Source organism: Pseudomonas sp. ES1, from assembly GCF_050586605.1.
GTDB classification, from domain to species: Bacteria; Pseudomonadota; Gammaproteobacteria; order Pseudomonadales; family Pseudomonadaceae; genus Aquipseudomonas; species Aquipseudomonas sichuanensis.
This window is the reverse complement of the sequence record NZ_JBOBDM010000029.1, coordinates 1-56,145: the sequence shown is the minus strand read 5'-3', so window position 1 is coordinate 56,145 and position 56,145 is coordinate 1. Positions and strand designations below refer to the sequence as shown.

At 65.5% G+C, this 56,145-nt stretch carries 51 protein-coding genes, 1 pseudogene and 1 riboswitch (1 of these 53 only partly in view); of the genes and pseudogenes, 18 read left to right on the top strand and 34 right to left on the bottom strand.

Going from position 1 to position 56,145, the window contains the following annotated elements:
* From mdoH to ACQ4N9_RS14015, 4 genes are all read left to right on the top strand, one after another.
* Positions 1-2,011, top strand: partial view of a glucans biosynthesis glucosyltransferase MdoH gene (gene mdoH / locus ACQ4N9_RS14030; RefSeq protein ID WP_390965762.1) — the 3' portion only. 557 nt of this gene lie to the left of the window's left edge; 2,011 of the gene's 2,568 nt are visible here — the last part of the coding sequence; its start codon lies off the left edge, out of view; its stop codon occupies positions 2,009-2,011.
* A gap of 259 nt (positions 2,012-2,270) precedes the next feature.
* Positions 2,271-3,068, top strand: a complete 798-nt coding sequence (locus ACQ4N9_RS14025) for a transporter substrate-binding domain-containing protein (RefSeq protein WP_167409836.1) — start codon at positions 2,271-2,273, stop codon at positions 3,066-3,068.
* A 233-nt stretch (positions 3,069-3,301) separates the two neighbouring features.
* The gene (locus ACQ4N9_RS14020) at positions 3,302-4,264 is read left to right on the top strand and encodes an amino acid ABC transporter permease (protein ID WP_390965764.1); all 963 of its coding nucleotides are present in this window, start codon (positions 3,302-3,304) and stop codon (positions 4,262-4,264) included.
* Entirely contained in the window at positions 4,257-4,991 is a 735-nt protein-coding gene (locus tag ACQ4N9_RS14015) for an amino acid ABC transporter ATP-binding protein (RefSeq protein WP_390966085.1), read from the top strand. The genes ACQ4N9_RS14020 and ACQ4N9_RS14015 overlap by 8 nt, the downstream gene beginning before the upstream one ends.
* A gap of 124 nt (positions 4,992-5,115) precedes the next feature.
* Here ACQ4N9_RS14015 and ACQ4N9_RS14010 read toward each other — a convergent pair whose 3' ends face one another.
* The 12 genes and pseudogenes from ACQ4N9_RS14010 to ubiE all read right to left on the bottom strand — a co-directional run bounded on the left by ACQ4N9_RS14010 (position 5,116) and on the right by ubiE (position 15,386).
* Positions 5,116-7,068, bottom strand: a complete 1,953-nt coding sequence (locus tag ACQ4N9_RS14010; RefSeq protein ID WP_390965766.1) for a methyl-accepting chemotaxis protein — start codon at positions 7,066-7,068, stop codon at positions 5,116-5,118.
* A 168-nt stretch (positions 7,069-7,236) separates the two neighbouring features.
* Positions 7,237-7,950: a methyl-accepting chemotaxis protein gene (locus ACQ4N9_RS14005; RefSeq protein WP_422403657.1), complete on the bottom strand. Its 714-nt coding sequence runs from the start codon at positions 7,948-7,950 to the stop codon at positions 7,237-7,239.
* A gap of 141 nt (positions 7,951-8,091) precedes the next feature.
* A pseudogene (locus ACQ4N9_RS14000) lies at positions 8,092-9,042 on the bottom strand (methyl-accepting chemotaxis protein); the annotation flags it as partial.
* A 210-nt stretch (positions 9,043-9,252) separates the two neighbouring features.
* Positions 9,253-9,960, bottom strand: coding sequence for a 16S rRNA (uracil(1498)-N(3))-methyltransferase (locus tag ACQ4N9_RS13995; protein WP_390965770.1), 708 nt, complete (start codon positions 9,958-9,960; stop codon positions 9,253-9,255).
* Complete coding sequence (tatC, locus tag ACQ4N9_RS13990; protein ID WP_390965772.1) at positions 9,957-10,748, bottom strand: twin-arginine translocase subunit TatC; 792 nt, start codon at positions 10,746-10,748, stop codon at positions 9,957-9,959. Before tatC ends, ACQ4N9_RS13995 begins: the two co-directional genes overlap by 4 nt.
* Positions 10,745-11,122 carry a Sec-independent protein translocase protein TatB gene (tatB, locus tag ACQ4N9_RS13985; protein ID WP_390965774.1) on the bottom strand — a complete coding sequence of 126 codons (378 nt, stop codon included), beginning with the start codon at positions 11,120-11,122 and terminating at the stop codon, positions 10,745-10,747. Before tatB ends, tatC begins: the two co-directional genes overlap by 4 nt.
* Positions 11,123-11,125: 3 nt before the next feature.
* On the bottom strand, positions 11,126-11,398 hold the full coding sequence (locus tag ACQ4N9_RS13980; protein ID WP_028688374.1) for a twin-arginine translocase TatA/TatE family subunit: 273 nt from the start codon (positions 11,396-11,398) through the stop codon (positions 11,126-11,128).
* Between the two features lie 180 nt (positions 11,399-11,578).
* On the bottom strand, positions 11,579-11,914 hold the full coding sequence (locus ACQ4N9_RS13975; protein ID WP_050707262.1) for a phosphoribosyl-ATP diphosphatase: 336 nt from the start codon (positions 11,912-11,914) through the stop codon (positions 11,579-11,581).
* A 2-nt stretch (positions 11,915-11,916) separates the two neighbouring features.
* Positions 11,917-12,309, bottom strand: coding sequence for a phosphoribosyl-AMP cyclohydrolase (gene hisI / locus ACQ4N9_RS13970; protein WP_110994129.1), 393 nt, complete (start codon positions 12,307-12,309; stop codon positions 11,917-11,919).
* 73 nt (positions 12,310-12,382) lie between these two features.
* Positions 12,383-13,996, bottom strand: a complete 1,614-nt coding sequence (gene ubiB, locus ACQ4N9_RS13965; RefSeq protein WP_390965777.1) for a ubiquinone biosynthesis regulatory protein kinase UbiB — start codon at positions 13,994-13,996, stop codon at positions 12,383-12,385.
* On the bottom strand, positions 13,993-14,616 hold the full coding sequence (locus ACQ4N9_RS13960) for a ubiquinone biosynthesis accessory factor UbiJ (RefSeq protein ID WP_125465848.1): 624 nt from the start codon (positions 14,614-14,616) through the stop codon (positions 13,993-13,995). Before ACQ4N9_RS13960 ends, ubiB begins: the two co-directional genes overlap by 4 nt.
* Positions 14,616-15,386, bottom strand: a complete 771-nt coding sequence (ubiE, locus tag ACQ4N9_RS13955) for a bifunctional demethylmenaquinone methyltransferase/2-methoxy-6-polyprenyl-1,4-benzoquinol methylase UbiE (protein WP_390965779.1) — start codon at positions 15,384-15,386, stop codon at positions 14,616-14,618. Before ubiE ends, ACQ4N9_RS13960 begins: the two co-directional genes overlap by 1 nt.
* A 125-nt stretch (positions 15,387-15,511) precedes the next feature.
* Between ubiE and ACQ4N9_RS13950 the strand changes: the two genes are divergently transcribed.
* The 3 genes from ACQ4N9_RS13950 to ACQ4N9_RS13940 all read left to right on the top strand — a co-directional run bounded on the left by ACQ4N9_RS13950 (position 15,512) and on the right by ACQ4N9_RS13940 (position 17,185).
* Complete coding sequence (locus tag ACQ4N9_RS13950; protein WP_110994133.1) at positions 15,512-15,787, top strand: polyhydroxyalkanoic acid system family protein; 276 nt, start codon at positions 15,512-15,514, stop codon at positions 15,785-15,787.
* 239 nt (positions 15,788-16,026) lie between these two features.
* A complete protein-coding gene (locus ACQ4N9_RS13945) occupies positions 16,027-16,443 on the top strand; it encodes a phasin family protein (protein ID WP_125465847.1) in 417 nt (138 codons plus the stop codon).
* Between the two features lie 10 nt (positions 16,444-16,453).
* Entirely contained in the window at positions 16,454-17,185 is a 732-nt protein-coding gene (locus ACQ4N9_RS13940; protein ID WP_390965783.1) for a phasin family protein, read from the top strand.
* 86 nt (positions 17,186-17,271) lie between these two features.
* Here ACQ4N9_RS13940 and ACQ4N9_RS13935 read toward each other — a convergent pair whose 3' ends face one another.
* The 14 genes from ACQ4N9_RS13935 to gshB all read right to left on the bottom strand — a co-directional run bounded on the left by ACQ4N9_RS13935 (position 17,272) and on the right by gshB (position 31,412).
* Entirely contained in the window at positions 17,272-17,886 is a 615-nt protein-coding gene (locus tag ACQ4N9_RS13935; protein ID WP_125465845.1) for a TetR/AcrR family transcriptional regulator, read from the bottom strand.
* Positions 17,887-17,890: 4 nt separating this feature from the next.
* Positions 17,891-19,573 carry a class II poly(R)-hydroxyalkanoic acid synthase gene (gene phaC, locus ACQ4N9_RS13930; protein ID WP_390965785.1) on the bottom strand — a complete coding sequence of 561 codons (1,683 nt, stop codon included), beginning with the start codon at positions 19,571-19,573 and terminating at the stop codon, positions 17,891-17,893.
* Between the two features lie 177 nt (positions 19,574-19,750).
* A complete protein-coding gene (phaZ, locus tag ACQ4N9_RS13925; protein ID WP_125465843.1) occupies positions 19,751-20,602 on the bottom strand; it encodes a poly(3-hydroxyalkanoate) depolymerase in 852 nt (283 codons plus the stop codon).
* Between the two features lie 64 nt (positions 20,603-20,666).
* On the bottom strand, positions 20,667-22,346 hold the full coding sequence (gene phaC / locus ACQ4N9_RS13920) for a class II poly(R)-hydroxyalkanoic acid synthase (RefSeq protein WP_390965787.1): 1,680 nt from the start codon (positions 22,344-22,346) through the stop codon (positions 20,667-20,669).
* Between the two features lie 336 nt (positions 22,347-22,682).
* Positions 22,683-23,060 carry a gamma-butyrobetaine hydroxylase-like domain-containing protein gene (locus tag ACQ4N9_RS13915; protein ID WP_125465841.1) on the bottom strand — a complete coding sequence of 126 codons (378 nt, stop codon included), beginning with the start codon at positions 23,058-23,060 and terminating at the stop codon, positions 22,683-22,685.
* A gap of 179 nt (positions 23,061-23,239) precedes the next feature.
* Positions 23,240-24,583 carry an ATP-dependent protease ATPase subunit HslU gene (hslU, locus tag ACQ4N9_RS13910; RefSeq protein ID WP_125465840.1) on the bottom strand — a complete coding sequence of 448 codons (1,344 nt, stop codon included), beginning with the start codon at positions 24,581-24,583 and terminating at the stop codon, positions 23,240-23,242.
* A gap of 73 nt (positions 24,584-24,656) precedes the next feature.
* Positions 24,657-25,187, bottom strand: a complete 531-nt coding sequence (hslV, locus tag ACQ4N9_RS13905; protein ID WP_011536056.1) for an ATP-dependent protease subunit HslV — start codon at positions 25,185-25,187, stop codon at positions 24,657-24,659.
* A 201-nt stretch (positions 25,188-25,388) separates the two neighbouring features.
* Entirely contained in the window at positions 25,389-26,660 is a 1,272-nt protein-coding gene (locus ACQ4N9_RS13900) for a dihydroorotase (protein WP_390965790.1), read from the bottom strand.
* A complete protein-coding gene (locus ACQ4N9_RS13895; protein WP_110994142.1) occupies positions 26,657-27,661 on the bottom strand; it encodes an aspartate carbamoyltransferase catalytic subunit in 1,005 nt (334 codons plus the stop codon). Before ACQ4N9_RS13895 ends, ACQ4N9_RS13900 begins: the two co-directional genes overlap by 4 nt.
* A gap of 12 nt (positions 27,662-27,673) precedes the next feature.
* Entirely contained in the window at positions 27,674-28,192 is a 519-nt protein-coding gene (pyrR, locus tag ACQ4N9_RS13890; protein WP_347150714.1) for a bifunctional pyr operon transcriptional regulator/uracil phosphoribosyltransferase PyrR, read from the bottom strand.
* A gap of 51 nt (positions 28,193-28,243) precedes the next feature.
* Positions 28,244-28,669, bottom strand: coding sequence for a Holliday junction resolvase RuvX (ruvX, locus tag ACQ4N9_RS13885; RefSeq protein WP_390965792.1), 426 nt, complete (start codon positions 28,667-28,669; stop codon positions 28,244-28,246).
* A complete protein-coding gene (locus tag ACQ4N9_RS13880) occupies positions 28,669-29,238 on the bottom strand; it encodes a YqgE/AlgH family protein (protein WP_390965794.1) in 570 nt (189 codons plus the stop codon). The genes ruvX and ACQ4N9_RS13880 overlap by 1 nt, the downstream gene beginning before the upstream one ends.
* 173 nt (positions 29,239-29,411) lie before the next feature.
* On the bottom strand, positions 29,412-30,311 hold the full coding sequence (locus ACQ4N9_RS13875) for a TonB family protein (RefSeq protein ID WP_390965796.1): 900 nt from the start codon (positions 30,309-30,311) through the stop codon (positions 29,412-29,414).
* 147 nt (positions 30,312-30,458) lie between these two features.
* Positions 30,459-31,412 (bottom strand): glutathione synthase, encoded by a 954-nt coding sequence (gene gshB, locus ACQ4N9_RS13870; protein WP_125860771.1) that lies wholly within the window; start codon positions 31,410-31,412, stop codon positions 30,459-30,461.
* A 243-nt stretch (positions 31,413-31,655) separates the two neighbouring features.
* Here gshB and pilG point away from each other — a divergent pair, with 243 nt between their 5' ends.
* From pilG to trhA, 7 genes are all read left to right on the top strand, one after another.
* Complete coding sequence (gene pilG, locus ACQ4N9_RS13865; protein WP_390965798.1) at positions 31,656-32,057, top strand: twitching motility response regulator PilG; 402 nt, start codon at positions 31,656-31,658, stop codon at positions 32,055-32,057.
* Between the two features lie 49 nt (positions 32,058-32,106).
* Entirely contained in the window at positions 32,107-32,472 is a 366-nt protein-coding gene (gene pilH / locus ACQ4N9_RS13860; protein WP_110994150.1) for a twitching motility response regulator PilH, read from the top strand.
* Positions 32,469-33,023 carry a chemotaxis protein CheW gene (locus ACQ4N9_RS13855; protein ID WP_125465834.1) on the top strand — a complete coding sequence of 185 codons (555 nt, stop codon included), beginning with the start codon at positions 32,469-32,471 and terminating at the stop codon, positions 33,021-33,023. The genes pilH and ACQ4N9_RS13855 overlap by 4 nt, the downstream gene beginning before the upstream one ends.
* A gap of 48 nt (positions 33,024-33,071) precedes the next feature.
* Positions 33,072-35,096, top strand: a complete 2,025-nt coding sequence (locus ACQ4N9_RS13850) for a methyl-accepting chemotaxis protein (RefSeq protein ID WP_390966087.1) — start codon at positions 33,072-33,074, stop codon at positions 35,094-35,096.
* Positions 35,096-40,390: an Hpt domain-containing protein gene (locus tag ACQ4N9_RS13845; protein ID WP_390965801.1), complete on the top strand. Its 5,295-nt coding sequence runs from the start codon at positions 35,096-35,098 to the stop codon at positions 40,388-40,390. The genes ACQ4N9_RS13850 and ACQ4N9_RS13845 overlap by 1 nt, the downstream gene beginning before the upstream one ends.
* A complete protein-coding gene (locus ACQ4N9_RS13840) occupies positions 40,383-40,856 on the top strand; it encodes a chemotaxis protein CheW (protein ID WP_390965803.1) in 474 nt (157 codons plus the stop codon). The genes ACQ4N9_RS13845 and ACQ4N9_RS13840 overlap by 8 nt, the downstream gene beginning before the upstream one ends.
* Before the next feature lie 128 nt (positions 40,857-40,984).
* A complete protein-coding gene (trhA, locus tag ACQ4N9_RS13835; protein WP_390965805.1) occupies positions 40,985-41,602 on the top strand; it encodes a PAQR family membrane homeostasis protein TrhA in 618 nt (205 codons plus the stop codon).
* Here the strand turns inward: trhA and ACQ4N9_RS13830 are convergent.
* Both ACQ4N9_RS13830 and ACQ4N9_RS13825 read right to left on the bottom strand, forming a co-directional pair.
* Positions 41,599-42,318, bottom strand: a complete 720-nt coding sequence (locus tag ACQ4N9_RS13830) for a 16S rRNA (uracil(1498)-N(3))-methyltransferase (protein WP_110994156.1) — start codon at positions 42,316-42,318, stop codon at positions 41,599-41,601. The two genes, trhA and ACQ4N9_RS13830, sit on opposite strands and share 4 nt — an antisense overlap.
* Before the next feature lie 63 nt (positions 42,319-42,381).
* Positions 42,382-43,788: an adenosylmethionine--8-amino-7-oxononanoate transaminase gene (locus tag ACQ4N9_RS13825; protein ID WP_390965808.1), complete on the bottom strand. Its 1,407-nt coding sequence runs from the start codon at positions 43,786-43,788 to the stop codon at positions 42,382-42,384.
* 238 nt (positions 43,789-44,026) lie between these two features.
* Between ACQ4N9_RS13825 and ACQ4N9_RS13820 the strand changes: the two genes are divergently transcribed.
* The 3 genes from ACQ4N9_RS13820 (at position 44,027) to ACQ4N9_RS13810 (ending at position 47,327) form a co-directional block, all read left to right on the top strand.
* Positions 44,027-45,880, top strand: a complete 1,854-nt coding sequence (locus ACQ4N9_RS13820; RefSeq protein WP_390965810.1) for an FAD-dependent oxidoreductase — start codon at positions 44,027-44,029, stop codon at positions 45,878-45,880.
* Between the two features lie 282 nt (positions 45,881-46,162).
* Positions 46,163-46,714 (top strand): cytochrome b, encoded by a 552-nt coding sequence (locus ACQ4N9_RS13815; RefSeq protein WP_125860762.1) that lies wholly within the window; start codon positions 46,163-46,165, stop codon positions 46,712-46,714.
* A 34-nt stretch (positions 46,715-46,748) separates the two neighbouring features.
* Entirely contained in the window at positions 46,749-47,327 is a 579-nt protein-coding gene (locus ACQ4N9_RS13810) for a YceI family protein (RefSeq protein ID WP_258705246.1), read from the top strand.
* 73 nt (positions 47,328-47,400) lie between these two features.
* On the opposite strand, the gene ACQ4N9_RS13805 is transcribed toward ACQ4N9_RS13810, so the two are convergent.
* The 5 genes from ACQ4N9_RS13805 to ahcY all read right to left on the bottom strand — a co-directional run bounded on the left by ACQ4N9_RS13805 (position 47,401) and on the right by ahcY (position 53,951).
* Positions 47,401-49,314, bottom strand: a complete 1,914-nt coding sequence (locus tag ACQ4N9_RS13805; RefSeq protein ID WP_390965812.1) for a DEAD/DEAH box helicase — start codon at positions 49,312-49,314, stop codon at positions 47,401-47,403.
* A gap of 222 nt (positions 49,315-49,536) precedes the next feature.
* Positions 49,537-50,337 (bottom strand): substrate-binding periplasmic protein, encoded by an 801-nt coding sequence (locus tag ACQ4N9_RS13800; RefSeq protein ID WP_390965814.1) that lies wholly within the window; start codon positions 50,335-50,337, stop codon positions 49,537-49,539.
* A gap of 37 nt (positions 50,338-50,374) precedes the next feature.
* Positions 50,375-51,451 carry a hypothetical protein gene (locus ACQ4N9_RS13795; RefSeq protein WP_390965816.1) on the bottom strand — a complete coding sequence of 359 codons (1,077 nt, stop codon included), beginning with the start codon at positions 51,449-51,451 and terminating at the stop codon, positions 50,375-50,377.
* Positions 51,452-51,529: 78 nt separating this feature from the next.
* The gene (metF, locus tag ACQ4N9_RS13790; RefSeq protein WP_390965818.1) at positions 51,530-52,375 is read right to left on the bottom strand and encodes a methylenetetrahydrofolate reductase [NAD(P)H]; all 846 of its coding nucleotides are present in this window, start codon (positions 52,373-52,375) and stop codon (positions 51,530-51,532) included.
* Between the two features lie 166 nt (positions 52,376-52,541).
* Positions 52,542-53,951, bottom strand: a complete 1,410-nt coding sequence (ahcY, locus tag ACQ4N9_RS13785) for an adenosylhomocysteinase (protein WP_125860754.1) — start codon at positions 53,949-53,951, stop codon at positions 52,542-52,544.
* Positions 53,952-53,972: 21 nt separating this feature from the next.
* Positions 53,973-54,068, bottom strand: a riboswitch (S-adenosyl-L-homocysteine riboswitch).
* 178 nt (positions 54,069-54,246) lie between these two features.
* On the opposite strand from ahcY, the gene ACQ4N9_RS13780 reads away from it, so the two are divergent.
* Positions 54,247-54,648 (top strand): acyl-CoA thioesterase, encoded by a 402-nt coding sequence (locus tag ACQ4N9_RS13780; RefSeq protein WP_110994163.1) that lies wholly within the window; start codon positions 54,247-54,249, stop codon positions 54,646-54,648.
* Positions 54,649-54,744: 96 nt separating this feature from the next.
* Here ACQ4N9_RS13780 and ACQ4N9_RS13775 read toward each other — a convergent pair whose 3' ends face one another.
* Complete coding sequence (locus ACQ4N9_RS13775) at positions 54,745-55,980, bottom strand: cation:proton antiporter (protein WP_390965821.1); 1,236 nt, start codon at positions 55,978-55,980, stop codon at positions 54,745-54,747.
* Positions 55,981-56,145 lie beyond the last annotated feature (165 nt).

Below are 56,145 nucleotides of genomic sequence, written 5' to 3'. Positions count from 1 at the left end.
GGTGTGGCCCTACGCGCTGCAGACCTCCATCCTGATTCTCTTCGGCATTCTGTTCTGCTGGGTTTCGGCGGGCTTCTGGACCGCGTTGATGGGCTTCCTCGAGCTGCTCACCGGGCGTGACAAGTACCGCATCTCTGGCAGCAGTGCCGGCAACGAGCCGATCCCTGCCGAGGCGCGCACCGCGCTGGTGATGCCGATCTGCAACGAAGACGTGCCACGGGTGTTCGCCGGCCTGCGCGCCACCTTCGAGTCGGTGGCTGCCAGCGGCAACCTCGACCGCTTCGACTTCTTCGTGCTCAGCGACACCAACGACACCGACATCGCCGTGGCCGAACAGCAGGCCTGGCTGGACGTGTGCCGTGAGGCCAAGGGCTTCGGCCGCATCTTCTACCGTCGCCGCCGTCGCCGCGTGAAGCGCAAGAGCGGCAACCTCGACGACTTCTGCCGTCGCTGGGGTGGCGAGTACAAGTACATGGTCGTGCTCGACGCCGACAGCGTCATGAGCGGCGAGTGCCTGAGCAGCCTGGTGCGCCTGATGGAGGCCAACCCGGACGCCGGCATCATCCAGACCGGGCCGAAAGCTTCGGGCATGGACACCCTGTATGCGCGCATGCAGCAGTTCGCCACCCGCGTGTATGGCCCGCTGTTCACCGCCGGCCTGCACTTCTGGCAGCTGGGCGAGTCGCACTACTGGGGCCACAACGCGATCATCCGCATGAAGCCGTTCATCGAGCACTGCGCCTTGGCGCCGTTGCCCGGCAAGGGCGCCTTCGCCGGTGCCATCCTCTCCCACGACTTCGTCGAAGCCGCGCTGATGCGCCGTGCCGGCTGGGGCGTGTGGATTGCCTACGACCTGCCGGGCAGTTACGAAGAATTGCCGCCGAACCTGCTCGACGAGCTCAAGCGTGACCGCCGCTGGTGCCACGGCAACCTGATGAACTTCCGCCTGTTCCTGGTCAAGGGCATGCACCCGGTGCACCGTGCGGTGTTCCTCACCGGGGTGATGTCGTACCTGTCGGCGCCGCTGTGGTTCCTGTTCCTGGTGCTGTCGACCGCGCTGCTGGCGACCAACACCCTGATGGAGCCGCAGTACTTCATCGAGCCGTTCCAGCTCTACCCGTTGTGGCCGCAGTGGCACCCGGAGAAAGCCATCGCGCTGTTCTCCACCACCATCGTGCTGCTGTTCCTGCCCAAGCTGCTCAGCGTCATCCTGATCTGGGCCAAGGGCGCCACCGAGTTTGGCGGGCGCATCAAGGTCACCCTGTCGATGCTGATGGAGATGCTGTTCTCCATGCTGCTGGCGCCGGTGCGGATGATCTTCCACACCCGTTTCGTACTGGCCGCGTTCCTCGGCTGGGCCGCGACCTGGAACTCGCCGCAGCGTGACGACGACTCCACGCCGTGGAGCGAAGCGGTGCGTCGCCACGGCCCGCAGACCCTGCTGGGCTTTGCCTGGGCCGCCCTGGTGGCCTGGCTGAACCCGAGCTTCCTGTGGTGGCTGGCGCCTATCGTTGGCTCGCTGCTGCTGTCGATCCCGGTGTCGGTGATCTCCAGCCGCACGCGCCTGGGCCTGGCGGCCAAGGACGAGAAGCTGTTCCTCATCCCCGAGGAGTACGCCACGCCGCAGGAGCTGCTGGCCACCGACCAGTACACCCACGAGAACCGCTGGCACGCCCTGCACGACGGCTTCGTCCGCGCAGTGGTCGACCCGCGCCAGAACGCCCTGGCCTGCGCCATGGCCACTGCGCGCCACGGTCAGTCCGCTGCGATCGAAACCTTGCGTGACGAGCGCGTGGCCAAGGCGCTGGAAGTGGGCCCCAAAGGCCTGGACGGCAACACCCGCCTGGCCTTGCTGAGCGACCCGGTGGCGCTGTCGCGCCTGCACGGGCAGGTCTGGGCCGAGCACAACGCGGCGTGGATCGATGTGTGGCGTGCGTCGATCGACAACGACCCGCACTCGCCGTTGCTGCCGTTGCATCCGGAGAGCCAGGCACAGCCAGCCCTGGCTTAAGCCTCTTTGGGCCGCTTTGCGGCCCTTCGCGGGTAAACCCGCTCCCACAGGTGACGCAAACCCTGTGGGAGCGGGTTTACCCGCGAATGCCTTCATGCGGTTTCGCTGACCGCTCTCGATTTTGGCCAACAAAGTCCCCCCGAGCGCTAGGTCCCAGCCCGCGCATGCGTTAGCATCCTACGCGACATTACGCATCGGTCTGTCAGACCGTGCATACAAAAAGAATTTTGCGTACTTCTTGCTAGGGGACTTGGTGATGATGAAGAAATACCTGTCGCGATTGCTGGTCGGTGCCACCGCCCTCATCGCGGTAACCGCCGCCCAGGCCGGCGCCATCGACGACGCGGTCAAGCGCGGCACCCTGCGGGTCGGCATGGACCCGACCTACATGCCGTTCGAGATGACCAACAAGCGCGGCGAGATCATCGGCTTCGAAGTCGACATCCTCAAGGCCATGGCCAAGTCCATGGGCGTCAAGCTGGAGACCGTCTCCACCGCCTATGACGGCATCATCCCGGCCCTGCTCACCGACAAGTTCGACTTCATCGGCAGCGGCATGACCCTCACTCAAGAGCGCAACCTGCGTCTGAACTTCAGCGAACCCTTCATCGTGGTCGGCCAGACCCTGCTGATCCGCAAGGAACTGGCGGGCGAGATCAAGTCGTACAAAGACCTGAACAACGAGAAGTACCGCATCACCTCCAAGCTCGGCACCACCGGCGAGATGGTTTCCAAGAAGCTGATCGGCAAAGCCAAGTACCACGGCTACGACAACGAGCAGGAAGCGGTGATGGACGTGGTCAACGGCAAGGCTGACGCCTTCGTCTACGACGCGCCGTACAACGTGGTGGCGGTGGAGAAGGCCGGCGCCGGCAAGCTGCTGTTCCTCGAAGAACCCTTCACCTACGAGCCGCTGGCCTTCGGCCTGAAGAAAGGCGACTACGACAGCATCAACTTCATCAACAACTTCCTGCACCAGATCAAGCATGACGGGACCTACGATCGTATCCACGACAAGTGGTTCAAGAACAAGGACTGGCTGAAGGAAATGGAATAAGGCCCAGGCCACAAGCCCAGGTTTTGACCCCGACGCGCAGGTGGTGCTGAGGGTGGTTGGTTGAGTTGCTCGCTGTCCCGGCCGGCCCTATCGCTGGCAAGCCAGCTCCCACAGTCATCGCTGTACTTGTGGGAGCTGGCTTGCCAGCGATGGGGCCGGTCCAGGCGCAGAGGATCTGACCGGCTGCCCCCGAAGCCCACCTTGCGCGTTTCGCATTTACGGAAGTACCCCACGTGATCAAACACAAGAAAGCACAGTGGCCCTGGCATGGGCTGACCGCGCTGGTCCTGCTGGGCCTGGCGTTCAGCCTGTACATGGCCACCTCGATGATTTCCTATGAGTGGCGCTGGAACCGCGTTCCGCAATACTTCGCCTACAAGGCCGAGGAAACCCAGCGTGCCGCCAACCCAGGCACGGTCGAGGAAATCGTGGTGTCCGGCGACAACGCCCGGGTCACCCTGAAGGATGAAAGCGGCGACACCCAGGTGATCGAAGTGGCCAAGGACAGCATGCTGCTGGCCCGTGGCGACGACGTCGCCGAAGGCGATGCCATCGGCGTCACCCGCCATTGGGCTGCGGGGCCCCTGGCCTGGGGCCTGTGGACCACGCTCTGGCTGTCGGTGATTTCCGGCGCCCTGGGCCTGCTGATCGGCCTGTTTGCCGGGCTGTGCCGGCTGTCGAACAACCCGACCCTGCGTGACCTGTCCACGGTCTACGTCGAACTGGTGCGCGGCACGCCGTTGCTGGTGCAGATCTTCATCTTCTACTTCTTCATCGGCACCGTGCTCAACCTGAGCCGCGAGTTCGCTGGGGTGGCGGCGCTGGCATTGTTCACTGGCGCCTACGTGGCCGAGATCGTCCGTGCCGGCGTGCAGTCGATCGCCAAGGGCCAGAACGAGGCGGCACGCTCGCTGGGCCTCAACGGCGCCCAGTCGATGCGCCACGTGATCCTGCCGCAGGCGTTCAAGCGCGTGCTGCCGCCGCTGGCCGGGCAGTTCATCAGCCTGGTCAAGGACACCTCGCTGGTGTCGGTGATCGCCATCACCGAGCTGACCAAGAGCGGCCGCGAAGCCATCACCACTTCGTTCTCGACCTTCGAGATCTGGTTCTGCGTGGCTGGCCTGTACCTGCTGATCAACCTGCCGCTGTCGCACATCGCCAGCCGGCTCGAGCGGAGGCTTGCGCAAAGTGATTGAAGTCCGTGACCTGCTGAAAGTCTTCGACACCCGTGGCCAGGTGGTGCGCGCGGTGGACAACGTCACCACCCAGGTCGCCAAGGGCGAAGTGGTGGTGGTGCTCGGCCCGTCCGGTTCGGGCAAGTCGACCTTCCTGCGCTGCCTCAACGGCCTGGAACACTTCGACCAGGGCTATGTCGCCATCGACGGCCTGCAACTGGCCGACCCGAAGACCGACATCAACGCCTACCGCCGCGAAGTCGGCATGGTGTTCCAGCACTTCAACCTGTTCCCGCACATGACCGTGCTGGAAAACCTGTGCCTGGCACAGAAGGTGGTGCGCAAGCGCGGCAAGGCCGAGCGTGAAGCCAAGGCCCGGGCGCTGCTGGAAAAGGTCGGCATATCGCAGAAGGCCAACGAGTTCCCGTCGCGCCTGTCCGGTGGCCAGCAGCAGCGGGTGGCGATTGCCCGCGCCCTGGCGATGGAGCCCAAGGTGATGCTGTTCGACGAGCCGACCTCGGCGCTCGACCCGGAAATGGTCGGCGAGGTGCTGGACGTGATGAAGACCCTCGCCCAAGAGGGCATGACCATGGTCTGCGTAACCCACGAAATGGGCTTCGCCCGTGAAGTGGCCGACCGGGTGCTGTTCTTCGATCACGGCAAGCTGCTGGAGGATTCGCCGCCCGGGCAGTTCTTCGACGCGCCGAAGGATCCGCGGGCGCAAGCCTTCCTGCGCCAGGTGCTCTGAAGCAGTTGCGAGCCGCAAGCCGCAAGCGACAAGAAGAAGCCGAACCGCGAATGCCCAGGCAACGCGTAGTGCTTTTTCTTGCAGCTTGTAGCTTGTAGCTTGTAGCTTGTAGCTTGCAGCTGCTTCAAAGGCTGAACCTCCCCACCATCCCCCGCAATTCCCGCCCCAACTGCCCCAACTCAACGCTGGACGCCGCCGTCTGCTCACTGGCCGTGCTGGTCTGGTCCGACACATCGCGCACATTCATCACACTACGGTTGATCTGCTCCGCCACCACGCTCTGCTCTTCGCTGGCCGTGGCGATCTGCTGGTTCATGCCCTGGATGGTCGAAACGGTGGAGGTGATCTGCCCGAGCGCTTCACCGGCCCTGCGGCTGAGCTCGACGCTCTGCCCGGTGAGGCGCTTGCTGTCGTCGAGCAGCCCCATGACCTGCTCGGTGCCGCTGTGCAGGTTGCCGATCAGTTGTTCGATCTCTTCGGTCGACTGCTGGGTGCGCTGGGCCAGGCCACGCACCTCGTCGGCGACCACGGCAAAGCCACGCCCGGCCTCGCCGGCCCGCGCGGCCTCGATGGCCGCGTTGAGCGCCAGCAGGTTGGTCTGCTCGGACACCGACTTGATCACATCGAGGATCGAGCCGATGCGCTGGCTCTCCTCAGCCAGGTGGGCCATGGCCTGCTGGCAGTGCTCCATCTGCCCGGCCAACTGCTCGATGCGTTCGATGGCCTGGCCCACCACCTGGTCGCCCAGCTGCGCCTGGTGATCGGCGGTGGTTGCGGCCTGCGACGCCTGTTCGGCGTTCTGTGCCACTTCCTGCACGGTGGCGCTCATCTGGTTCATCGCCGTGGCCACCTGGTCGGTCTCTTCCTTCTGCTGGCCGACCCTGTGCTGGGTTTGCTCGCTGACCGTCGCTAACTCGTCCACCGCTTGCGACAAACGGGTGACGCCATGGTCGATACCGCCCATCAGCTCACGCAGGCTCAGGGTCATGGTGCGCATGCTGCCCTGCAGTTGCCCAAGGTCGTCGCTGCGGGTGACCTCGTCTATCTGGCTCAAGTCGCCTTTGGCGATACGTTCGGCCTGACGCAAGGTCTGTTTCAGCGGCACGGTGATCTGTTGGCTGATCAGCCACGCCGCCAAGCCGCCGATCAACAGGGCCAGCAAGGCGACGCTGGTCATCAGGCTGCGTGAGGCCAGCGCCTGTTCGTCGCGCAGTTCGACCTGGTTGTCGCTGAGTTCGCGGCTGCTGGTGGTGATCTGGTTGCCCAGCTGCTCCATGTCGTTCTGCAGCAACTCCACGGCAATCGCTGAGCGCGCGTACTGGCGCAACTGCTCACGGTAGCGGGCCAGGCCGGCGGCAACGGGGGCGGTAAGGCGTTCATCCAGGCCCAGGCGCCGTACCAACTGGTCGAGTTGCCCGAGCGTGGCTTGCGCTGCATCCATGGCGGGTTGGCCGACACCCTCGAACGCTTGCAGCGGGTCGCTGTGGTAGGCCGGGATGGCGGCGCGCTGGTTGGCCATTTCCACATGGCGGTTGAGCGTATCGATCAGGGTGAGTGCCTGGCCCTGGGCGGCCGGTTGGTCGAGCTGGCTCAAGCGCTTGACCAGTTCACCTTGCAGGGCGCTGATGTGCTGGTCCTGTTCGGACTCCTGCTGCTGCAGGGCTGCGTGGTGCTGCTGGCGTGTCGCCACGGCCTGCTGCAGTTTTTCGAAGTCGCCCCGGTAGCGCTCAACCAAGTCGCGCTTCTCGGCGATCAGGCGCACGTTCTCCGGGGACAGGTAGCGAGGGCGCATGGTTTCGATCAAGGCTTCGAGTTGCTTGATGGTCTGGGCAAGCTGGGTGCGGCTCTGATCGTCGTTGAGCACGCGGAAGGTGATGCGCTCGGCGCGCAGGTCCTTGGCCAAATCGTTGAGCTGGGCGATCTGGGTGAGCTTTTCCGAGCGGTCGATGGCATCACCCAGTGCCTGCCAGCCGGTCAGGGTGGTCAGCAGGGTGAGCAGCAGGACCAGGGCAAAGCCCATGGCCAGCTTGAGGCGCACGCTGAGGTGGCCGAGCATGCGGTTGAGCGGTCCGAGCATGGTGAGTCTCCGGCGATGAGGGCGCCCTGCGTGACGCGGGGCGTGTACATCCTGCTCATCGGCCGGGGGGTCGTAAGACTGTACCTGTGAATAGCGTAGGAGGATTCCCTTCGACGCATAGGAGAAGTCTTGACCGGGTAGCCCTGAGGGGCCCGGCCACGCCGGGCTTTACAGCCTGAACTTGGCGACCAGACCCTGCAGGTGGGTGCCCAGGCGCGCCAATTCGACACTGGAGCTGGCGGTCTCTTCACTGGCGGCGGAGGTCTGGTCGGAGATATCGCGTACGTTCATCACGCTGCGGTTGATCTCCTCGGCCACCGCACTCTGCTGCTCGGCAGCCGTGGCGATCTGCTGGTTCATCGCCTGGATCGACGAGACGGTGCGGGTGATGGTTTCCAGCGAGCCGCCGGCGCGGCGGGTCAGCTCGACGCTGCTGTCGGTGAGGCTGCGGCTGTTGTCCATCACGCTGGCCACGCGCTGGGTGCCATTTTGCAGGCCGGCGATCAGCTCTTCGATCTCTTCGGTCGACTGCTGGGTACGTTGGGCCAGGCTGCGCACCTCGTCGGCGACCACGGCGAAACCGCGCCCGGCTTCGCCGGCACGGGCGGCTTCGATGGCCGCGTTGAGCGCCAGCAGGTTGGTCTGTTGCGCCACCGACTTGATCACGTCGAGCACGCTGCCGATCTTGTCGCTTTCCGCCTTGAGCTGGTTCATCGCTTCGCTGGAGTTCACCACTTCGTGGGCCAGGCGTTCGATCTGGGTAATCGCCTCGGTCACCACCTTGTCGCCTTCGCGGGCCTGCTGGTCGGCCATCAGTGCCGCCTCCGAGGCCTGTTCGGCATTGCGCGCCACTTCCTGCACGGTGGCGGCCATCTCATTCATGGCGGTGGCCACTTGGTCGGTCTCGACCTTCTGGTTGTTCACCCCGGCGCTGGTCTGTTCGGTCACCGCCGAGAGCTCCTCGGCGGCGCTGGCGATCTGCGTGACGCCGTCGCCGATGCCGCTGATCAACTGGCGCAGGCCCTGGGTCATGCGCTGCATGCTGGCCTGCAGCTGGCCCAGCTCGTCGCGGCGGTCGGCCTGCAGGTCCTGGCTGAGGTCGCCGTTGGCCACGCGCTCGGCGGCGGTCAGGGTCTGGCGCAGGGGCACGATGATCTGCCGGGTGATGGCCAGGGCGGCCAGCACACCCAGCAGCAGCGCCAGGGCGGTGGCGCCGGCGAGCAGGGTCTTGGCCTGCTGGGTGCCCTGGTCGCGGACCTTGGTCTGCGACAGGGTCATTTCCTGGCTGGTGCTGATCAGCAGCTGGCCTTGGGCGGCCATGCGCTGCAGGGTTTGTTCGCTGGCGGACTGGGCGCTGCCGAACTGGTTCACCGCGTCACGGTAGGCGGCCAGGGCCTCGGCGGCATCGTCGAGGCTGGCGGCGTATTCGGCAGGGAGCTTGGCCGGCAGGGCCTTGAGCACGGCCGTGGCCTGGTCGATGGCGGTGAGGGCGGTCTGCTGGAACTCGGCCTTGCCGCTGTAGGTGTAGCCGCGCACATGGAAGCGCGCCTGCTGCAGCAAGGCGCTGGTTTCCACGGTTTGCTGGTATTGCTGGATATCGCCGGCCTGCAGCAGGCGCTGCTCGACCTTGTCGATCAACGCGGCGGCCTTGTCGGCGCTGTCGCCCAGCAGGCCACGGCTGGCTTCGCGGCGCTGGCCGGCCTGCTTGAGCTCGGCGAAGGCCTGTTGGTATTCGCGTACGGCGCCTTGTTGCTGATCCAGGCGCTGGCGGTCGGCGGGGAGCTCGATCTGGCCCAGCATCAGCTGTACCTGGCGTTCGAGGTTGGCCAGGGCTTTTTCCAGTTCGGCCACCGAGGCTTCGTCGCGGTTGCGCTCATAGTGCTGGCGAGCGATGCGCAGGTCCTGGGTGTACTGGTGGATGACCGAGATATTACCGAGCTTGTCGCCCCGGCTGGTCACGCTGTCGATCCCCATCCATCCGGTGAAGGTGATGCCCAGGGTGAACAGCAGTACCAGGCCGAAGCCGATCCCCAACTTGCGATTGACGCTTACATTCCCCAGTGACTGGGCAAACCAACGGTACATAGACGACTCCCCGGCGCGTGGCAGTGCGGATTATTGTTCTGTTGCAAAGGCCATCGGCGTGCGTCGGGGAAACTTGATGGGCGAAAGCTGACCCGTTTGTCAGAAAATTCGCGAAAGCAGGGCAGTGACAGCCGTCTCGACCCGCAGGATCCGATCACCCAGCTGCACCGGCGCCAGGCCGGCCTTGTGCAGCAGGTCGACTTCATACGGGATCCAGCCGCCTTCGGGGCCGATCGCCAGGGTTACCGGGCCTTCCACGGCGCGCGGGCAGGCCGGGTAGGGGCCGGGGTGGCCGACCAGGCCGAGGGTGCCTGCGGCGATGGCGGGCAGGCGGTCCTCGACGAATGGTTTGAAGCGTTTTTCGATGATGACTTCCGGCAAGACCGTGTCGCGGGCCTGTTCCAGGCCCAGGATGAGGTTTTCGCGGATCGTTTCGGGGTTGAGGAACGGCGTCTGCCAGAAACTCTTCTCGACCTTGTAGCTGTTGACCAGGATCAGCCGCTCAACGCCCAGGGTGGCGATGGTCTGGAACAGCCGGCGGAGCATTTTCGGCCGGGGCACGGCCAGCACCAGGGTGAGCGGCAGCTTGGCGGGTGGCGGCTGGTGGAAGGCCACTTGAAGTTCGGCTTCATGGCTTTCGAGGCGGACCACCTCGGCCTTGCCCATCAAACCGTTGATGCGCCCGACGCGCAGGCTGTCGCCCACCGCCACGCCGTGGATCTCCTGCATGTGGGTGAAACGGCGATCGGCGAGGATGACGCGGTCGGCCGACACGAAGTCGGCCTCTTCGAGAAGCAACAGGTTCACGGTTGGGTCGCTGGCGGTTGGTCGTTGTGGTCTTCGTTTTGTTCGTCGTGTTCGTGGCTGCGCTTGCGGATCAGGCTGCCGCACAGCACGCCGATCTCGAACAGCAGCCACATGGGCACGGCCAGCAGGGTCTGGGAGAAGATGTCCGGCGGCGTCAGTACCATGCCGACCACGAAGCAGCCGATGATCACGTACGGGCGGATCTTCTTCAGGTACTGCACGTCGACCACGCCGATCCACACCAGCAGCACCACGGCCACCGGGATCTCGAAGGCCACGCCGAAGGCGAAGAACAAGGTCATGACGAAGTCGAGGTAACTGGCGATGTCGGTCATCATCGACACGCCCTCGGGGGTGGCGCTGGCGAAGAAGCCGAAGATCAGCGGGAACACCAGGAAGTAGGCGAAGGCCATGCCGGCGTAGAACAGGAAGATGCTCGACACCAGCAACGGGATGGCGATGCGCTTTTCGTGGCGGTACAGCCCTGGCGCGATGAAGCCCCAGATCTGCTGGAGGATGAACGGGATCGCCAGGAACAGCGAAACGATCATGGTCAGCTTGAACGGCGTGAGGAACGGCGAGGCCACGTCGGTGGCGATCATCGTCGCGTTGGCCGGCAGGTGCGCGCGCAGCGGCGCCGACACCAGGGTGTAGATCTGCTGGGCGAAGGAGAACAGCCCGGCGAAGATCAGGAAGATGGCGGCGACGCATCGCAGCAGGCGGGTGCGCAGCTCGGTCAGGTGCGAAACCAGCGGCATCGGCTGGTCGTTTTCCGGGTTTTCGCTCATGGGGCTCGCGGCGGTGGTGGCGGCTCGGAGGGTTGCGGCGTAGCGGCAGGTGGCGTCGGCGCTGCGTCGGCGGCGGGTGCTGCGGGGGCTGCGGATGCATCAGTGCCGGGTTGGGCGGCAGGCGGTGCCAGTGGATTGAGGATGCGCTTGGCTTCCTGTTCCATCTGCAGGATGTGCTCGTTGTGCAGCTGGCGGCGGATGTCGTCGGCGCCGATTTCGCGCTCGACCTCCATCTTGATCGCGTTGAAGCTGCGCTTGAGCCGGCCTATCCACAGGCCTGCGGTGCGCGCGGCGCCCGGCAGGCGCTCGGGGCCGAGCACCAGCAGGGCGACCAGGCCGACGAGCAGCAGCTCACTGAAACTGATGCCGAACATGGGTCAGTCTTTCCGCTGCGGCTCTTGGACCGGCTGCGCCTGGCCCTCGATGGTGTGGCCCTGGGCCTGCTGCGCGGTGTTCTGCACCGGCGGCACGGGCTGGGCGGGCGGCGGGGTCTGCTCGGCCGGCTTGGTTTCTTCTTCGTTCATGGCCTTGCGAAAGCCCTTGATCGATTCGCCCAGGTCGCTGCCGAAGTTCTTCAACTTCTTGGTGCCGAATACCAGCACGACGACGACCAGCAGGACGATCCAGTGTTTCCAGTCGAAAATGCCCATCTCAAACTCCTGAAAATGTGTGTCGGCCAGCGAGACCGATCAAGCGCCTACAGGCCATGCAGGACCTGTGGGAGCGGGTTCATCGGGGCGCCGAACCGCCGCGAACACGGGCGAAACCATCGCCCGGCATTGCGGCGCCTGCTTCGCGGGTGAACCCGCTCCCACAGGGGCTGTGATAAGTCAGGCAGACGGCTGTCGCGCCGCCTTCTCGTCGTGGCCGGACAGGCCGAACCGGCGCTCCAGCTCATCGAGCACCGCCTGCGGGTGCTGGCCCAGCGCGCTGAGCATGACCAGGCTATGAAACCACAGGTCGGCGGTCTCATAGATTACATCGCTGTAATCCTTGCTGGCGGCGGCATCCTTGGCGGCGATGATGGTCTCGATCGATTCTTCGCCGAGCTTCTCGAGGATCTTGTTCAGGCCCTTGTGATAGAGGCTGGCCACATAGCTGCTGTCGGGGGCGGCGTGCTTGCGTTCTTCCAGTACCTCGGCGAGGCGGTTCAGGGTGTCGCTCATGTTCAGTGTCCTGCGCTGTAGATGGCGTCCGGGTCCTTCAGGACCGGATCGACGATTTTCCACTGGCCGTCTTCGAAGACGCGGTAGAAGCAACTTTCGCGGCCGGTATGGCAGGCGATATGGCCCAACTGCTCGACCATCAGGATGATCACGTCGGCGTCGCAGTCCAGGCGCATTTCGTGCAGTTTCTGCACATGGCCCGACTCTTCGCCCTTGCGCCACAGCTTGCCCCGCGAGCGCGACCAGTAGATGGCGCGGTTTTCGGCGGCGGTCAGCACGAGGGATTCACGGTTCATCCAGGCCATCATCAGCACGCGCCCGGTCTTGTGGTCCTGGGCGATGGCCGGTACCAGGCCATCGCTGTTCCACTTGATCTCGTCCAGCCAGTCTTTCATCGTCGACTCCAAACCGGGCCCGCTCCCGTACCGGGCCCCTGTGCGCTAGTGTGCCAGCCAGCCGCGCGGCTGGCTATCGGCGCACGATCAGGTACAAGCCTGCGGCCAGCATCAACCAGGCCGGCCACGCCGCCGGGGCGCTCAGGCTCACGGCGCCGGCGGCCAGCGTGGCGCCGCCGGCCAGCAGGCCGGCACCGAGCAGGCGCAGCGCCCAGTTGTCGCCCTGGCGACGGCGCTCGGGCAGTTGCGGGTCGTGCAGGTGCGGCTGCGACAGGCGTTCGAGCAGGTCGCGGGTCATGTCGGCCAGGTGCGGCAGTTGCTCGGCCTGGCTGTAGAGGTTGCCGAACACCGCCTTGGGGCTCATGCGCTCGCGCATCCAGCGCTCGAGGAACGGCTTGGCGGTGCTCCACAGGTCCAGGTCGGGGTACAGCTGGCGGCCCAAACCTTCGATGTTGAGCAGGGTCTTCTGCAGCAGCACCAGTTGCGGCTGGACTTCCATGTTGAAGCGCCGGGCGGTCTGGAACAGGCGCATCAGCACCTGGCCGAAGGAGATGTCCTTGAGCGGTTTTTCGAAGATCGGCTCGCACACGGTGCGGATCGCCGCTTCGAACTCGTTGACCTTGGTCTGCGCCGGTACCCAGCCCGAGTCGATGTGCAGTTGCGCCACGCGGCGATAGTCGCGCTTGAAGAAGGCGATCAGGTTGCGCGCCAGGTAGTCCTGGTCCTCGGCGGTGAGGCTGCCGACGATGCCGCAGTCGATGGCGATGTACTGCGGGCTCCACGGCTTGACCGTGCTGACGAAGATGTTGCCCGGGTGCATGTCGGCGTGGAAGAAGCTGTCGCGGAACACCTGGGTGAAGAACACCTCGACACCGCGCTCGGCCAGCAGCTTCATGTCGGTGCGCTGGTCGGCCAGGGTGGCCATGTCGGTGACCGGCACACCGTAGATCCGCTCCATGACCAGCACCTTGGGCCGGCAGAAGTCCCAGTACACCTGGGGCACGTACATCAGCTCCGAACCTTCGAAATTGCGCCGCAGCTGGCTGGCGTTGGCCGCCTCGCGCAGCAGGTCGAGCTCGTCGTAGATGGTCTTTTCGTAGTCGCCGACGATCTCTACCGGGTGCAGGCGGCGGGCATCGGCCGAGGCGCGCTCGGCGGCCTTGGCGATCAGGAACAGCCAGGCCAGGTCCTGGGCGATCACCGGCTTCAGGCCCGGGCGCACCACCTTGACCACCACTTCCTCGCCGCTTTTCAGGCGTGCGGCATGCACCTGGGCTACCGAAGCGGAGGCCAGCGGCTCGACGTCGAAGCGGCTGAACACCTCGCCAACCTTGGCCCCCAGCTGCTCTTCGATCAGCGCCACGGCGTGCTGCGGGTCGAACGGCGGCACCCGGTCCTGCAGCAGCATCAGCTCGTCGGCGATGTCGGTGGGCAGCAGGTCACGGCGAGTGGACAGCAGCTGGCCGAACTTGATGAAGATCGGCCCCAGGTCCTGCAGCGCCATGCGCATGCGCGCACCACGGCTTAGCTCGAGGGGCTTGCGCGGCAGCCAGCGCCAGGGCATCAGCAGGCGCAGGCTGGCCAGCCACCAGGGCAGCAGGGGCTGTTCGAACAGCAGGTCATCGAGGCGGTAGCGGATCACGACGCGCTGGATGCGCAACAGACGGCGGACGGCGAGCAGCTTCATGCGTTATCGCTGGTATCAAGAGTGTGGGCGAGGCGGCGCAGGCGCGCCTCGAGACGTTCGATGTCGACTTTGAGCGCATCGAGTTCGCTGAACGCCGCTTCGGCTTCGCGTTTGCCGACCAGGGTGCGGGACTCTTCGGCCAGGTATTCGGAGAGGTTCTGGCTGAAACGGGCCAGGCCCTGCCTGGTCCAGCGTGCGCGCAGGCGCACGTGGCCGGCGAGCAGCGCGGTGGGTACCGGGCCGAGCCAGCGTTGCAGCTCGTGTTCCCAGTCCAGTTCCAGGTCCTGCAGCACCGCGACCAGGTCGAGCAGCACCGCGCTGTCACCGTGCAGTTCGACCTGCGGGCTGTGCAGCACGGCGCTCTTGTCCTTGCTCAGGGCCAACTGGGCCAGGCGCCCGGCCGGGGCGCGCAGGGTGCAATCGACCTCGCCCTCCCAGTGGGCGGCCAGCATCAGGCCTTCTTCATCGGGCAGCACGAACAGCTTGAGGGCCGGCTGCACGCAGTCGATCTCGATGACCTGGCCCTCCAGCGCGGCCAGCCGCGGCAGTGCCGTGCTGTCCATGCGCAAGACCCGGTTGAGGCCGTGCTCGACGCTGGCGAGAAGGCCGGCCAGGAGCATCAGGGTTTGATCCCCCGGTGCACGGCGACGATGCCGCTGGTCATGTTGTGGTAGGTGACGCGGTCGAAGCCGGCTTCGACCATCATGCTCTTGAGCGTTTCCTGGTCGGGGTGCATGCGGATCGACTCGGCGAGGTAACGGTAGCTCTCGGAGTCGTTGGTGATCAGCTTGCCGGCCAATGGCATGAAGGCGAACGAGTAGGCGTCGTAGGCCTTGGACATCAGCTTGTTGGTGGGCTTGGAGAATTCCAGGATCAACAGCCGGCCACCGGGCTTGAGCACGCGCAGCATCGAGCGAATGGCCTCGTCCTTGTGCGTCACGTTGCGCAGGCCGAAGGCGATGGTCACGCAGTCGAAGTGGTTGTCCGGGAACGGCAGCTTCTCGGCGTCGGCCTGGACGAACTCGATGTTGCCGGCCACGCCACGGTCGAGCAGGCGGTCACGGCCGACCTTGAGCATCGATTCGTTGATGTCGGCCAGTACCACCTGGCCGGTCGGGCCGACCAGGCGCGAGAACTTGGCCGCCAGGTCGCCGGTACCACCGGCGATGTCCAGCACCCGGTTGCCGCTGCGCACACCGGACAGCTCGATGGTGAAGCGCTTCCACAGGCGGTGCATGCCGCCGGACAGCACGTCGTTCATCAGGTCGTACTTGGCGGCGACGGAGTGGAAGACCTCGGCGACTTTCTTCGCCTTCTGGCTCTCGGGCACGTCCTGGTAGCCGAAGTGGGTGGTGGGTTCGGCGTGGTCGCCTTTGCGCTGGTCGGTCATTTCGCTTCACCAGAAAAAAATTACCGCCATTCTAGGGGCATCGGGCGGATTTGTCTTCGCGGGGTGTGCCGTGGCGGGGTGGCGGGCATAATGGCGATTATGTCTACATCAGCAGGAACACCCGCATGACCCAGATCAGCGTCGAACGCAAACACTCCCTCGGCCGCGAAGCCGCCCGCGCCAAGGCCGAAGCGCTGGTGGACAAGCTCAGCCGCGAATACGACCTCAAGGCCAGTTGGAACGGCGACCGGGTAGACGTGACCCGCAGCGGCGCCAATGGCAGCGTGCACATCTTTGACGACAGCATCCGCGTCGAGCTCAAGCTGGGCATGATGCTGTCGATGATGGGCGGCACCATCAAGGGCGAGATCGAGCGGGCGCTGGACAAAGCCCTGGCCTGAGGCCGCGAGGTCCTTGCTGTTTGCGGGAGCAGGCTTTGTGGGAGCAGGCTTGCCCCGCGATAGCGATTGCCGGGGCTGGCGCTATCGCGGGGCAACCCCGCTCCCTCGATACCCGCACACACTAACCCCGCATCGCCCCACCTTAGGGTGAGGATTCTAATTATTCCGCCTACCTTCACGCTCAAGCCCTACCACCCTGGGCTCATCCTCCCTCCCCAAATGAGCATGAGGTACAGAGCATGGCCAAAGTGAATCTCAAGCAGGACGACGCCCAGGGCACCCTGGGCGAAGTGCGCGGCTACGCGCGCAAGATCTGGTTGGCGGGCATCGGCGCTTACGCCCGTGTCGGTCAGGAAGGCTCCGACTACTTCAAGGAACTGGTCAAGGCCGGTGAAGGCGTCGAGAAGCGTGGCAAGAAACGCATCCATAAAGAACTCGATGCGGCCAATCACCAGCTCGACGAAGCTGGCCAGGAAGTGACCCGCGTGCGGGGCAAGGTCGAGGTCCAGCTGGACAAAATCGAGAAAGCCTTCGATGAGCGCGTCGGCCGCGCCTTGAATCGCCTCGGCATTCCGTCTAAACATGACGTTGAGGCGTTGTCCATCAAGCTTGAACAGCTGCACGAGCTGCTCGAGCGCGTCGCGCACAAACCATAAGGAGAGCAGGATGGCTGGCAAGAAGAACACCGAAAAAGAAGGCAGCTCCTGGATCGGCGGAATCGAGAAGTACTCCCGCAAGATCTGGTTGGCTGGCCTGGGTATCTATTCCAAGGTCGACCAGGACGGTCCGAAGCTGTTCGATTCGCTGGTGAAGGATGGCGAGAAAGCCGAGAAGCAGGCGAAGAAAAGCGTCGACTCGGCAGCCGACTCGGCCAAGTCCGCCACCACCTCGCGGGTATCGGACGTCAAGGAACGCGCACTGGGCAAGTGGAGCGAACTCGAAGAGGCCTTCGACAAGCGCCTGAACAGCGCCATCTCGCGCCTGGGCGTGCCCAGCCGCAACGAGATCAAGGCACTGCACCAGCAGGTCGACACGCTGACCAAGCAGATCGAGAAGCTGACCGGGGCTTCGGTCACGCCGGTGTCCAAGGCCGCCGCCAGCAAGACGGCTGCCAAGCCACTGGCCAAGGCAGCTGCCAAACCGGCCGCCAAGACCGCTGCGGCGAAACCTGCTGCCAAGCCTGCGGTTAAAACCGCTGCAGCCAAGCCGGCTGCTGCCAAGCCTGCGGCCAAACCGGCAGCGGCGAAGAAGCCAGCAGTCAAGAAAGCGCCTGCGGCCAAACCTGCGGCAGCCAAGCCGGTAGCAGCGGCACCTGCCGCCACCGCCGCCCCGGCGCCGAGCGCGGCCCCGGCCAGCGCCACCCCGTCGGCACCGGTGAACGTGGCCGCCCAGGCCTGATACCGCGTCGCCTTCATCGCGGGGCAAGCCCGCTCCCACAATGGTTACTCAGGCCAACGTGGGAGCGGGCTTGCCCCGCGATCATTTCACCCCTCCAGATACCTCATCGCCAGCTGCTCCGCCGCCGTGCGCGCCGGCGCCTGCAAGTGCGGCGCCACCAGCATCATCACCTGGTACACCACCACCCCCACATCGCCTTCACGCCCCAACACACGCTGGTAATCCAGCGAACAGATCAGGGTCAGGGCGATCTGTTCCACCAATTGCCCCAAGGCTTGCGTTTCGCTGGTCACCAGGCCCTGGCTCTTGAGGCTGGCCAGCAGCGCGGCGAGGGTGCGCTTGAGCGCGTTGATCAGGCTGCGCATGCCCCGCGCCAGCTTGGGCAGGCGCCCGGTGAGGTTGGACAGGTCCTGGAACAGGAAGCGGTACTGGGCCATGCGCTCGACGATCAGGTGCAGGAACAGCCAGTAGTCCTCGGCGTCCAGGCGCACGTCCAGCGGTGGGTCGAGCAGCGGCATCAGCTGTTCTTCGAAGCGCTCGAACAGGCCGATCACCAGCGGCTCCTTGCCGTGGAAGTGGTAGTACAGGTTGCCTGGGCTGATCCCCAGTTCGTTGGCGATCTCCAGGGTCGAGACGTTGGGTTCGCCCTGGCGGTTGAACAGCAGCAGGGCGCATTCGAGGATGCGGTCGCGGGTCTTCATTCAGTCAGCGTGCCAGTACGTAGGTGCCTGGCGCGGGGGCCAGCGGTGGGTAGGTGGCGTTGCCCAGCTCGGTGCGTGGTGCCTTGAGCGTACCGGAGCGCTGGCCGATCCACTCCAGCCACTGCGGCCACCAGCTGCCGTCGCGGCGCTCGGCATCGTAGAACCAGGCGCGCGGGTCACCGGACAGCTTGGGGTTATCCAGGTAGTAGGCCTTGGGGTTGCCGGGCGGGTTGATGATGCTCTGGATATGCCCGCTGTGCGACAGCACGAAGCGCCGATCGCCACCCAGCAGCAGGGCCGAGCGGTACACCGCGTCCCAGGGGGTGATGTGGTCGTTGCTGCCGGCCACGGTGAAGCTGTCCAAGTCGACCTGCTTGAGGTCGATGGGCGTACCGCACACCTCCAGCCCGTCAGGGTGGGGCAACGGGTTGTGCTTGAAGAAGTCCAGCAGGTCGCCGTGCAGGGCGGCAGGCAGGCGGGTGTTGTCGGCGTTCCAGTAGAGGATGTCGAAGGCCGGCGGGGTCTTGCCCATCAGGTAGTTGTTGACCCAGTAGTTCCAGATCAGGTCGTTGGGCCGCATCCAGGCGAAGATCCGTGCCACTTCGCCGCCGTCGAGCACGCCGCGCTGATACGAGCGGCGCTTGGCCGCCTCGATGGTCTGTTCGTCGGCGAACAGGCTGGCGGGGCTGTCGAACTGGCTGTCGAGCAGGCTCACCAGGTAGGTGGCGCTGCGCACCTTGCGCAGTTGGTTCTTGGCTTGCAGATGGCCCTGCAGCGCGGCCATGGTCAGGCCGCCGGCGCAGGCGCCCATCAGGTTCGGGTCGCGGCTGCCGCTGACGCTGCGGCAGGCGTTGAGCGCCTCTTCCAGGGCCTGCACGTAGCTCGACAGGCCCCATTCGCGGTGGCGCGGGTCGGGGTTGCGCCAGCTGATCATGAACACCTGCAGACCGTTCTTGAGCATGTACTGGACGAAGCTGTTGGTCGGGCTGAGGTCGAAGATGTAGAACTTGTTGATCTGCGGCGGCACCACCAGCACTGGCCGGGCGTACTGCTTTTCGCTCATCGGCTTGTATTGGATCAGCTCCAGCAGCTCATTGCGAAACACCACCGCGCCAGGCGTGGCGGCGAGGTTGCCGCCGACCTCGAAGGCGCGCTCGTCCACCTGGCGTGGCAGCCCGTCGTTGTGGCGCAGGTCGTCGAGCAGGTGGCCAACGCCACGCAGCAGGCTCTGGCCGCCGGTGTTGAGCAACTCCTTGACCGCCAGCGGGTTGAGCAGCGAGTTGCTCGGGGCGATGGCGTCGTTGATCAGGTTGAACAGGAACTGCGCGCGAACGCGGTCGTCGTGGGACAGCGAGCTTTCCTCGACCCACAGGCGGGTCTGTTTCTGCCAGGCCAGGTAGGCCTGCAGGCTGCGCCGGTAGAACGGGTTCTGGCTCCAGGTGGGGTCACTGAAGCGGCTGTCGCGCGCGTGCGGCTGAAACGGGGTGTCGCCGAGCATCACCCGGCCCAGGGTGCCGCCCAGCTCCAGCAAGTGCTTTGCCGTGTGCAGCGGGTGCAGCAGGCCATGGCGACCGACATGGCGCAGCGTCGAAAGCAGGTCGCGGCCGCGCAGGCCAGTGATCGCGTTCTGCACGTTCATGCTGGTGGCCGGGACCGGTGTCGTCCCTGTTGCCGGTTTGTCTTTCATGCCAACACTCCATCGTTATAGCAATCGGGCCGCTCTGGTGGTGCTGCGCATCACTGCCTGACCCACCAGAGGCCTGTGGGAGCGGCTTTAGCCGCGAACACCGGCGTAGCCGGTGCCATTCACCATGTCGCTTGCTTCGCGGCTAAAGCCGCTCCCACAGACGCCAGCGCGTCTGCATCAGCCGCCCGAGGCGGGCCGGGGGTGCATGACCGCGCGCTGGCGCTCTTGCTGGAGGAATTTCATGATGATCGGGGCGACGGCCTCGGCCCGGGTGATCAGGAACAGGTGGCCATCGTCGATTATGTGTAGCTGGGCATTGGGAATCCGCCAGGCCAGCAGGCGCATGTTGACCAGGGGGATCAGCGGGTCGTCGTCGCCGGCCAGCACCAGGGTGGGTTGCTGGATCTTGTGCAGCCAGTGGATGCTGGTCCAGCCGAGCCCGGCGAACAGCTGCCAGTAGTAGCCCATCTTGCCGCCGGAGCGCACCTTCGAGGCGTGGTGCAGCGCCAGGTCCGGGTCGCGGCGAAAGGCGCCGCCATAGATCATCGGGGCGATGCGGATCACGTGGGAGGGCTGGATGTAACGCCGGGGGCTGGCCATCAGCCACAGCACCTTGGGCTTGCCCGGCACCATCACCGCACCGGCGGCGGTGGCGGCCAGCACCAGCTTCTTGCAGCGTTCGGGGTAGTCGTGGGCGAACTGCTGGGCTAGCGCCCCGCCCCAGGACACACCGATGGCGTTGACCTGGCCGTAGTCGAGGTAGTCGAGCATGCGCGCGGTCAACTTGGCCAGGCCGGGGAAGCGGTACGGGTGGCGCGGCGTCGACGAACCGCCGACCCCGGGCACGTCGAAGGCGATCACTTCCAGGTCCGGGTCCAGCGCCTCGATGAAGGGGAACACCAGTTCGAGGTTGGCGCCGATGCCGTTGAAGATCAGCAGCGGCGTCAGGTGCGGCTTGCCCGGGCGCACCGCGGTGCGGATGGACTGATCGTCCAGCTCGACGGTGCGGAAGATGTAGGGTTGCGGCATACGCGTGACTCTGGGGTGAAGGTAGCGCCGCGATGCGCCTGCCGGCACATCGCGGCGATTGGGCTCAACGCTCGTGCACGTAGGTTCCCGGTGCGGCCTCGCCTGCGCCATAGGTGCGGTTGCCCAGCCGGGTCGGCGCCTTCTTCAGGTCCCCGGCGCGATCGCCCAGCCACGTCTGCCAGTGCAGCCACCAGGAGTCGGCGTGCTTGACCGCGTTCTCCTGCCAGGCCAGCGGGTCGTCCGGGCGGTCTTCACCGGTCATGAAGCGCGCCTTGGGGTTGCCCGGCGGATTGAGGATGCTCTGGATATGGCCGCTGTTGGACAGCACGAATTCGATCTTGCCGCCGAACAGATGCGCCGAGCGGTAGCACGACTGCCACGGGGTGATGTGGTCGGCGGTACCGGCGACGCTGAAGATGTCGCAGTCGACCTGCTTCAGGTCGATAGCGGTGCCGCACACCTCCAGGGCATTGGCGCGGATCAGCGGGTTGTTCTTGAACATTTCGATCAGGTCGCCGTGGAAGGCGGCCGGCAGGCGCGTGGTGTCGTTGTTCCAGAACAGGATGTCGAACACGGGCGGTGAATTGCCCAGCAGGTAGTTGTTGACCCAGTAGTTCCAGATCAGGTCGTTGGGGCGCATCCAGGCGAACACCTTGGCCATGTCGCTGCCCTCGAGCACCCCGGACTGGTAGGAGTGGCGCTTGGCGGCCTCCAGCGTCTGCTCGTCGACGAACAGCGCCACCTCGGTATCGATCGTGGTGTCGAGCACGCTGACCAGCAGGGTCAGGGCGTTGACCTTCTTTTCGCCCAGGGCCGCGTAGTGGCCCACCAGCGCGGTGCAGGTGATGCCCCCGGAGCAGGCGCCGAGCATGTTCAGGTCCTTGCTGCCGGTGATCGCCAGCACCGCGTCGACCGCTTCCTTGAGGGCGTCGATGTAGGTGGACAGGCCCCACTCGCGCTGGGCCTTGGTCGGGTTGCGCCAGCTGATGATGAAGGTCTGCTGCTGCGAGCGCAGGCAGAAGCGCGCCAGGCTCTTTTCCGGGCTCAGGTCGAACACGTAGAACTTGTTGATCTGCGGCGGCACCACCAGCAGCGGGCGGCTGTGCACCTGCTCGGTGATGGGTTTGTACTGGATCAGTTCGAGCACGTCGTTGCGGTACACCACCGCGCCTTCGCTGGTGCCCAGGTTCTTGCCCACCTCGAAGGCTTCCATGTTCACCTGGCTGGGCATGCCGCCGTTGTTGACCATGTCCTTGGCGAGGTTGGACAGCCCGTCGAGCAGGCTCTTGCCGCCGGTTTCGAAGAAGCGCTTGATCGCCGCCGGGTTGGAGAGGGTGTTGGTCGGTGCCATGGCTTCGGTCATCAGGTTGATGACGAACTGGCCACGGGTGATGTCCTGGGGCGACAGGTCGCTTTCGCCGATCCAGTCGTTGAGTTCCTTGCGCCAGGCCAGGTACGTCTGCAGGTAGCGCCGGTACAGTGGGTTGTTGCTCCAGGCCGGGTCCTGGAAGCGACGGTCGTCGCCACCGGGCTGCAGGCTGGATTTGCCCAGCAGCACGTTCTTCAGTTCCAGGCCGAAATGCGCCACGTGCTTGGCACTGTGCAGTGGCTGGCGAACCGCCTGGCGCAATACCGTGCGCGCCGACGTGAGCAAATCCTTACGGCGAATGCCGATGACCGGGTTCAGCCCCAGGGTGTTCTCCGAGGCCTGCCGCTGCAACTCATCGTTGTTCTTGTTACTCATCTACGACGCTCCGTTGTCCTGAGACGAGTACCGGTGTGCTGTGACAGCCCGGTACTGCTACTCGGGTGACCAGTGATAAGGAACAGCGGTGCTGCGACCGGATGCGTGTCGATGATGAGCTGCGGGGGTTTCTGCGTGTGAAGACAACCTGCTTTCGCTCGCGACCTCTACATACCGGCCTGGCCCTGCCTGCCGAAAAGGCGATGCAGGGAACTTGCCAGCTCCATTGGTTACCCGACTTTCATGTAATGCGCAAGACAGCCAGTCTTTGGCCGCCATCCACGCATTCAAGCAGATGAGATTAGAAAATGCGCTCTAAAACCTGGAGGCCCCGCGCTAGAGCATCAGCTTGACGACCGACTCGGCGGGGTCGCGGGATTTGCCGGCCTTGTGCAGTTCATCCAGATACTCGGCCCACAGTTGTTCCTGGCGCAGGCACAGTTGTTCGAGGTATTCCCAGGTGAACAACCCTGAGTCATGGCCGTCGTCGAAGGTCAGTTTCAGTGCGTATTGGCCGGCAGGCTCCAGGCCGCTGAGGCCTACGTTGATCTTGCCAAATTGCAGGATGGGATTGCCGTGGCCCTGGACCTCGGCGGAAGGGGAGTGCACCCGCAGGAACTCGGCAGGCAGGTGGTAGACCTCGCCGGGGGCGTAGGTGAGGGTGAGGGTTTTCGAGGCTTTGTGCAGGTTGATGGCGGTGGGCAGGCGGGCCATGGGCTGAATCTCTCGGAAGCGGTAAGGAGCAAGCTTCCAGCTTCTGATGCAGGGATTCAAGGGCCCTTTCGCGGCGGTTCGGCGTCCCGATAAACCCGCTCCCACAGGGTCACCACATACCTTGGCACTGTGGTGATCCTGTGGGAGCGGGTTTACCCGCGAAGAGGATGTAACCGGTCTTACAGGATGTAGCGCGACAGGTCTTCGTTCTGCGCCAGCTCACCCAGGTGGCTGTTCACATACGCGGCGTCGATGTGGATCGGCGTCTCGTCATGGGCGCTGGCCAGGTCACCGGCACTGAACGACACCTCTTCGAGCAGGCGCTCGAGCAGGGTGTGCAGGCGGCGGGCACCGATGTTCTCGGTTTTCTCGTTGACCTGGAAGGCGATCTCGGCCAGGCGCTTGAGGCCCTCGTCGGCGAACTCGATGTTCAGGCCTTCGGTCTTCAACAGCGCTGCATACTGCTCGGTCAGCGAGGCGTGCGGCTCTTTGAGGATGCGTTCGAAGTCTTCCGGGGTCAGGGCCTTGAGCTCGACGCGGATCGGCAGGCGACCCTGCAGCTCGGGCACCAGGTCGCTCGGCTTGCTCAAGTGGAACGCACCGGAGGCGATGAACAGGATGTGGTCGGTCTTGACCATGCCCAGCTTGGTGTTGACGGTGCAGCCTTCGATCAGCGGCAGCAGGTCGCGCTGCACGCCTTCGCGGGACACATCGGCGCCGCCGACGTTGCCACGCTTGGCCACCTTGTCGATTTCGTCGATGAACACGATGCCGTGCTGCTCGACCGCTTCCAGGGCCTTGGCCTTGAGCTCTTCGTCGTTGACCAGGCGGCCGGCTTCTTCATCGCGGACCATCTTCAGCGCGTCCTTAACCTTCAGCTTGCGCGCCTTGCGCTTGCCCTTGCCCATGTTGGCGAACAGGCTCTGCAGCTGGTTGGTCATCTCTTCCATGCCGGGCGGCGCGGCGATCTCGACACCGACCGCGTCGGCTACTTCGATCTCGATTTCCTTGTCGTCCAGCTGGCCTTCACGCAGGCGCTTGCGGAACAGCTGGCGGGTGTTGGAATCGCTGCTCGACGGTGCGGCCTCTTCGGCGAAGCTGCTGGTGCGCGCCTGCGGCAGCAGGGCGTCGAGGATGCGGTCTTCGGCGGCGTCTTCGGCGCGGTGGCGCACACGGACGATCTCTTGCTCGCGGAGCATCTTCAGCGCGGCATCGGCCAGGTCGCGGATGATCGACTCGACGTCACGGCCGACATAGCCGACTTCGGTGAACTTGGTCGCTTCGACCTTGATGAACGGCGCGTTGGCCAGCTTGGCCAGGCGACGGGCGATTTCGGTCTTGCCCACGCCGGTGGGGCCGATCATCAGGATGTTCTTCGGGGTGACTTCGGCACGCAGCTCGGCAGGCAGCTGCATGCGCCGCCAGCGGTTGCGCAGGGCAATGGCGACGGCGCGCTTGGCGTCGTCCTGGCCGATGATGTGGCGGTTCAGTTCGTGAACGATTTCGCGGGGGGTCATGGACATGATCAATAGGGTCCTAAGGCGCAGTCATCAGTGTGGAAAAGTCCCGCTGTGGGCGGGACGCCAAAACAACTGATTACTCGGCCAGGTCCTGCTCCTCGATGGTCAGGTTGTGGTTGGTGAACACGCAGATGTCGCCGGCGATGTTCAGGGCGGCCTCGGTGATTTCCCGGGCCGACAGGTCAGTCTTGTTCAGCAGGGCACGGGCTGCGGCCTGGGCGTAGCCGCCACCGGAACCCATGGCGATCAGGCCGTCTTCGGGTTCGACCACGTCGCCGTTGCCGGTGATGATCAAGGAAGCGTCCTTGTTGGCTACCGCCAGCATCGCTTCCAGGCGGCTCAGGGAACGGTCGGTACGCCATTCCTTGGCCAGTTCGACGGCGGCGCGTACCAGGTGGCCGGAGTGTTTCTGCAGCTGGGCTTCGAAGCGCTCGAACAGGGTGAAGGCGTCGGCGGTGGCACCGGCGAAGCCGGCGATGACCTGGCCGTTGTAAAGGCGACGGACTTTCTTGGCGTTGCCTTTCATCACGGTGTTGCCGAGGGAAACCTGGCCGTCGCCGCCCATGACGACTTTGCCGTTACGGCGGACAGAAACGATGGTAGTCAAGGGAGAGTCTCCACGCAGCGGGGCGAAAATGCCTGATGCAGAGACATATGGGGGTGGGGGGAAGGATTTCAACCTTGAGGGATGAGTGGTCGGCGTCGAACAGGCTCATCGCTGTTGCTGCATTCGCGGGTAAACCCGCTCCCACAGGGGCTCGATATCCTGTGGGAGCGGGTTTACCCGCGAAATGGGCGGTGCGGTCTGTCAGGCCTCGTGGCAGATGTGCCCATCGACCAAGGTATAACGCACCGCGCCCGGCAGGCAGTGGCCGATGAACGGGCAGTTCGCGCCGCGTGAGAACCACTGCTCACCGGCAACGGTGGAGGCTTGCGGATCGAACAGCACCAGGTCGGCCGCGCCGCCCACTTTCAGCTCACCCGCCGGCAGGCGCATAGCCGCCGCTGGGCCGCTGCTCAGCCGCGCCATCAGCGTCGGCAGGTCGAGCAGGCCGTCCTCGACCAGGGTCATGGCCAGCGGCAGCAACAGCTCGACGCTGCTGATGCCCGGCTCGGTGGCACCGAACGGCGCCAGCTTGGCATCGCGCTCGTGGGGTTGGTGGTGGCTGGAGATCGCCTGGATCACGCCCGACTTCACCGCCTCACGCAGGCCGTCACGGTCGGCGGCGCTGCGCAGCGGCGGCTGCACGTGGTACAGGCTGGAGAAATCGCGCAGCGCTTCGTCGGTGAGGATCAGCTGGTACAACGCCACGTCGGCGGTGACCGGCAGCCCCAGTTGCTGGGCCTGGGCAATCAACCGTGCGCCGCGGGCGCTGGTGATCTGGCTGAAGTGCGCGCGCACGCCGCTCTGCTCGACCAGCAGCAGGTTGCGGGCCAGGGCCACGGTCTCGGCGCTTTCGGGGATGCCGGGCAGGCCGAGGAAGCTGGCCATCGGCCCTTCGTGGGCCAGGCCGCCCTGGGACAGGTCGCGGTCCTGGGAGTGGAACACCACGGTCAGGTCGAAGGTCGCCGCGTATTCCAGGGCGCGGGCCAGGGTGCGGTTGTTGGGGATCTCTTTCAGGCCGTTGCCGAAGGCCACGCAACCGGTGTCGCGCAGGGCCACCAGCTCGGCCAGCTGCTCGCCTTCCAGGCCTTTGGTCAGGGCACCGATCGGGTACACCTTGCTGTTGGCCGCTTCACGGGCACGGTCGAGGATCAGTTCGGCCACCGCCGAGGTGTCCAGCACCGGCTTGGTCTGCGGCGGGCAGCACAGGCTGGTGACGCCGCCGGCGACCGCTGCGCGGGTTTCACTGGCGATGGTGCCCTTGCGGCTGTAGCCCGGCTCGCGCAGCGAGACGCCGAGGTCGACCAGGCCGGGCGCTGCGACCAGGCCGTCGGCCTGGATCGTGCGGCTGGCGCTGAAGCCTGCCGGGGCTGCGCCGATGGCGGCAATGCGACCGTTTTCGAGGTGCAGGTCGGTGATGGTGTCCAGGCCGCTGGCAGGGTCGATTACCCGAGCGCCGATAATGCTGAGGGTCACTGGGCGTTCTCCTGCTCGATTTGACGTTGCGCGTTCTGCCCGCTCATGGCCATGGACAGCACGGCCATGCGCACGGCGATGCCGTAGGTGACCTGGTTGAGGATCACCGAGTGCTTGCCGTCGGCCACTGCCGACTCGATTTCCACGCCCCGGTTGATCGGGCCGGGGTGCATGACGATGGCATCGGGCTTGGCGCCGGCCAGGCGTGCGGTGGTCAGGCCGAACAGGCGGTAGAACTCGCCCTCGCTGGGCAGCAGGCCGCCGGCCATGCGCTCACGCTGCAGGCGCAGCATGATCACCACGTCGACGTCCTTGAGGCCTTCGGCGAGGTCGGTGTAGACCTTCACCCCGTACTGCTCGATGCCGATCGGGATCAGGGTCTTCGGGCCGATCACGCGGATGTCCGGGCAGCCCAGCGCCTTGAGCGCGAGCATGTCCGAGCGGGCTACGCGCGAGTGCAGGATGTCGCCGACGATGGCCACCGACAGGTTCTCGAAGCTGCCCTTGTGCCGACGGATGGTCAGCATGTCGAGCATGCCCTGGGTCGGGTGCGCGTGGCGGCCGTCGCCGCCGTTGATCACCGCCACGTCCGGGCACACATGCTCGGCGATGAAGTGGGCGGCGCCGGAGTCGGAGTGGCGCACGACGAACATGTCGGCAGCCATGGCTTCGAGGTTGCGCAGGGTGTCGAACAGGGTCTCGCCCTTGCTGGTCGAGGAGGTCGACACGTTCAGGCTGATCACGTCGGCCGACAGGCGCTGGGCGGCCAGTTCGAAGGTGGTGCGGGTACGGGTGGAGTTCTCGAAGAACACGTTGCACACGGTCTTGCCGCGCAGCAGCGGGACTTTCTTCACGGCCCGGGCGCCGACTTCGAGGAACGAGTCGGCGGTGTCGAGGATCTCGGTGAGCAGTTCGCGGGGCAAACCGTCGAGCGAGAGGAAGTGGCGCAGCTGGCCCTGGTCATTGAGCTGCAGCGGGCGCTTGGCGTCGAATGGCGTCATCGCGGGGGACTCTTAAAGGGCGGAAGCGGAAGCGAGGTCCTGGCGCTCGAGAGCGAGCGGTGCGGGTCCGGTCAATTTTACCCGTTCATGGGCGGCCAGCGACAGGGTGGCGCCGAGCACATTCGGGCGGATCGGCAGTTCGCCGGCATCCAGGTCCAGCAGGCACACCAGCGTCACGCTGGCCGGGCGGCCATAGTCGAACAGTTCGTTGAGGGCGGCGCGGATGGTGCGGCCGCTCATCAGCACGTCATCCACCAGCACCAGGTGCTGGCCTTCGATCTCGAACGGCAGCTCCGAAGGGCGCACCTGCGGGTGCAGGCCGTTCTGGCTGAAGTCGTCGCGGTAGAACGAGACATCCAGGGTTCCCAGCGGGCTCTCGTCGGCCAATTCCTGCTGCAGGGCCTGGGCCACCCATACGCCGCCGGTGCGGATGCCGATGAAGCGTGGCTCGGCGATGGCGCGGCGGGCCAGGTGGGCGCGAAGGTCGACGGCCATCTGCCGGATCAGGTCGGCGGGATTGGGTAGGCTCATTGCGTGCTCCTCGGAAGGCGGGCGCCGGGTAGCTCCGGCGGCAAAGCGGAATTAAACGTTGGCCTCCAGCCAGCCTTGCAGCAGCAGGGCGGCGGCGATGGCGTCGACCGGGTTGTCGCGGTAACTGCTGTGACGGCCGCCACGGGCCATCTGCTCGCCCTTGGCTTCGAAGGTGGTCAGGCGTTCGTCGTGGGTGTGCACCGGCAGGTTGAAACGGCCGTTGAGGCGCCGGGCGAATTTCTCGGCGCGCTCGCTCATCTCGCTGGGGGTGCCGTCCATGTTCAGCGGCAGACCGACGACGATGGCATCGGGTTTCCATTCCTTGATCAGTTTTTCGACCTGGTTCCAGTCCGGCACGCCGTTCTGTGCCTTGAGTACGCAGAGTTCGCGGGCCTGGCCGGTGATCACCTGGCCGACGGCCACGCCGATCTGTTTGCTGCCGTAGTCGAAGCCCAGCAGCAGGCGCAGTTCGGCCATCAGGCGTGCCCCGCCTGGCTGGTGAGCAGGCTCAGGTTGATGCCGAGGCTGGCGGCGGCCGCGCCGAGGCGCTGTTTGTTGTCCATGCCGAACAGGATCGCGGGGTCGAACGGGCAGTTGAGCCAGGCGTTGTCGGCCAGCTCCGCTTCCAGCTGGCCGGCTTCCCAGCCGGCGTAGCCGAGGGTGATCAGGCTCTTTTTCGGGCCCACGCCGGCGGCGATGGCCAGCAGTACGTCCTGGGAGGTGGTCAGCGACAGGCCTTCCAGGGCCACGGTGGCCTGGAAGCTGCACTCATCGCTGTGCAGCACGAAGCCACGGTCGGTCTGCACCGGGCCGCCCAGGTAGATGGGCACCTCCAGCGTGCTGGCCGGGGGCGTTTCGTCGGGGCGCAACTGTTCGAGAATATCGCCCAGGTTCAGCTCCTGCGGGCGGTTGACCACCAGCCCCATGGCGCCGTTGGCGTTGTGCTCGACGATGTAGGTAAGGGTGTGGGCAAAGTTCGGGTCGGCCATGTGCGGCATGGCGATCAGGAACTGGTGCTTGAGGTAGCTGGGGGCGAAGGTTTTCATGAGCGCTAGTGTGGCGCCAGGTGGCGGGGCTGGCAAGGTGCGCAGTACCTGTGGGAGGTCACCCAGCCCTGTGGGAGCGGGTTACCCGCGAAGCAGGCAGCGCGGTGCATGGCACCGGCTTTGCCGGTGTTCGCGGGTAAACCCGCTCCCACAGGGATTTTGCAAGCTTGAAGTCAATTGCTCGACAACTTGTCCCCGCGGGCAAACCGCCAGGTGCGGATGATCTCCAACCGGTCGAACTCCGCCATGTCCCCGGTAAACGGCGCGAACGGCGCGGCCAGTCGCACGATGCGCTGGGCCGCCTGGTCCAGCACCGGCTGGCCGGACGATTCCAGCACCAGCACTTCATACAGCGAGCCATCGCGGTTGATCGACACCATCAAGCGCAGGCTGCCATACATCTGCTGGCGCCGTGCTTCGTCGGGGTAGTTGAGGTTGCCGATGCGCTCGACCTTCTTGCGCCACTCTTCCTTGTACCAGGCACCCTTGTCGCGCATGGTCGAGGCCGCATTCAGGCGATGGATGCGCGGGCGTTTGGCGTACAGCTGCTGTTCGTTGGACAGCTCGGCCTCAAGGCTGGCGATCTGGCTGGACAGCTGCGAGCTGTCGAAGTCCGGTGCCTTCGCCTCAGCCTTGGGCTGTGGCTTGCTTTCCTTCGGCTTGGGCTCGACCTTCTGCGGTTTCGGTGCCTGGGTGGCGACCGCGGACTTCGTCGGCGCGGGCGGCGACTCTACTCTCGCGGCCGGCGGCGGGGTGATCTTGTTGATCTTGCTGTCCTGGAACGGCGCCACCTCGGTGGTCTTGGGTACCGCTTTCTTGTCCAGGGTGCCGCTGCCCTGCTGGTTTTCCTGGGCCTGGAAATCGGCCTTGTCGGGCGCCTTCTCGCTCTTGAAGGTGGCCAGGGTGATGTCCATGGTGTGGCGGATTTCAGCGGGTTTGATCACTGTGAAACCGACCCCCAGGATCAGCGCCAGGTGCACCAGCGCGGCCAGGAACAGGGTAAAGCCGAGCCGGTCCACCGGGCGAACGCGGGGTGGCAGCAGGTCAACGGGGATGTCGGCGGGGAGCGTCATCGGGTATCCAAAGGCAGCTTCGAGTCACAAGCTGCAAGCTTCAAGCAGAGGCGGCTGAGTGCAGGCCTGCTTTTACTTGCGGCTTGCAGCTTGAAGCTTGCGGCTGCGCATCATACCCCACTGTGCGGTGTTGCCACCTGTCCTCGGTCAGCGCGCTTGCAGCTTGCGATCAATGGCATCCATCAGCTTGCCGCCGATATTGGTGTTGAACGCGGCGTCGATCTCGCGGATGCAAGTCGGGCTGGTGACGTTGATCTCGGTGAGATGTTCGCCGATCACGTCCAGGCCGACGAACAGCAGGCCCTTCTCGCGCAGGGTTGGGCCAACCTGCGCGGCGATCCAGCGATCGCGGTCGCTCAGCGGGCGGGCTTCGCCACGGCCACCGGCGGCCAGGTTGCCGCGGGTCTCGCCGCTGGCCGGGATGCGCGCCAGGCAGTAATCCACCGGCTCGCCGTCGATCATCAGGATGCGCTTGTCGCCGTCCTTGATCGCCGGCAGGTAGGCCTGGGCCATGATCTGCTGGGCGCCCAGGGCGGTCAGGGTTTCGAGGATCACCGACAGGTTGGGGTCGCCGACCCGGTGGCGGAAGATCGAGGTGCCGCCCATGCCGTCCAGCGGCTTGAGGATCACGTCGCCGTGCTTGGCGGCGAACTCACGGATGATGTCCGGACGGCGGCTGACCAGGGTCGGCGGCGTGCACTGTGGGAACAGCGTGGCGAACAGCTTCTCGTTGCAGTCGCGCAGGCTCTGCGGGCGGTTGACCACCAGCACGCCGTCGGCCTCGGCCTGCTCCAGCAGGTAGGTGCTGTAGACGAACTCCATGTCGAACGGCGGGTCCTTGCGCATCAGGATCACGTCCAGCTCGCTGAGCAGGCTGTCCTGCTCGTCGCCCAGCTCGAACCAGCGCGCCGGGTCGGCGAACACCTTCAGCGGGCGCATCCGCGCGCGGGCCTTGCCTTCGCCTTGATACAGGTCGTGCTGTTCCATGTAGAACAGGCTCCAGCCACGCTCCTGGGCGGCCAGCAGCATGGCCAGCGAGCTGTCCTTTTTATAGGAGATGGACGCGATAGGGTCCATGACAATCCCGAGGCGAACGCTCATGGGGTAATTCCTCTTGGCGGCGGGTGGCCGCGATGGCACGAAAAAGTGGCTCAGGGTGGCGCCGGGCGCGCGCCCGGTCAAGGGGGCGGGCAGATGGAATGGCCCTGCGGAGTGTGCTAAAAAGGCTCGATCCAGCTTCAGGCCGCAAGCTATAAGCTACAAGACAGAGGCGCTGCGCAGCGATCTGCTTTTTCTTGTCGTTTGAAGCGTGCAGCTTACCGCTCATTCAATGTGGCGCAATTTATGGAACAACCCCTGAAGGTGATGGTGATCGACGATTCGCGCACGATCCGCCGCACTGCCCAGATGTTGCTCGGCGAGGCGGGCTGCGAGGTGATCACCGCCAGCGATGGCTTCGACGCCCTCGCCAAGATCATCGACCACAAGCCGCGGATCATCTTCGTCGATGTGCTCATGCCACGCCTGGACGGCTACCAGACCTGCGCACTGATCAAGCACAACAGCGCCTGCAAGGACACTCCGGTGATCCTGCTTTCTTCCCGCGACGGCCTGTTCGACAAGGCCCGCGGCCGGGTGGTCGGCTCCGACCAGTTCCTGACCAAACCTTTCAGCAAGGAAGAACTGCTCGACGCAATCCGCGCCCATGTGCCCGGTTTCGCCGCGCAGGACCCAATCGCACCCTGACGCCGCCCCAGTTAAAGGCGGCGCCTCACGTTCCTCATGGGGAAACAGCATGGCCCGAGTTCTGATTGTCGACGATTCGCCGACCGAGATGTACCGCTTGACCGAGTGGCTGGAAAAACACGGCCACCAGGTGCTCAAGGCCAGCAACGGCGCCGACGGCGTGGCCCTGGCCCGCCAGGAGAAGCCCGATGCGGTGCTGATGGACATCGTCATGCCCGGCATGAACGGCTTCCAGGCCACCCGCCAGCTGAGCAAGGACCCGGAAACCAGCGCCATCCCGGTGATCGTGGTCACTACCAAGGACCAGGAAACCGACCGCATCTGGGCCACGCGCCAGGGCGCCCGCGACTTCCTGACCAAGCCCGTGGAAGAGGACGCGCTGATCGCCAAGCTGGTCGAGGTGCTCGGCGCTTGACCACTCGCCCTCAGGGCGCGGCACTGACCGCCTTCGAGCTGCTGCTGGACATCGACCGGCGTTGCCGCCTGCTGGTGGCCGACCAGCCGCTCCAGGACACCCGCCTGCAGCAGTGGAGCGGCATCGGCTTTCGCATTGCCGGGCAATGGTTCGTCGCGCCCATGGGTGAAATTGCCGAAGTGCTGCGTGAGCCACGCAGCAGCCGGGTGCCGGGGGTACAGCCCTGGGTATGCGGGGTGGCCAACCTGCGTGGGCGGCTGTTGCCGGTGATGGACCTGAGCGCGTTCTTCGGCTTAGGCCCTGCGGCGGCGGGCAAGCAGCGGCGGGTGCTGGTGCTGGACCACGAAGAGCTGTTCGCCGGGCTGCTGGTGGACGAGGTGGTGGGCCTGCAGCACTTCGCCCTGAGCAGCCTCGAACTGTCGCCGCCGCAGCCTTTGATTCGCGCCGCCGCACCCTTCGTGCAGGGGCATTTCCCCCGTGAGCGCAACTGGGCGATCTTCAGCCCGTTCGCCCTGGCCCAGGCGCCGGGCTTTCTCGATGTGGCGTTGTAGAGGACTTTCGACGTGAACAAGCCTGGCCCCTCCGTTTCCCCCGCCGCCGTGGCCCAACGCCCGCGCAGCAGCGCGCAGATCACCGTGCTGTTCGTGGTGCTGATCCTGTCGATCGTGCTGCTGTTTGCCAACTTCGCCTACCTCAACACCCAGGCCAACCACGACAAGCAGTACATCGGGCATGCCGGCGAGCTGCGCGTGCTGTCCCAGCGCATCGCCAAGAACGCCACCGAGGCGGCAGCCGGCAAGGCCCTGGCGTTCCGCCTGCTCAGTGATGCGCGCAACGATTTCGAGCGGCGCTGGAGCTACCTGCGCGAGGGCGACAAGGCCACCGGCCTGCCCGCCGCCCCGGCCACCGTGCGCGACGAAATGGACGCGGTGCGCCAGGACTGGGAAAACCTGCGCAAGAACACCGACACCATCCTGGCCAGCGAACAGACCGTGCTGTCGCTGCACCAGGTGGCGGCCACCCTGGCCGAGACCGTGCCGCAGTTGCAGGTCGAGTACGAAAAGGTGGTGGAGATCCTCCTGCAAAGCGGTGCCCCGGCCAGCCAGGTGGCGGTGGCCCAGCGCCAGCTGTTGCTGGCCGAGCGCATTCTCGGTTCGGTCAACACCGTGCTGGCCGGCGACGACAGCTCGGTGCAGGCCGCCGACACCTTCGGGCGTGACGCCAGCCGTTTCGGCCAGGTGCTCGAAGGCATGCTCGCCGGCAACCCGGCGATCCAGGTGACCCGGGTCGAAGACGCCGATGCCCGCGCGCGCCTGGCTGAAATTGCCGAGCTGTTCCAGTTCGTTGCCGGCTCGGTGGACGAAATTCTCGAAACCTCGCCCGAGCTGTTCCGTGTGCGCGAAGCCGCCGGCAACATCTTCAGCCTCTCGCAAACCCTGCTCGACGAGGCCTCGCACCTGGCCAACGGCTTCGAAAACCTGGCCAGCGGGCGCACCCTCGACACCGTTGGCGGCTACGTGCTGGGCCTGCTGGCGCTGGCCTCGATCATCCTCATCGGCCTGGTGATGGTGCGCGCCACCCACCGCCAGCTGCGCGAAACCGCCGAGAAGAACGAACGCAACCAGCAGGCGATCATGCGCCTGCTCGACGAAATCGAAGAGCTGGCCGACGGCGACCTCACCGTCACCGTGGCGGTCACCGAAGACTTCACCGGCGCCATCGCCGACTCGATCAACTACTCGGTCGACCAGCTGCGCGACCTGGTCGCCACCATCAACCACAGCGCCGAGCAGGTCGCTGCCGCCGTGCAGGACACCCAGAACACCGCGCGCCAGCTGGCCAAGGCCTCCGAGCACCAGGCCGCGCAGATCAGCGAGGCCTCCGAGGCGGTGGGCGACATGGTCGAGTCGATCGACCGGGTATCGGCCCACGCCTACGAGTCGGCCAAGGTGGCCGAGCGTTCGGTCGCCATCGCCAACAAGGGCAACGAGGTGGTGCACAACACCATCAACGGCATGGACAACATCCGTGAGCAGATCCAGGACACCGCCAAGCGGATCAAGCGCCTGGGTGAGTCGTCCCAGGAAATCGGCGACATCGTCAGCCTGATCGACGACATTGCCGACCAGACCAACATCCTCGCCCTCAACGCGGCGATCCAGGCCTCGCTGGCCGGCGAGGCCGGGCGCGGCTTTGCCGTGGTCGCCGACGAAGTGCAACGCCTGGCCGAGCGTTCGTCGTCGGCCACCCGGCAGATCGAGGCGTTGGTGCGCACCATCCAGGCCGACACCAACGAGGCGGTGATTTCCATGGAGCAGACCACCGCCGAAGTGGTGCGCGGCGCGCGCCTGGCGCAGGACGCCGGGGTGGCGCTGGCCGAGATCGAAGGGGTATCGCAGACCCTGGCCGAACTTATCCACAGCATCTCCGACGCCGCCCAGCTGCAAACTTCGTCCGCCGGGCAGATCTCCCACACCATGGCGGTGATCCAGCAGATCACCGCGCAGACCTCCGCCGGTTCCGGCGCCACCGCCGACAGCATCCGCCACCTGGCGCGCATGGCCAGTGAAATGCGCCGCTCGGTGTCGGGCTTCACCCTGCCGGCTGCGGCCGAGCGCCAGTGATGGAAGCGCCCATGACCTCGGTGGCGGTGAACAGCGAACGGCATGACACGGTCGCCCTGGCCTGGACCAAGGCGCCCATCCTCGATTGCCTGGGCCAGGCGCGCCAGGCCCTGGAACATTTCACCGGGGCGCCGGACGACCTGTCGAACCTGACCTTCTTCGTCGACAACCTGCACCAGGTGCACGGTTGCCTGCGCATGCTCGAATTGCCCGGCGCCACGCGCCTGGCCGAAGAGCTGGAGCTGCTCGGGCGGGCCATGGCCGAGGGCCAGGTCAGCCCCCGCGGCGAGTGCCTGGGCGCGCTGTTCCGGGGCCTGGAGCAACTGCCGCCGTACCTCGACCGGCTGCGCGGCGCGCGCCACGACCTGCCGCTGGTGGTGATGCCGCTGCTCAACCAGCTGCGCGCCTGCCGGGGCGCCGAGCCGCTGGCCCAGGGCAGCCTGCTGGGTGAGCTCGGCACGCGCCTGGCCGGTGCCGAAGACCTGGCCAACCTCGACCTGTCGCTGGGCAACTGGCGCGAGCACATGCAGGCCGGCGCCGGGCGCGATGCCTTACGTTCGGTGGTCTCGGCCCTGTGCGACGACCTGATGCGCATCAAGGACCAGCTCGACCCCCTGGTCAGTGACGAGCGGCCGCCACGGGCGCCGCTGCAAGCCTTGCTCGCACCGCTGCGCCACGTCGCCGATACCCTGGCTGTGCTGGGCTTCCAGCAGCCACGGCGGGTGATCATCGACCAGGTGCTGGCGTTGCAGGCCCTGGTGGAGCAGGACGACAGCGTGAATGAAGCGGTGCTGATGGATGTGGCCGGGGCGCTGCTGTATGTGGAAGCGACGCTCAACGGCATGGTCGGCCCGCTGGAAGAAAGCCAGCCCGGCAGCCTGCCCGGCTCGGACCTGGCCGAGATCCGCCAGTTGGTACTCCACGAGTCGCTCAACGTCTTGCAGCAGGCCAAGGACCTGATTGGCGACTGCCTCGAGTCGGACTGGTCGCGCCAACGCCTGCAGGCTTTGCCGGGGCTGTTGCAGCAGGTGCGCGGGGCGCTGGCGATGCTGATGCTACCGGCCGCCGCCGAGGTGTTCGCCGGCGCCGCCGGTTATGTGCAGGGCTGGCTGGTGCACCTGGAGGACGAGCCACTGCCCGACGAGCTGGCGCACCTGGCCGACGCGCTGTGCGCCGCCGAGGCATACCTGCAATGGCGTGTGGCCGACCCGCTGGCCGATGCGCAACCCTTCATCGAGATGGCCCGCGCCAGCCTGGCTGCACTGGGTGTGCAGTGCCAGGCGCTGGAGCTGTCGGCCAGCAGCGGCCGGGCCGTGGATGGCATCGATGACGAGCTGCGCGACGTATTCCTTGAAGAAGCCGGCGAGCTGCTGCCGGAAATCGAACGCCACTGGCTACGCTGGCGCGCCGACAACAGCCTGCGCGATGCGTTGATCGAAGTGCGGCGCGCCCTGCATACCCTCAAGGGCAGTGGGCGCATGGTCCATGCCGAAGCCGTAGCGGAGCTGGCATGGGGCGCCGAGCACCTGCTCAACCGGGTGCTGGAGGGGCGTATCGCGCTCAGCGCCGAGGGCCTGGTCGCGCTGCAGCAGGTGTTCGTGCGCCTGCCCGACTTGCTGGCCGATTTCGCCGCCAGCCAGTTGCCGGCCAGCGTCGAGATCGAACAACTGGCCGCCCACCTGCATGCGCTGGCGCTCAACGACGCGGCGCCCGGCGCCAGCATCGACGGGCTCGACCCGCAGCTGCTGGAGATCTTCCGCAACGAGGCCCAGGGCCATCTGGCCGGCCTCGATGCCTTCCTGCACACGGCCAGCGGCGAATGCACGCCGGTCAGCGACGGCCTGCAGCGCGCATTGCACACGCTCAAGGGCAGCGCGGCCATGGCCGGGGTGATGCCGGTGGCCGAGCTTGCCACCGCGCTCGACCGCCTGGTGCGTGAGTACAAGGGCCACGAACTGCCCCTGCTGCTGGTGGAAATCGAACTGCTGGAAGCGGCCCGGGCCTTGTTCCACCTGGGCCTGGCGCAACTGGGCAGCACGCCGCTGGCGCCAATCCCCGGTGCCGCCGGGCTGATCGAACAGGTCGGGCAAACCGTCGATGCACGCCTGGCGCAGTTGCACAACGAGCCCCACCAGGTGCGCCGCAACCGTCGCGATCCGCAGTTGATCGCCGCTTTCCTGGCCGCAGGCATGGATACCTTGCTCGACGCCGAGGCGCAGCTGGCGCACTGGCAGCAACAGCCGGCGCTGCGCCAGGCGCTGGACCCCTTGCTGGATGCCATGACCAGCCTCAGCCATGCGGCCCACCAGGCCGAGCTGTGGCAGGTGGATGAAATCTGCGAAGGCTTGCTCGACCTGTATGGCGCGGTGGAAGAGGGCAGCCTGGCGGCCACGCCGAGGTTCTTCGAAGTGGCCGGCCAGGCTCATGAAGTGCTGCTCGATATGCTCGACGAGATTGCCGCCGGCCAGGACCTGAACGCGCGCCCCGAGTGCCTGGCGGCCTTGCGCGGGTTGCTCGACGATGCGCTCGACCCGTCGGTGATGGGCGTGGTCGGCGCCGAGGGGGTGACGCCGCTGCCGGCGCCAGCCTTGGTCGAGCTGTTCCTGGAAGAGGCCGGGGATATCCTCGACAGCGCCAACCAGGCCCTGCAGCAGTGGCAAGGCGAGCCGGGCAACGTCACCGTGCTGTCTTCGCTGCAACATGATGCACTGACCCTCAAGGGCGGGGCGCAGATGGCCGCGATCGGTGCGGTGGAGGTGCTCGCCCAGGAGTTGGCGCTGCTTTACGAAGGGCTGGTGGACCGTCGCCTGGGGGCCAGCGCAGCGCTTTTCGACTTGCTGCGGCGCAGCCATGCGGCGCTGGCCGAGATGCTGCACAGCCTGCGCCAGGGCGAGGCTCCGGTCTCGGCAGTGGCGCTGCTGGGCGAGCTGCGCGAGTTTCGTCAGACCGCGCCGCCGCCCAGCCCGGCCGAGCTGCCCGGCACGCCCGAAGAGCAGGCCCAGGCCGCAGGCGACAAGGAGCTGCTGGAAGTCTTCCTCGAAGAGAGCTCCGACATCGTCGAGAGCGCCGCCGATGCCCTGGACCGCTGGCAGGCCGATCCGCGTAGCACGGTCGAGGTGGAGAACCTGCTGCGAGACCTGCACACCCTCAAGGGCGGGGCGCGGATGGTCGAGATCGCCGCCATTGGCGACCTGGCCCATGAACTGGAATTCCTTTACGAATTGCTGGCCGCCGGCCGGCTGCCGCCGACGCCGGCCTTGTTCAGCCTGCTGCAGAACTGTCACGACCGCCTGGCCCACATGCTCGATGCCGTGCGCCTGGGCCAGCCGCTACATGCCGCCACGGCGCTGATCGACTACATCCGCAACTTCTCCAGCGCGGCGCTGACCGACAGCGCCGCCGCCGCGCCGCAGGTCGAGGCCACGCCCGCCGAGCTGCCGGCCGCCGCGCCTGAGCGGGCCGGGGACATGATCAAGGTCGATGCCGAGCTGCTCGACGACCTGGGCAACCTGGCCGGCGAGCACACGGTGATCCGCGGGCGCATCGAACAGCAGGTCAACGATGCGCAGTTCGCCCTCAACGAAATGGAGACCACGCTGGAGCGCATGCGCGACCAGCTGCTGCGCCTTGACATCGAAACCCAGGGGCGGATCTCCAGTCGCCAGCAGTTCGAGGGCGACGCCTACGACGATTTCGACCCGCTGGAAATGGACCGCCACTCACAGTTGCAGCAGCTGTCGCGGGCCCTGTTCGAATCGGCGTCGGACCTGCTCGACCTGAAAGAGACCCTGCTGCAGCGCTCGCAGGAAACCCACAGCCTTCTGCAGCAGCAGGCGCGGGTCAACAGCCAGTTGCAGGAAGGCCTGACCGCCACCCTGATGGTGCCGTTCGAACGCCTGGTACCGCGCTTGCAGCGGGTGGTGCGGCAGGTGGCCAGCGAGCTGGGCAAGCAGGTCGAGCTGGTGGTCGGCAACGCCGAGGGCGAGCTCGACCGCAGTGTGCTGGAGCGCATGGTGGCGCCGCTGGAGCACATGCTGCGCAACGCCGTCGACCACGGCCTGGAGGGCCGCGAGGCACGCCTGGCCGCCGGCAAGCCGGAGCAGGGCACCATCCACCTCAACCTGCTGCATGAAGGCGCCGACATCGTCATCGAAATGAGCGACGACGGCGCCGGGGTGCCGCTGGAAGCGGTGCGCAACAAGGCGATCAAGCGCGGCCTGCTCGACCCCCAGGCGCGCTTGAGCGACCACGAGATCCTGCAGTTCATCCTGCGCCCCGGGTTCTCCACGGCCGAAAAGATCACCCAGATTTCCGGGCGCGGCCTGGGCATGGACGTGGTCCATGAAGAGGTCAAGCAGCTGGGCGGTTCGATGAGCATCGAGTCCAGCCCGGGCAAGGGCGCGCGTTTTCTCATCCGCCTGCCGTTCACCGTGTCGGTGAACCGGGCGCTGATGGTGCACCTGGGCGACGAGCAGTACGCCATCCCGCTCAATACCATCGAAGGGATAGTGCGGGTGCCGGCCGCAGAGCTCGAGGCCTGCTACCGCCTCGACCCGCCGCGCTACACCTACGCCGGCCACGACTACGCCCTGCGCTATCTCGGTGAGCTGGTACAGGGCGGAGGCCAGCCCGGGCTACTGGGCCAGAGCGTGCCGCTGCCGGTGCTGCTGACCCATTCCCAGGAGCAGTCGTTCGCCATCCAGGTCGACAGCCTGTCGCCCAGCCGCGAGATCGTGGTCAAGAGCCTCGGGCCGCAGTTCGCGGCCGTGCCGGGGCTGTCGGGTGCGACGCTGCTCGGCGATGGCCGGGTGGTGTTGATTCTCGACCTGCTGGGCCAGTTGCGCGGCCAGCAACGGCGCCTGGCGCGCCTGCCGGGTGCCGGCGATGGCCAGCGCGCGCTGACCGGGCCTGCACCACGCCGGGCGTTGCTGGTGATGGTGGTGGATGACTCGGTGACCGTGCGCAAGGTCACCAGCCGCCTGCTGGAGCGCCACGGCATGAGCGTGCTGACCGCCAAGGACGGTGTCGATGCCATGGCCCTGCTCGAAGAGCACCGCCCGGATGTGCTGTTGCTGGATATCGAGATGCCGCGCATGGACGGCTTCGAAGTGGCCACCCGGATCCGCCGTGACGAGCGCCTCAAGCAGCTGCCGATCATCATGATTACCTCGCGCACGGGGCAGAAGCACCGTGAGCGGGCCATGGCCATCGGCGTCAACGAGTACCTTGGCAAACCGTACCAGGAGTCGGTCCTGTTGCAGAGCATCGCCCACTGGAGCCAGCACCATGCTTGATCATATCGCCGGGCAGCGCAGCAGCCTGACCGGGCTGTTGCTGCCCCTGGGCGACCGTGCCCTGGTGCTGCCGAACGTGGCGGTGGCCGAATTGATCGGCCACCGCGCCATCGCCTGTGAGCCGGGCGAGCCTGGCTGGCACCTGGGTTGGGTCGACTGGCGCCAGCAGCGCTTGCCGCTGGTCGGCTTCGAGGCCGCCTGCGGTGGGCACACCCCGTGCGGCGAGCGGGCGCGGATCGTCGTGCTCAATGCCCTGGGCGATACCGGGCTGCGTTACCTGGCGCTGCTGCTGCAGGGGATTCCGCGTTCGTGCAAGCTCGACAGCCAGCTCAATTACGTGGATGTGCCGCTGGCCCCGCTGGAGCTGGCGGCGGTGCAGGTGGGCGAGCAGGTGGCGCGGGTGCCGGACCTGGCGGCGCTTGAGCGGATGGTGCGTGACGCGCAATTGCAACCTGGCCTTGGTTAGGATGTAGGCAGTCCCGGCCCTATCGCGGGGCAAGCCCGCTCCCACGCTCGAGAGCAAACCGTGGGAGCGGGCTTGCCCCGCGATGAGGCCGTCAGGAACCCTGCTGGCCCTCGGAGGTCTGTGCTTGCATGTATTACGGTGAACGTTTCAATGCCTGGACCCACTTGGTCGGCGCGGTACTGGCCTGCATCGGCGCGGTGTGGCTGATCGTCGTCGCGGGCCTGCAGGGCGATCCCTGGAAGATCGTCAGCTTCTCCATCTACGGCTTCACGCTGCTGTTGCTCTACAGCATCTCCACCCTCTATCACAGCACCCGCGGCAGGGCGAAGCAGGTCATGCGCAAGCTCGACCATCTGTCGATCTACCTGCTGATCGCCGGCAGCTACACACCGTTCTGCCTGGTCAGCCTGCGCGGGCCCTGGGGCTGGAGCCTGTTCGGGGTGGTCTGGGGGTTGGCGCTGATCGGCATGCTGCAGGAGATCAAGCCGCGCTCGGAGGCGCGCATCCTGTCGATCGTCATCTACGCGGTGATGGGCTGGATCGTGCTGGTGGCGGTCAAGCCGTTGCTGTCCAGCCTGGGAACTGCCGGCTTCACCTGGCTGGCGGCCGGCGGTGTGTTCTACACCGTCGGCATCCTGTTTTTCGCCTTCGACAGCCGGTTCCGGCACTGGCACGGCATCTGGCACCTGTTCGTCATCGCCGGCAGCCTGATGCACTTCGTCGCGGTGTTCTTCTACGTCAGTTAGAAATCGCCCCACAGCTGTTGCGCCACCGACAGCGCCACCACCGGCGCGGTCTCGGTGCGCAGCACCCGCGGGCCGAGGCGGGCGGCGTGGTAGCCGGCGGCCTTGGCCTGCTCGACTTCGGCATCGCTCAGGCCGCCTTCGGGGCCGATCAGGAAGGCCAGGCGAGCGGGCTTGGGGTGGCTGGTCAACGGCTCGGCCACCGGGTGCAGCACCAGCTTGAGGTCGGCCTCGCAGGCCTTGAGCCATTCGGCCAGGGTGAGCGGCGGGTGGATCACCGGCAGGGTCGAGCGGCCGCACTGCTCGCAGGCGCTGATGGCCACCTGGCGCCAGTGGGCCAGGCGTTTGTCGGCGCGCTCGTCCTTCAGGCGTACTTCGCAGCGTTCGCTGACGATCGGGGTGATTTCGTTGGCGCCCAGTTCGGTGGCTTTCTGGATGGCCCAGTCCATGCGCTCGCCACGGGACAGGCCCTGGCCGAGGTGGATGTGCAGTGGCGATTCGGCCTGGCCGGGGAGGGCCTGGTCGAGGCTGACGCGCACGCTTTTCTTGCCGACCTCGAGCAGTTGGCCAAGGTATTCCTGGCCACTGCCGTCGAACAACTGCACGGCGTCACCGGCAGCCATGCGCAGCACGCGGCCGATGTAGTGGGCCTGGGCTTCGGGCAGGTCGTGCTCGCCGAGGGCCAGGGGGGCGTCGATGAAGAAGCGGGAGAGTCTCATGGTTCAGCTCGGGAAAAGGTTGTCATAGACCCTGTGGGAGCGGGTATGCGGCGATGCTGCTGGTTAGCCCGGATCGCGGAAGTCGGGGTGGAAGTTGGCCGGTACCGCCACGCTGACGCTGTCGCGGGTAGCAATGTCGATACCTTCGCTGGCCACTTCGGCGAGGAAGTCGATCTGCTCCGGGGTGATCACGTAAGGCGGCAGGAAATACACCACGCTGCCCAGCGGGCGCAACAGCGCGCCACGGGTCAGGGCGTGCTCGAACACCTTCAGGCCGCGACGCTCCTGCCAGGGGTAGGCGGCCTTGCTGGCCTTGTCCTGGACCATCTCGATGGCCAGGGCCATGCCGGTCTGGCGGATCTCGGCGACGTGGGCATGCTCGGCCAGGTGCGCGGTGGCACTGGCCATGCGTGCCGACAGGGCCTTGTTGGCTTCGATCACGTTGTCCTGCTCGAAGATGTCCAGGGTCGCCAGGGCGGCGGCACAGGCCAGCGGGTTGCCGGTGTAGCTGTGCGAGTGGAGGAACGCGCGCAGGGTCGGGTAGTCGTCGTAGAAGGCCTGGTAGACCTTGTCGGTGGTCAGGCAGGCGGCCAGTGGCAGGTAGCCGCCGGTCAGCGCCTTGGACAGGCACAGGAAGTCCGGGCGGATGCCGGCCTGTTGGCAGGCGAACATCGTACCGGTGCGGCCGAAGCCCACGGCGATCTCGTCGTGGATCAGGTGCACGTCGTAGCGGTCGCAGGCTTCGCGCAGCAGCTTGAGGTAGACCGGGTGGTACATGCGCATGCCGCCGGCGCCCTGGATCAGCGGCTCGACGATCACGGCGGCGATGGTCGCGTGGTGCTCGGCCAGGGTCTGCTCCATGGCGGCGAACATGTTGCGGGAGTGCTCCTCCCAGCCCATGCCCTCGGGGCGCAGGTAGCAGTCCGGGCTGGGCACCTTGATGGTGTCCAGCAGCAGCGCCTTGTAGGTTTCGGTGAACAGCGGCACGTCACCCACCGACATCGCGGCGATGGTCTCGCCGTGGTAGCTGTTGGTCAGGGTAACGAAGCGCTTCTTCGCAGGTTTGCCGGTGTTCTGCCAGTAGTGGAAGCTCATCTTCAGCGCCACTTCGATGCACGACGAGCCGTTGTCGGCGTAGAACACCCGGTCCAGGCCAGCCGGGGTCATGGCCACCAGGCGCTCGGACAGCTCGATCACCGGCTGGTGGCTGAAGCCGGCCAGGATCACGTGTTCGAGCTGGTCGACCTGGTCCTTGATGCGCTGGTTGATGCGTGGGTTGGCGTGGCCGAATACGTTGACCCACCAGGAGCTGACCGCGTCCAGGTAGCGCTTGCCCTCGAAGTCCTCGAGCCATACGCCTTCGCCGCGCTTGATCGGGATCAGCGGCAGTTGCTCGTGGTCTTTCATCTGGGTGCAGGGGTGCCACAGGACCTTGAGGTCGCGTTGCATCCACTGATCGTTGAGGCCCATGGGCACTTCTCCTGGCTTGGCGGCGTGGCTTGACCGCGTAAGCCTAAGCAAAGCGGGCAGGCGGGACAACCGCCGGATGCATTGCTACGGTGCGGCTTCAGACAAAAATTCCAGCCGCTAAAAGCACTTGCTGCGACCAACTGGCAGGGTGTGCGGACCTGACGTATTCTTAGCGCTACTTTCCCTGGGGTATTCCTCCCCCTTTTTCTCAGTGATTTCTGAACCGGAGTTCGCCGACATGGCTGCTGCTTGGGTGCGCCTGTGCGCGTTGGTATTGATTGGTGTGTCCAGCGCTGGCGCGCTGGCCAAGGACAAGACGGCGATCGTGGTCGGTGGCGGCCTGGCGGGCCTGACCGCCGCCTACGAGCTGCAGAACAAGGGCTGGCAGGTCACCCTGCTGGAGGCCAAGGCGGGCATGGGCGGGCGTTCGGGCCTGGCCACCAGCGAGTGGATCGGCAACAACAAGACCCAGCCGGTGCTCAACCAGTACCTGGAGCGCTTCAAGGTCGGTACCTTGCCGGCGCCGGAATTTGTCCGTACCCCTGGCTACCTGATCGACGGCGAGTATTTCAGCGCCACCGACCTGGCCACCAAGCAGCCGGCCACGGCCGAGGCGCTCAAGCGCTATGAGAAGACCCTGGATGACCTGGCGCGCTCGATCGAAGACCCACTGAACCCGGCGGCCAACAGCACCCTGTTCGCCCTCGACCAGATCAACGTCTCGACCTGGCTCGACAAGCTGCAACTGCCGGCGACCGCGCGTCAGCTGGTGAACCAGCAGATCCGCACCCGCTACGACGAACCGTCGCGCCTGTCGTTGCTGTATTTCGCCCAGCAAAGCCGTGTGTACCGCAATGTCAGCGACCGTGACCTGCGCGCGGCACGCCTGCCCGGTGGCAGCCCGGTGCTGGCCCAGGCCTTCGTCAAGCAGCTCAAGACCATCAAGACCAGCTCGCCGGTCACTGCCATCGTGCAGGACAAGGACGGCGTGACGGTGAAGGTCGGCTCTGTCGGCTACCAGGCCGATTACCTGGTCATGGCCGTGCCGCTGCGTGCGCTGGCCAAGATCCAGATGACCCCAGGCCTGGACAACCAGCACCTGGCCGCGCTCAAGGGCACCAACTACGGCTGGCGCGATCAGCTGATGCTCAAGTTCAAGAGCCCGGTCTGGGAAAGCCGTGCGCGCATGTCGGGTGAAATCTTCAGCAACACCGGCCTGGGCATGCTGTGGATCGAGCCGGCGCTCAAGGGTGGCGCCAACGTGGTGATCAACCTGTCCGGTGACAATGCCCGCCTGCTGCAGGCGTTCGGCGACAAGCAGATGGTCGATCAGGTGCTGATCCGCCTGCATGCGTTCTATCCCCAGGCCCGTGGTGCCTTCACTGGCTACGAAGTACGCCGCTACAGCACCGACGCTGGCATGGGAGGCGCCTACCTGGCCTTCGGCCCCGGCCAGATCAGCAAGTACTGGCGCCTGTGGGAGCGCCCAGTGCAACGCATCACCTTTGCCGGCGAGCACACCGACGCGCTGTACCCGGGTACCCTTGAAGGCGCCCTGCGCAGTGGCCAGCGCGCCGCAGGCCAAGTGCAGGACCTGGCGGCGGGCAAGTCGTTCGACCCGGTCAAGGCGGTCGCAGCCACCGCAGCGGCAGGTACCGTGGCGGCCGCGGCGGCCAAGGACAAGGGCGGGTTCTTCTCCAACCTGTTCGGCGGCTCGTCCGACAAGGCCGAGAAGGCGCCTGCCAAGCCAGAACCGGTGAAGGTTGAAGAGGCCAAGCAAGACAAACCGGGGTTCTTCTCGCGTCTGTTCGGTGGCGGCGACAAGCCAGAGGCCAAGGTCGCGCCGGTCGCCAAGGTTGAAGAGGTGGCGCCGGCTCCGGCCCCAGCTCCGGCAGCCCCTGCCGTGGTGGCCAAGGAAGAGCCGGTCAAAGCCGTCCCTGCCAAAGCCACGCCGGCCAAGCCTGCTGTGCAGAAGCCGGCAGCCAAGCAGGCACACAAACCTGCTGCCAAGCCTGCGCCAGTGAAGAAAGCCATGGCCAAGAGCGAGCCCGCGAAGAAGGCGGTGGTGAATAGCCAGGCCAAGGCTGACTGAGCCTTCGCCGTCGTCTGGCCAGGCCTCATCGCCGGCAAGCCGGCTCCCACAGCTTTGAAGTTGGTGCGGTATGTGTGGGAGCCGGCTTGCCGGCGATGGGGTCGGACCAGGCAACACTACCCTGGCATCCAGACCGCAAGCGGCTATCGTTAACGTTTCCTTAATGGCAAGCTTGCAGAATTGTTATCGGATTTCTCGATAATCCCAAGCAAGTTTTTACGCTTTTATTCGATACATTACCCGCTAGTCTTGTGCACAGCTTTCACGGGGAAATACGCCAACATGCAACTGCGCAACTCATCTTCTCGCTATGGCCTGGTCAGCATCATCCTGCACTGGGGTGTGGCGCTGGCGGTCTTCGGGTTGTTCGGCCTGGGGCTGTGGATGGTCGGTCTGGATTACTACGACCCGTGGCGCAAGTCCGGGCCGGACCTGCACAAGAGCATTGGCCTGGTGCTGCTGGCGGTGATGCTGCTGCGCGTGCTCTGGCGTTTCGTCAGCCCACCGCCGCCGGCACCGGCCAATCATGGCAAGGTGACACGCCTGGCCGCCAAACTCGGGCACCTGGCGCTGTACCTGGGGCTGTTCGCGGTGATGATCGCCGGTTACCTGATCTCCACTGCCGACGGCGTCGGCATCCCGGTGTTCGAACTGTTCGAGGTGCCGGCATTGATCAGCGACCTGCCTGACCAGGCCGACACTGCCGGTGTCATCCATTTGTGGCTGGCCTGGGGCCTGGTGATCTTTGCCGTGCTCCACGCACTGGCGGCACTCAAGCACCATTTCATCGACCGTGACGCGACCCTGACTCGTATGCTGGGCCGCAAAGCTTGACTCTCAACCTCAATTGCAAAGGAAGGAAGTAAGGATGTTGAAAAAGACTTTTGCCGCTCTGGCGCTCGGTACCGCTCTGTTCTCCGCCGGCCAGGCCATGGCCGCCGAATACAAGATCGACAAGGAAGGCCAGCACGCGTTCGTCGACTGGAAAATCAGCCACCTGGGCTACAGCTTCATCCACGGCACCTTCAAGGACTTCGACGGTAACTTCACCTGGGACAGCGCCAAGCCCGAGGCCAGCAAGATCAACGTCGATCTGAAAACCGCCAGCCTGTGGTCCAACCACGCCGAGCGTGACAAGCACATCGCCAGCAAAGACTTCCTGGATGTGAAGAAGTACCCGGAAGCCAAGTTCGTTTCCACCAGCGTCAAGTCCACCGGTGAAAAGACCGCCGACGTGACTGGCGACCTGACCATGCACGGCGTGACCAAGCCTGTGACCTTCAAGGCCACCTTCAACGGTGAGGGCAAGGACCCGTGGGGCGGCGAGCGTGCCGGCTTCAACGCCACCACCACCCTCAACCTGAATGACTTCGGCATCAAGGGCCCGGGCGCGACTTCCCAGACCCTCGACCTGGACATCAGTGTCGAAGGCGTGAAGCAGAAGTAATTTGCCTCGGTAACGAAAACGCCGCCCATTGGGCGGCGTTTTCGTTTGCCCCTGTCGCGGGGCAGGTCGCTTGTCAGCCCTTGCGGGTCAGCAGCGCCGGGCGCTCACCGCGTGGGCGGCTTGGCAGGTCATCCAGTTGCTCGGGCGTTGGGTAACGATCGAGCTTGGATTCCTTGCGGATGATCACCGGTGCCGGCTGCGAATCGCGCGGATTGCGCACGGCCGGCTCTTGGCGGGCCGAGTCGTCACGGCGGTTACGGCCACCGTTGTTGTCGCGACGGGCGCCGCCATTGCTGCCGCCACCGTTACGGGCGCGTTTTTCGCCCGAGCCCTGGTTCTGCCCCTGGCCCTGGCGCTGCTGGCCATTGCCGCGACCCTGGCCCTGAGCCTGACCGCCGGCACCGCTACGCTGACCTTGGCCCTGACCCTGGCCGCCAGTACCACCCGGGCGACGATTGCGGCCCTGGTTCTTGGCGTTTTGGTAGGGGCTGACGTAGTCGGCACGGTTACCGAAGTTGTCGACGTCGTCATCCAGGAACTCTTCGGGATCACGGTTGGCCGGCGCCGGTTGCGCAGCTTTCTGGCCTTGGCCGCCCTGTTGCTGGCGGGGTTTGCCATCGCGAGGTTTACGCTGGCGGCCCTGCTGCGGCTTGTCGTCGGCCTTGTCCTTGTCTGCCGACTTCTCGGCTGCCGGCTTGCTCTTGCCTTGATCCTTGCCTTTGTCCTTGCGCCCGCCGCTGCCTTCTTTCTTGGCATCGCCACGAGCCTGCTGGTTGCGGCCACCGCGCCCGGCGTTTGGCTGGCGCTCGCGCACCTCCGGTTTCTCTGCCTCGACTTGCGAAGCATCGAAGCCCATCCAGTCGCCATCCGGGATCTTCTGCTTGGTGACGCGCTCGATGCTCTTGAGCAGCTTCTCTTCATCCGGGGCGACCATCGAAATGGCTTCGCCGGAACGGCCGGCACGACCCGTACGGCCAATGCGGTGAACGTAGTCTTCCTCGACGTTGGGCAGTTCGAAGTTGACCACATGGGGCAACTGGTCGATGTCCAGGCCGCGGGCGGCGATATCGGTGGCCACCAGTACGCGCACGGTGTTGGCCTTGAAGTCGGCCAGCGCTTTGGTGCGCGCGTTCTGGCTCTTGTTGCCGTGGATCGCGGCGGCGGTCAGGCCGTGCTTTTCAAGGTACTCGGCCAGGCGGTTGGCGCCGTGCTTGGTGCGGGTGAACACCAGCACCTGCTCCCAGGCACCGAGGGTGATCAGGTGTGCCAGCAGCGCGCGCTTGTGGCTGGCGGGCAGGCGGTAGACGCGCTGCTCGATACGCTCGACGGTGGTGTTCGGCGGCGTGACCTCGATGCGCTCGGGGTTGTGCAGCAGCTTGTCGGCCAGGTCGGTGATGTCTTTGGAGAAGGTGGCCGAGAACAGCAGGTTCTGGCGCTTGGCCGGCAGGCGTGCCAGCACTTTCTTCACATCGTGGATGAAGCCCATGTCGAGCATGCGGTCTGCTTCGTCCAGCACCAGGATCTCGACGTGGGACAGGTCGACGCTGCCCTGGCCGGCCAGGTCGAGCAGGCGGCCAGGGCAGGCCACCAGCACGTCGACGCCCTTGGCCATGGCCTGGACCTGCGGATTCATGCCGACGCCGCCAAAGATGCAGGCGCTGATGAAGTTCAGGTCACGGGCATAGACCTTGAAGCTGTCATGCACTTGCGCGGCCAGCTCACGGGTCGGGGTCAGCACCAGCACACGCGGCTGGCGTGGGCCGTGGCGTTGCGATTTGTCGGGGTGGCCACCCGGGAACAGGCGCTCGAGAATAGGGAGCGCGAAGCCGCCGGTTTTACCTGTACCTGTCTGGGCGGCAACCATCAGGTCGCGGCCTTGCAACACGGCGGGAATGGCCCGCTGTTGCACTGGCGTGGGCTGGGTATAGCCCGCGGCTTCGATAGCGCGGACAAGTGCCTCGGAGAGACCGAGGGAAGCAAAGGACATGGGCAATCCTGTTCTCGTGGGGGCTAGGCCCTATGGGGTGTTCTGCCTGGCGCGACGGGCATCTGAGGGATGCGATCGCGTCCGGTCCAGCTGGGCGTTTACTGTGCATCCTGGAGGTGGCGGGTGGGCACTGTGTGTGCTGCGCCGCTGCTCGAGATGCCTGCAGCGAGGCCGAGCGTCCGGGCGTGAGCCGGGCGGGAAGGCCCGAGTATAACAGAGCAATCAGCGTGTGCTGCGTTCCTGCTGCTCAACGGCGAAAGGAATAGCGTCTTCGCCGATATAGCGTGCATTGATGGCGGCGTAGCCGGGCTCCTGCTTGAACCGTCGCAGTTCATCGGAGAACGCCTGGGCCAGTTGCTCGCGGCCCGACTTGCGGGCCAGGCCCAGGTATTGGGTCTGGCGGGCGATCACCAGTGGCAGCGCTTCGACCTGCTGGTCAAGCCCGAGCCTGCGGCTCAGGTAGCGCCCGACCTTGCGGTCGGTGATCAGCAGGTCGATGCGCCCCAGCGCCAGCTTGCCAAAGTTGGCTTCGTGGCTGGGCGCCGATTCGCGACGAAATAGCGTGGACGCGGTGAAAGCATCGCTATAGGCGTAACCCGGTGAGGTGCCCACGGTCAGGCCGGCGAGGTCTTCGAGTGCCTGCACGGCATGGCGGCGGCTACGGGCCTGGTACAGGACGAACTCGACGTCGGACATCGGCTCGTCCGGGTAGACCATGTAGGCCTGGCGCGAGTCGACCCGGAAGATGTCCATCACGCCGTCGGCCAGGCCCTGCTGGATCATCGCCAGGCAGCGCTTCCAGGGCATGAACTCCCATTGCACATCGACCCCCAGGCGCTTGAACACTTCGTTGGTCACTTCATAGTCGATGCCCTTGGGCTGGCCGTTCTCCTGATAGAGGTAGGGCGCCCAGTCGTCGCTGACGATACGCAGGCGTTCGCTGTGGGCCAGTGGGCTCAGGCAGGCAAGCAGCAACAGGCTTAAGGGGCGTAACAGGCTGAGCAGGGCGCGGGGCAGGGTCAAGGCTGGCGAGTCCGCGATGGCGTGCCCGGCATGCCGATCAGCCTTGGTGCTGATTCAGCAGGTAGGACTCGACTTCGCCGCGGCGGCTGCCCAGTGACAGGCGCAGGCCTGGATGGCGCAGGCAGCGTCGCAGCTGCTCCGGGTCTGGTCGGCCATGACGCTGGCTGAGGTTTTCCAGGGCCTTGTCCCACCAGGCCGAGGCGCAGGCGCGGTCGAATTCGTTGGTATACGGATAGCAGCCGTACAGCAGTTCGCGGGCGAACTGCCGATGCTGGCCGGGGAGCATGTAGGTCAACGCCTTGTAGCCCAAGCGGTGCAGGGAGGGTGGCCGTGGCAGTTGGTCGTTGACCAGTGGCACATCGGCCAGCGCCGCCTCGCTCAGCATTGCTTCGCCGTGCTTGCGCAGCCAGGCCTGGATCTTCGCGCGGAACTGGGCCTTGCGGCTCCAGTAGTGGTGGATGACGTCGGTGCACGCGCTGACCTTGAGGGTGCGATAGGCCGCCACCGCCAGGCAGAATTCCTCGAGGGTGTAGGCTTTCGGGGCGAGGGGGTGGAACTCGTCCATCATGGCGATGGACTGGTCGAGCAGCGCCGCGTCGCTGGCGTTCAGGCCGATCACGCCGGAGTTGAGCAGTGGCATCTGCTCATCGGCCAGGCCGCGCTCCTTGAGGATGCCCGCCAGGGCCTGGTGCAGTGCGCAGTGCGGGTTGTCGCCAAAACGCCCGCCGATGGCGTTGCACAGCAGTGTGCCGGGCACGACGCGGTGGAACAGCTGCATGGGCGAGGCGCGGAAGAAGGTGTCGGTGTCGATGAGCACCGCCAGCGGGTGCTGTTCGAGGATCTGGCGGATCAGTACGTGCTTGCTGCGAAAGTGATAGCCGTGGGGCTGGTTCCAGGCCTTGCGGGTGGCTTCGTCCAGCAGGTGGGCGGTTACCGGCAGCTGGCGGTAGGGCTCGAGGTTGTCGGTGTAGACCTGGATGTCGATGGCTTCGCCGGGCGTGCTGCGCAGGTGCGCGAGGGCACTGACGATGCTGAAACAGGCCTCCTGGTGATAGGTGGCCGGGCCGAATGCCAGGTAGACAAGCTGGGGATTGGCGGAGACTGGGTGCTGCATACGGGCCGTTAACCTATCGCGAGGCAAAAGTGAAGAAGGCTTTAGCCTAAGCCAAAGCCTTCTTCATGGCGACGATTTTCAGCGCGGCAGCTTCAGGTTGTTCCAGATCGCCAGGCTCGGCTCGGCCTGGTTCAGGGTGTAGAAGTGCAGGCCCGGTGCGCCGCCTTGCAGCAGTTGTTCGCACATGCGGGTGATCACTTCTTCACCGAAGGCCTGGATGCTGGCGGTGTCGTCGGCATAGGCTTCCAGCTGCTTGCGGATCCAGCGCGGGATCTCGGCGCCGCAGGCGTCGGAGAAGCGCGCCAGCTTGCTGTAGTTGGTGATCGGCATGATGCCGGGCACCACCGGGATGTCCACGCCCAGTTTCTGTGCGCGCTCGACAAAGTAGAAGTAGCTGTCGGCGTTGAAGAAGTACTGGGTGATGGCGCTGTCGGCACCGGCCTTGACCTTGTGCACGAAATTGGCCAGATCGTTCTCGAAGTTGCGCGCCTGTGGGTGCATCTCCGGGTACGCGGCCACTTCCAGGTGGAAATGATCGCCGGTTTCCTGGCGGATGAACTCGACCAGGTCGCTGGCGTAACGCAGCTCGCCGCTGGCCATGCCCATGCCCGAAGGCAAGTCGCCGCGCAGGGCGACGATGCGCTTGATGCCTGCGGCCTGGTATTCGGCCAGCAACGAACGCAGGTCGTCCTTGCTGTCCCCCACGCACGACAGGTGCGGGGCGGCGGGCACCTTCACTTCGTTCTCCAGCTGCAGCACGGTGTTGAGCGTGCGGTCGCGGGTGGAGCCCCCGGCACCGTAGGTGCAGGAGAAGAAGTCCGGGTTGTAGCTGGCCAGCTGGCGGGCGACGCCCATCAGCTTTTCGTGGCCGGCATCGGTCTTGGTGGGGAAGAACTCGAAACTGTAGCGGCGTTCTTGTGACATCACTCGTTCCTCAAGCAGCAAGCTTCAAGCGGCAAGCTGCAAGTAAAAGCCAGACCGGTGATGGCCGATCTGGCTTGGGCGTCGTTCAAGATCTTTGATGCGAAAGCTGCAAGCGGCAACGGCACGGTCTGCCTTTGCTTGTCGCTTGCAGCTTCAAGCTTGCCGCTTAGTAGCGGTAGGCGTGCGGCTTGAACGGACCTTCGACGGTCACACCGATGTAGTCAGCTTGCTGCTTGGTCAGTTTAGTGACCACGCCGCCGAAGCCGCGGACCATTTCCAGGGCCACTTCTTCGTCGAGTTTCTTCGGCAGTACTTCGACGGTCAGGCGCTCGGCTTTCTTCTCGGCCGACAGGTCAGCGTACTTCTGCTCGAACAGGAAGATCTGGGCCAGGACCTGGTTGGCGAACGAACCGTCCATGATGCGGCTTGGGTGACCAGTGGCGTTGCCCAGGTTCACCAGGCGGCCTTCGGCCAGCAGGATCAGGTAGTCGTCGTTCTGCGGGTCGAAGTCGCCAGCGCCGGTGCGGTGGATCTTGTGCACCTGCGGCTTGACCTCTTCCCAGGCCCAGTTTTTACGCATGAAGGCGGTGTCGATTTCGTTGTCGAAGTGGCCGATGTTGCACACCACGGCACGCTTCTTCAGGGCCTTGAGCATGTTGGCGTCGCAGACGTTGACGTTACCGGTGGTGGTGACGATCAGGTCGATCTTGCCCAGCAGGGCCTTGTCGATGCTCGCTTCGGTGCCGTCGTTGTTACCGTCGATGAACGGCGAAACCAGCTCGAAGCCGTCCATGCAGGCTTGCATGGCGCAGATCGGGTCGACTTCGGTGACCTTGACGATCATGCCTTCCTGACGCAGGGACTGGGCCGAGCCCTTGCCCACGTCACCGTAACCGATCACCAGGGCTTGCTTGCCCGACAGCAGGTGGTCGGTACCACGCTTGATGGCGTCGTTGAGGCTGTGACGGCAGCCGTACTTGTTGTCGTTCTTGCTCTTGGTGACCGAGTCGTTGACGTTGATCGCCGGGACTTTCAGCTCGCCCTTGGCCAGCATGTCCAGCAGGCGGTGAACGCCGGTGGTGGTTTCTTCGGTCACGCCGTGGACGCGGTCCAGAACGGCTGGGTACTTCTTGTGCAGCAGTTCGGTCAGGTCGCCGCCGTCGTCGAGGATCATGTTGGCGTCCCATGGCTGGCCATCTTTGAGGATGGTCTGCTCCAGGCACCACTCGTACTCTTCTTCGGTTTCACCTTTCCAGGCGAATACCGGGATACCGGCGGCAGCGATCGAAGCGGCGGCCTGGTCTTGAGTCGAGAAGATGTTGCAGGACGACCAGCGCACTTCGGCACCCAGGGCAACCAGGGTTTCGATCAGCACGGCGGTCTGGATGGTCATGTGGATGCAGCCCAGGATCTTCGCACCCTTGAGCGGTTGCTCGGCCAGGTACTTGCGACGCAGGCCCATCAGCGCAGGCATTTCCGACTCGGCGATGATGGTTTCGCGACGGCCCCAGGCGGCCAGGGAGATGTCGGCGACTTTGAAATCGGCAAAGCCGGCAGGCGTGTTTACAGCGCTCATGAAGAGCCTCCATTCGTAGTGTGCGAATGGGCGCCGTTGTGCGTTGAGCGTCCGCTTGGCGGACAACGCCCCAACCGAGCCTGACAGGACGAACCTGCTGCAGCGCCCCTCGGTCGGGTGGCGGGATGGCCACCGCTGTGGGGGCCATTTTGATCGGCAGCGATTATAGCCGTGCGCGTGTGACACACCCAAGACTTTCTGTCGATTAATCGCGACGATAGTCGATGGTAAATGGAGCGTGACTCGCCGGTCTGCCATCATTACCGCACGTCAAACTGGCAGGTCAGGAGTCACGATGAACTTTCACACCCGCAAATGGGTAAAACCCGAAGACCTCAACCCCAATGGCACGCTGTTCGGCGGCAGCCTGCTGCGCTGGATCGACGAGGAAGCGGCGATCTACGCCATCGTCCAGCTGGGCAACCAGCGCGTGGTGACCAAGTACATTTCCGAAATCAACTTTGTCAGCGCCTCGCGCCAGGGCGACATCATCGAGCTGGGCATTACCGCCACCGAGTTTGGCCGCACCTCCATCACCCTCAAGTGCGAAGTGCGCAACAAGATCAGCCGCAAGGCCATTCTCACGGTGGACAAGATGGTCTTCGTCAACCTGGGTGAAGATGGCTTGCCGGCCGCCCATGGGCGCACCGAGATCAAGTACATCCAGGACCAGTTCCCGGACAGCGCCGTAGAGTAAGGTCTGCGTTGGCTTCTTCGCGGGTAAACCCGCTTCCACAGGCTCTCACAACACCTGTGGGAGCGGGTTTACCCGCGAAGAAGCCAACACGATGTATCAGGCTTGCTGGCTCACGCCCTTCACTACCTTGCCGACCGTCAGGCCTTGAATCAGGATCGACGACAACACCACGATGTAGGTGATCGACAGCAGCAGGTCGCGCTCTTCACCTAGCGGCAACGACAGCGCCAGCGCCACCGAAACGCCCCCGCGCAAACCACCCCAGGTCAGTACGCGAATGGTGCCCTGCGGCACCGTGCGCCAGCGGCGCAGCAGCAGGATCGCCGGCGCCACGGTCAGCAGGCGCGAGGCCAGCACCGCCACCGCCAGCACGCCACCCGCCGCCAGGTGCAGCCAGTTGAACGGCAGCAGCAACAGCTCCAGGCCGATCAAGGCGAACAGCAGGGCGTTGAGCATGTCGTCGATCAGTTCCCAGAACCCGTCCATGTAGCGGCGGGTCATGTCGTTCATCGCCAGGTTGCGCCCCAGGTTGCCGATGATCAGGCCGGCCACCACCATGGCGATCGGCGCCGAGACGTGCAGTTCGTAGCACATCGCCGAGCCGCCGATCACCAGCGCCAGGGTCAGCATCACTTCGACCTGGTACTGCTCGACGCTCTTGATCATGCGATAGGTGGCATAGCCGATCAGGCCACCGAAGACCACGCCGCCAATCGCTTCACGGGCGAACAGCAGGGCCGTGTCGGCAACGCTCGGCGTCTCGCCCAGCTGGATGATGCCCAACAGCACGGTGAACACCACCACCGCGGTGCCGTCGTTGAACAGCGATTCGCCGACGATGGTGGTCTTCAGCGGTTTCGACGCGTTGGCGGTCCGCAATGCGCCGAGTACGGCGATCGGGTCGGTCGGCGAGATCAGCGCACCGAACAGCAGGCAGTAGATCAGTGGCACGTTCCAGCCGAACAGACCGAACACCCAGTGCGCCAGGTAGCCGATCACCACGGTGGCGATCAGCACGCCGACGGTGGCCAGCAGGCCGATCGGCCAGCGGTAGCTGCGCAGGTCGGCAAGGTTGACGTGCAGGGCGCCGGCAAACAGCAGGAACGCCAGCATCCAGTGCATCAGCAGGTCGTTGAAGTCGATCTGGTTCATCAGCCCTTCGACGCGTTCTTCAAGGCCGGGGAAGCCGATCAGGCTCAGGCCCTGGAGCATCAGGGAGAACAGCAGCGCCGTGACCATCACGCCGATGGCGGGTGGCAGGCCGATGAAGCGGTAGTTCACATAGGTGAGGAGGGTGGTGAGGCAGATAAACGCGGCAACTAATTCAAGCATCCTGAATCCTGTGACAGTGGCTTCCAAGTCGTTACCCGAATGGTTCGGGCAGTTCTTGGATGATCTGGCGCGGCACTCGGGACACACCTTATGACCGGATTTGTAGAAATGGTTCCTGTTATGGCCCTGCGGTGTTAGCTGTGGGGCAGCTGTTTTGTGTGACTT

Excerpts from the sequence above, each read along its gene's own strand:
- ACQ4N9_RS13975 (WP_050707262.1), bottom strand. The coding sequence starts at position 11,914 with ATGAGCGACACCCTGAACCGCCTCGCCGAGGTACTGGAAGAACGCAAG.
- ACQ4N9_RS13875 (WP_390965796.1), bottom strand. The coding sequence starts at position 30,311 with ATGACGCTCCCCGCCGACATCCCCGTTGACCTGCTGCCACCCCGCGTT.
- ubiB (WP_390965777.1), bottom strand. The coding sequence starts at position 13,996 with ATGAAGCTGCTCGCCGTCCGCCGTCTGTTGCGCATCCAGCGCGTCGTG.
- trhA (WP_390965805.1), top strand. The coding sequence starts at position 40,985 with ATGTATTACGGTGAACGTTTCAATGCCTGGACCCACTTGGTCGGCGCG.
- tatB (WP_390965774.1), bottom strand. The coding sequence starts at position 11,122 with ATGTTCGGCATCAGTTTCAGTGAGCTGCTGCTCGTCGGCCTGGTCGCC.
- ruvX (WP_390965792.1), bottom strand. The coding sequence starts at position 28,669 with ATGGCCGAACTGCGCCTGCTGCTGGGCTTCGACTACGGCAGCAAACAG.
- ACQ4N9_RS13830 (WP_110994156.1), bottom strand. The coding sequence starts at position 42,318 with ATGAGACTCTCCCGCTTCTTCATCGACGCCCCCCTGGCCCTCGGCGAG.
- gshB (WP_125860771.1), bottom strand. The coding sequence starts at position 31,412 with ATGAGCGTTCGCCTCGGGATTGTCATGGACCCTATCGCGTCCATCTCC.
- ACQ4N9_RS13950 (WP_110994133.1), top strand. The coding sequence starts at position 15,512 with ATGACCCAGATCAGCGTCGAACGCAAACACTCCCTCGGCCGCGAAGCC.
- ACQ4N9_RS13915 (WP_125465841.1), bottom strand. The coding sequence starts at position 23,060 with ATGGCCCGCCTGCCCACCGCCATCAACCTGCACAAAGCCTCGAAAACC.
- ACQ4N9_RS13825 (WP_390965808.1), bottom strand. The coding sequence starts at position 43,788 with ATGGGCCTCAACGATCAGTGGATGCAACGCGACCTCAAGGTCCTGTGG.
- ACQ4N9_RS13810 (WP_258705246.1), top strand. The coding sequence starts at position 46,749 with ATGTTGAAAAAGACTTTTGCCGCTCTGGCGCTCGGTACCGCTCTGTTC.
- phaC (WP_390965787.1), bottom strand. The coding sequence starts at position 22,346 with ATGAGTAACAAGAACAACGATGAGTTGCAGCGGCAGGCCTCGGAGAAC.
- tatC (WP_390965772.1), bottom strand. The coding sequence starts at position 10,748 with ATGAGCGAAAACCCGGAAAACGACCAGCCGATGCCGCTGGTTTCGCAC.
- ACQ4N9_RS14005 (WP_422403657.1), bottom strand. The coding sequence starts at position 7,950 with ATGAATGAGATGGCCGCCACCGTGCAGGAAGTGGCGCGCAATGCCGAA.
- pilH (WP_110994150.1), top strand. The coding sequence starts at position 32,107 with ATGGCCCGAGTTCTGATTGTCGACGATTCGCCGACCGAGATGTACCGC.
- ACQ4N9_RS13840 (WP_390965803.1), top strand. The coding sequence starts at position 40,383 with ATGCTTGATCATATCGCCGGGCAGCGCAGCAGCCTGACCGGGCTGTTG.
- ACQ4N9_RS13805 (WP_390965812.1), bottom strand. The coding sequence starts at position 49,314 with ATGTCCTTTGCTTCCCTCGGTCTCTCCGAGGCACTTGTCCGCGCTATC.
- ACQ4N9_RS13935 (WP_125465845.1), bottom strand. The coding sequence starts at position 17,886 with ATGAAGACCCGCGACCGCATCCTCGAATGCGCCCTGCTGCTGTTCAAC.
- phaZ (WP_125465843.1), bottom strand. The coding sequence starts at position 20,602 with ATGCCGCAACCCTACATCTTCCGCACCGTCGAGCTGGACGATCAGTCC.
- pilG (WP_390965798.1), top strand. The coding sequence starts at position 31,656 with ATGGAACAACCCCTGAAGGTGATGGTGATCGACGATTCGCGCACGATC.
- ACQ4N9_RS14025 (WP_167409836.1), top strand. The coding sequence starts at position 2,271 with ATGAAGAAATACCTGTCGCGATTGCTGGTCGGTGCCACCGCCCTCATC.
- ACQ4N9_RS14010 (WP_390965766.1), bottom strand. The coding sequence starts at position 7,068 with ATGCTCGGACCGCTCAACCGCATGCTCGGCCACCTCAGCGTGCGCCTC.
- ACQ4N9_RS13795 (WP_390965816.1), bottom strand. The coding sequence starts at position 51,451 with ATGCAGCACCCAGTCTCCGCCAATCCCCAGCTTGTCTACCTGGCATTC.
- ACQ4N9_RS13775 (WP_390965821.1), bottom strand. The coding sequence starts at position 55,980 with ATGCTTGAATTAGTTGCCGCGTTTATCTGCCTCACCACCCTCCTCACC.
- ACQ4N9_RS13945 (WP_125465847.1), top strand. The coding sequence starts at position 16,027 with ATGGCCAAAGTGAATCTCAAGCAGGACGACGCCCAGGGCACCCTGGGC.
- ACQ4N9_RS13820 (WP_390965810.1), top strand. The coding sequence starts at position 44,027 with ATGGCTGCTGCTTGGGTGCGCCTGTGCGCGTTGGTATTGATTGGTGTG.
- phaC (WP_390965785.1), bottom strand. The coding sequence starts at position 19,573 with ATGAAAGACAAACCGGCAACAGGGACGACACCGGTCCCGGCCACCAGC.
- metF (WP_390965818.1), bottom strand. The coding sequence starts at position 52,375 with ATGTCACAAGAACGCCGCTACAGTTTCGAGTTCTTCCCCACCAAGACC.
- ACQ4N9_RS13880 (WP_390965794.1), bottom strand. The coding sequence starts at position 29,238 with ATGAAAACCTTCGCCCCCAGCTACCTCAAGCACCAGTTCCTGATCGCC.
- ubiE (WP_390965779.1), bottom strand. The coding sequence starts at position 15,386 with ATGACCGACCAGCGCAAAGGCGACCACGCCGAACCCACCACCCACTTC.
- ACQ4N9_RS13780 (WP_110994163.1), top strand. The coding sequence starts at position 54,247 with ATGAACTTTCACACCCGCAAATGGGTAAAACCCGAAGACCTCAACCCC.
- ahcY (WP_125860754.1), bottom strand. The coding sequence starts at position 53,951 with ATGAGCGCTGTAAACACGCCTGCCGGCTTTGCCGATTTCAAAGTCGCC.
- pyrR (WP_347150714.1), bottom strand. The coding sequence starts at position 28,192 with ATGAGCCTACCCAATCCCGCCGACCTGATCCGGCAGATGGCCGTCGAC.
- ACQ4N9_RS13895 (WP_110994142.1), bottom strand. The coding sequence starts at position 27,661 with ATGACGCCATTCGACGCCAAGCGCCCGCTGCAGCTCAATGACCAGGGC.
- ACQ4N9_RS13980 (WP_028688374.1), bottom strand. The coding sequence starts at position 11,398 with ATGGGCATTTTCGACTGGAAACACTGGATCGTCCTGCTGGTCGTCGTC.
- ACQ4N9_RS13960 (WP_125465848.1), bottom strand. The coding sequence starts at position 14,616 with ATGCTCCTGGCCGGCCTTCTCGCCAGCGTCGAGCACGGCCTCAACCGG.
- hslU (WP_125465840.1), bottom strand. The coding sequence starts at position 24,583 with ATGTCCATGACCCCCCGCGAAATCGTTCACGAACTGAACCGCCACATC.
- ACQ4N9_RS13845 (WP_390965801.1), top strand. The coding sequence starts at position 35,096 with ATGGAAGCGCCCATGACCTCGGTGGCGGTGAACAGCGAACGGCATGAC.
- ACQ4N9_RS13940 (WP_390965783.1), top strand. The coding sequence starts at position 16,454 with ATGGCTGGCAAGAAGAACACCGAAAAAGAAGGCAGCTCCTGGATCGGC.
- ACQ4N9_RS13815 (WP_125860762.1), top strand. The coding sequence starts at position 46,163 with ATGCAACTGCGCAACTCATCTTCTCGCTATGGCCTGGTCAGCATCATC.
- hisI (WP_110994129.1), bottom strand. The coding sequence starts at position 12,309 with ATGAAAGACTGGCTGGACGAGATCAAGTGGAACAGCGATGGCCTGGTA.